Source organism: Psychrobacter sp. NPDC078409, assembly GCF_050268505.1.
Classification (GTDB): Bacteria; Pseudomonadota; Gammaproteobacteria; order Pseudomonadales; family Moraxellaceae; genus Psychrobacter.
In genome coordinates, this window is sequence record NZ_JBNNGW010000001.1 from 398,537 (window position 1) to 451,284 (window position 52,748).

At 43.0% G+C, this 52,748-nt stretch carries 35 protein-coding genes, 1 tRNA gene and 1 riboswitch (1 of these 37 cut by a window edge); of the genes, 17 read left to right on the top strand and 19 right to left on the bottom strand.

Annotation, left to right across the window (positions count from 1 at the left end; genetic code table 11):
* From glmM to cysS, 4 genes are all read right to left on the bottom strand, one after another.
* Positions 1-1,208, bottom strand: partial view of a phosphoglucosamine mutase gene (glmM, locus tag ACQKC9_RS01460; protein ID WP_427620225.1) — the 5' portion only. The gene continues 160 nt to the left of window position 1, outside the view; 1,208 of the gene's 1,368 nt are visible here — the first part of the coding sequence; it begins with the start codon at positions 1,206-1,208; the stop codon falls past the left edge of the window.
* A 211-nt stretch (positions 1,209-1,419) separates the two neighbouring features.
* Positions 1,420-2,892, bottom strand: a complete 1,473-nt coding sequence (guaB, locus tag ACQKC9_RS01465) for an IMP dehydrogenase (protein ID WP_057760534.1) — start codon at positions 2,890-2,892, stop codon at positions 1,420-1,422.
* A gap of 277 nt (positions 2,893-3,169) precedes the next feature.
* The gene (locus tag ACQKC9_RS01470; protein WP_427620226.1) at positions 3,170-5,155 is read right to left on the bottom strand and encodes a mechanosensitive ion channel family protein; all 1,986 of its coding nucleotides are present in this window, start codon (positions 5,153-5,155) and stop codon (positions 3,170-3,172) included.
* 153 nt (positions 5,156-5,308) lie between these two features.
* Positions 5,309-6,769 carry a cysteine--tRNA ligase gene (gene cysS, locus ACQKC9_RS01475; RefSeq protein ID WP_427620227.1) on the bottom strand — a complete coding sequence of 487 codons (1,461 nt, stop codon included), beginning with the start codon at positions 6,767-6,769 and terminating at the stop codon, positions 5,309-5,311.
* Positions 6,770-7,000: 231 nt separating this feature from the next.
* Here cysS and ACQKC9_RS01480 point away from each other — a divergent pair, with 231 nt between their 5' ends.
* Entirely contained in the window at positions 7,001-7,597 is a 597-nt protein-coding gene (locus ACQKC9_RS01480; RefSeq protein ID WP_427620228.1) for a cob(I)yrinic acid a,c-diamide adenosyltransferase, read from the top strand.
* 131 nt (positions 7,598-7,728) lie between these two features.
* Here the strand turns inward: ACQKC9_RS01480 and ACQKC9_RS01485 are convergent, their stop codons facing one another.
* The gene (locus tag ACQKC9_RS01485) at positions 7,729-8,667 is read right to left on the bottom strand and encodes a hypothetical protein (protein ID WP_427620229.1); all 939 of its coding nucleotides are present in this window, start codon (positions 8,665-8,667) and stop codon (positions 7,729-7,731) included.
* A gap of 331 nt (positions 8,668-8,998) precedes the next feature.
* On the opposite strand from ACQKC9_RS01485, the gene ACQKC9_RS01490 reads away from it, so the two are divergent.
* The 7 genes from ACQKC9_RS01490 (at position 8,999) to ACQKC9_RS01520 (ending at position 18,339) form a co-directional block, all read left to right on the top strand.
* Entirely contained in the window at positions 8,999-9,727 is a 729-nt protein-coding gene (locus ACQKC9_RS01490) for a glycerophosphodiester phosphodiesterase (protein ID WP_427620230.1), read from the top strand.
* 471 nt (positions 9,728-10,198) lie between these two features.
* Complete coding sequence (locus ACQKC9_RS01495; protein WP_191115423.1) at positions 10,199-11,377, top strand: acyl-CoA desaturase; 1,179 nt, start codon at positions 10,199-10,201, stop codon at positions 11,375-11,377.
* A gap of 335 nt (positions 11,378-11,712) precedes the next feature.
* Complete coding sequence (locus tag ACQKC9_RS01500; protein ID WP_427620231.1) at positions 11,713-13,179, top strand: protein adenylyltransferase SelO; 1,467 nt, start codon at positions 11,713-11,715, stop codon at positions 13,177-13,179.
* A 360-nt stretch (positions 13,180-13,539) separates the two neighbouring features.
* Positions 13,540-15,858, top strand: a complete 2,319-nt coding sequence (locus ACQKC9_RS01505; protein WP_160021186.1) for an NADP-dependent malic enzyme — start codon at positions 13,540-13,542, stop codon at positions 15,856-15,858.
* Between the two features lie 277 nt (positions 15,859-16,135).
* A complete protein-coding gene (locus ACQKC9_RS01510; protein WP_427620232.1) occupies positions 16,136-17,317 on the top strand; it encodes a tRNA nucleotidyltransferase in 1,182 nt (393 codons plus the stop codon).
* Positions 17,318-17,354: 37 nt separating this feature from the next.
* On the top strand, positions 17,355-18,167 hold the full coding sequence (locus ACQKC9_RS01515; protein ID WP_427620233.1) for a pteridine reductase: 813 nt from the start codon (positions 17,355-17,357) through the stop codon (positions 18,165-18,167).
* Between the two features lie 95 nt (positions 18,168-18,262).
* A tRNA-Ile gene (locus tag ACQKC9_RS01520) sits at positions 18,263-18,339 on the top strand.
* Between the two features lie 339 nt (positions 18,340-18,678).
* Here the strand turns inward: ACQKC9_RS01520 and ACQKC9_RS01525 are convergent.
* The 7 genes from ACQKC9_RS01525 to ACQKC9_RS01555 all read right to left on the bottom strand — a co-directional run bounded on the left by ACQKC9_RS01525 (position 18,679) and on the right by ACQKC9_RS01555 (position 28,350).
* Entirely contained in the window at positions 18,679-19,254 is a 576-nt protein-coding gene (locus ACQKC9_RS01525) for a manganese efflux pump MntP family protein (RefSeq protein ID WP_427620234.1), read from the bottom strand.
* Between the two features lie 7 nt (positions 19,255-19,261).
* Positions 19,262-19,429: riboswitch (yybP-ykoY riboswitch) on the bottom strand.
* Positions 19,430-19,619: 190 nt separating this feature from the next.
* Positions 19,620-22,004, bottom strand: coding sequence for a TonB-dependent receptor (locus ACQKC9_RS01530; RefSeq protein WP_427620235.1), 2,385 nt, complete (start codon positions 22,002-22,004; stop codon positions 19,620-19,622).
* Between the two features lie 317 nt (positions 22,005-22,321).
* Complete coding sequence (locus tag ACQKC9_RS01535; RefSeq protein ID WP_427620236.1) at positions 22,322-22,585, bottom strand: hypothetical protein; 264 nt, start codon at positions 22,583-22,585, stop codon at positions 22,322-22,324.
* Between the two features lie 58 nt (positions 22,586-22,643).
* On the bottom strand, positions 22,644-24,188 hold the full coding sequence (locus tag ACQKC9_RS01540) for an MFS transporter (RefSeq protein WP_427620237.1): 1,545 nt from the start codon (positions 24,186-24,188) through the stop codon (positions 22,644-22,646).
* Positions 24,189-24,389: 201 nt separating this feature from the next.
* Positions 24,390-26,564: a Fe(3+)-hydroxamate ABC transporter permease FhuB gene (gene fhuB, locus ACQKC9_RS01545; protein WP_427620238.1), complete on the bottom strand. Its 2,175-nt coding sequence runs from the start codon at positions 26,562-26,564 to the stop codon at positions 24,390-24,392.
* Positions 26,561-27,535 carry an ABC transporter substrate-binding protein gene (locus tag ACQKC9_RS01550; RefSeq protein WP_427620239.1) on the bottom strand — a complete coding sequence of 325 codons (975 nt, stop codon included), beginning with the start codon at positions 27,533-27,535 and terminating at the stop codon, positions 26,561-26,563. The genes fhuB and ACQKC9_RS01550 overlap by 4 nt, the downstream gene beginning before the upstream one ends.
* A gap of 50 nt (positions 27,536-27,585) precedes the next feature.
* Positions 27,586-28,350: an ABC transporter ATP-binding protein gene (locus ACQKC9_RS01555; protein ID WP_427620240.1), complete on the bottom strand. Its 765-nt coding sequence runs from the start codon at positions 28,348-28,350 to the stop codon at positions 27,586-27,588.
* 193 nt (positions 28,351-28,543) lie between these two features.
* Here ACQKC9_RS01555 and ACQKC9_RS01560 point away from each other — a divergent pair, with 193 nt between their 5' ends.
* Entirely contained in the window at positions 28,544-29,839 is a 1,296-nt protein-coding gene (locus ACQKC9_RS01560) for an SIP domain-containing protein (RefSeq protein WP_427620241.1), read from the top strand.
* Positions 29,840-30,101: 262 nt separating this feature from the next.
* Positions 30,102-31,019: a haloalkane dehalogenase gene (locus tag ACQKC9_RS01565; RefSeq protein WP_427620242.1), complete on the top strand. Its 918-nt coding sequence runs from the start codon at positions 30,102-30,104 to the stop codon at positions 31,017-31,019.
* A 126-nt stretch (positions 31,020-31,145) separates the two neighbouring features.
* Here the strand turns inward: ACQKC9_RS01565 and ACQKC9_RS01570 are convergent, their stop codons facing one another.
* Positions 31,146-31,730, bottom strand: a complete 585-nt coding sequence (locus ACQKC9_RS01570) for a TetR/AcrR family transcriptional regulator (RefSeq protein WP_101205246.1) — start codon at positions 31,728-31,730, stop codon at positions 31,146-31,148.
* A gap of 122 nt (positions 31,731-31,852) precedes the next feature.
* Complete coding sequence (locus tag ACQKC9_RS01575; protein ID WP_057760571.1) at positions 31,853-32,533, bottom strand: glutathione S-transferase family protein; 681 nt, start codon at positions 32,531-32,533, stop codon at positions 31,853-31,855.
* 287 nt (positions 32,534-32,820) lie between these two features.
* Between ACQKC9_RS01575 and ACQKC9_RS01580 the strand changes: the two genes are divergently transcribed.
* From ACQKC9_RS01580 to ACQKC9_RS01610, 7 genes are all read left to right on the top strand, one after another.
* A complete protein-coding gene (locus tag ACQKC9_RS01580) occupies positions 32,821-33,111 on the top strand; it encodes a putative quinol monooxygenase (protein WP_397477125.1) in 291 nt (96 codons plus the stop codon).
* Positions 33,112-33,503: 392 nt separating this feature from the next.
* The gene (locus tag ACQKC9_RS01585) at positions 33,504-34,058 is read left to right on the top strand and encodes a carboxymuconolactone decarboxylase family protein (RefSeq protein WP_427620243.1); all 555 of its coding nucleotides are present in this window, start codon (positions 33,504-33,506) and stop codon (positions 34,056-34,058) included.
* 110 nt (positions 34,059-34,168) lie between these two features.
* Entirely contained in the window at positions 34,169-34,822 is a 654-nt protein-coding gene (locus tag ACQKC9_RS01590) for a DsbA family oxidoreductase (protein ID WP_427620244.1), read from the top strand.
* A 70-nt stretch (positions 34,823-34,892) separates the two neighbouring features.
* On the top strand, positions 34,893-35,780 hold the full coding sequence (yghU, locus tag ACQKC9_RS01595; RefSeq protein ID WP_427620245.1) for a glutathione-dependent disulfide-bond oxidoreductase: 888 nt from the start codon (positions 34,893-34,895) through the stop codon (positions 35,778-35,780).
* Positions 35,781-35,967: 187 nt separating this feature from the next.
* Positions 35,968-36,510 carry a peroxiredoxin-like family protein gene (locus ACQKC9_RS01600; protein WP_101205252.1) on the top strand — a complete coding sequence of 181 codons (543 nt, stop codon included), beginning with the start codon at positions 35,968-35,970 and terminating at the stop codon, positions 36,508-36,510.
* Positions 36,511-37,030: 520 nt separating this feature from the next.
* Positions 37,031-38,038 (top strand): acyltransferase, encoded by a 1,008-nt coding sequence (locus ACQKC9_RS01605; protein ID WP_427620246.1) that lies wholly within the window; start codon positions 37,031-37,033, stop codon positions 38,036-38,038.
* Positions 38,039-38,125: 87 nt separating this feature from the next.
* Positions 38,126-38,860, top strand: a complete 735-nt coding sequence (locus ACQKC9_RS01610) for a hypothetical protein (protein ID WP_427620247.1) — start codon at positions 38,126-38,128, stop codon at positions 38,858-38,860.
* A 115-nt stretch (positions 38,861-38,975) separates the two neighbouring features.
* Here the strand turns inward: ACQKC9_RS01610 and ACQKC9_RS01615 are convergent, their stop codons facing one another.
* From ACQKC9_RS01615 to ACQKC9_RS01635, 5 genes are all read right to left on the bottom strand, one after another.
* Entirely contained in the window at positions 38,976-40,145 is a 1,170-nt protein-coding gene (locus tag ACQKC9_RS01615) for an HlyD family efflux transporter periplasmic adaptor subunit (protein ID WP_427620248.1), read from the bottom strand.
* A gap of 2 nt (positions 40,146-40,147) precedes the next feature.
* Positions 40,148-42,472 (bottom strand): type I secretion system permease/ATPase, encoded by a 2,325-nt coding sequence (locus ACQKC9_RS01620; RefSeq protein ID WP_427620249.1) that lies wholly within the window; start codon positions 42,470-42,472, stop codon positions 40,148-40,150.
* 74 nt (positions 42,473-42,546) lie between these two features.
* A complete protein-coding gene (locus ACQKC9_RS01625; protein ID WP_427620250.1) occupies positions 42,547-44,085 on the bottom strand; it encodes a TolC family protein in 1,539 nt (512 codons plus the stop codon).
* 194 nt (positions 44,086-44,279) lie between these two features.
* Complete coding sequence (locus tag ACQKC9_RS01630; protein WP_427620251.1) at positions 44,280-48,392, bottom strand: Mur ligase family protein; 4,113 nt, start codon at positions 48,390-48,392, stop codon at positions 44,280-44,282.
* A gap of 175 nt (positions 48,393-48,567) precedes the next feature.
* A partial coding sequence (locus ACQKC9_RS01635; RefSeq protein ID WP_427620252.1) for a beta strand repeat-containing protein occupies positions 48,568-52,748 on the bottom strand: 4,181 nt, incomplete at its 5' end.

Genomic DNA, 52,748 nt, shown 5'->3' on the forward strand with positions numbered 1-52,748 from the left:
AAAGCAGCAACCAACTCCTCATGTTTGAATGGGTCTTGCATTTGAGACAAACGTACATTGACTAGTTTTTGCGGTAACACCTCAAAACCTTCAACAAGTTCACTTAGCGCACGCTCTCTGGCTTGCATGACTGCCAGTACTTGCAAACCAGCAATGATAGCGTCCCCTGTGCGACTTTTGTCTAAACAGAGAATATGACCAGATGGCTCACCGCCCAATATCCAGCCATTGGCTTCTAAGTCCTGCATCACATAGCGATCACCCACCTTTGCACGGGTAAATTGAATGTCTGCATCTTTTAGCGCCAGCTCTAATCCCATATTGCTCATGAGCGTGCCGACAACACCTTCAGCTTTAGTTTTACCTTGGGTAGCAAGTACATATAAGATACCATCGCCGTCGACTAGCTTACCCGTCTCATCAACCATTACAATACGATCGCCATCACCATCTAGTGCAATACCGACATCTGCGTCATGCTCAAGCACAGCCTTTTGTAAGCTTTCAGGATGAGTAGAACCACATTCAGCATTGATATTAATGCCGTCTGGCGTATTATTGATGGCAATCACGTTGGCACCCAACTCGCGCATCACTCTAGGTGCTACGCTATAGCCTGCACCATTGGCACAATCCACTACTACCGTCAGATGACTGAGGTCATATTGATAAGGAAAACTGCCTTTGCAAAACTCAATATAGCGACCTTTAGCATCATCAATACGATTATTCTTACCTAAATTTGCAGGATCAAGAATAGGCATTATGGCAACATCACTACCAACGTCGTTCATAATTGCCGTCAATTTATCATTGATTGCAGTTTGCATCTCATCACTTATCTTTTTGCCGTCACCTGAGAAAAACTTGATGCCATTATCATAATAAGGGTTGTGTGAGGCTGAGATAACCACGCCAGCATCTGCATTAAAGCTACGGGTTAAATGCGCAATCGCTGGGGTTGGCAATGGACCAAGCATATAGACATCAACACCAGCCGCATTAAAACCTGCTTGTAATGCTCCCTCTATCACATAGCCTGACAGACGTGTATCTTTACCAATCACCACACTTGGCTTACGCGTAAGATTTTCATTTTTTTCTATGAGAACAAGCCCAGTGACATAGCCTAGTTTTAAAATAAAGTCTGGTGTAATTGGTAATTCACCAAATTTTCCGCGAATTCCATCAGTGCCAAAATAGCTCATTATGTGTTCCTCAAGTCAAAAAATAAAAGGCCAAACGTATACGCAGGCAATACTATTGTTGTAATAATCTGTTTCTGTATTTTACAAAAAAAACAGCCAACAATAACAGAGCATTGTTGGCTGTTTGTATCTTAAGCTCGCTGCAGCCTTACGTCTCAGCTAACATCAATACGATTTAAAACTATAAAAGAGAAGCATTTTACGGAACGATCTAGTTTACTCGGTAGTTCGGCGCTTCTTTAGTGATTTGCACATCATGCACATGCGACTCTTTCATACCCGCTGAGGTTACTTTGATAAACTGCGGATTGGTACGCATATCTTCAATCGTGGCAGAACCCGTATAACCCATTGATGAACGTAGGCCACCAACCAACTGGTTAACGATACCCGCAACTGGTCCTTTATAAGGAACACGGCCTTCGATACCTTCTGGCACTAGCTTCTCTACGCCGTCTTTTGCATCTTGGAAGTAGCGATCTGAAGAACCGTTTGATCCTGACATTGCACCCAAACTACCCATACCGCGATACGCTTTATAGTAGCGACCTTGGAACAGCTCAACTTCACCTGGCGCTTCTTCAGTACCAGCCATGAGTGAACCAACCATGATGCATGATGCACCAGCAGCGATTGCTTTTGCCATGTCACCTGAATAACGAATACCACCGTCAGCAATCAATGGAATGCTGTCTTTCAAAGCACTAGCAACGTTATCAATGGCTGATATTTGTGGTACACCGATACCTGCGATAATACGCGTGGTACAGATAGAACCAGGGCCGATACCTACTTTCACTGCATCAGCACCTGCGTCACGTAAAGCGATTGCAGCTTCACCTGTTGCGATGTTGCCACCGATTACTTGTACATGCGGGTAGTTTTTCTTAATCCAAGATACTTTATCGATCACGCCTTTTGAATGACCGTGCGCAGTATCAACGACGATAACGTCAACATCAGCAGCGATTAATGCTTCAACGCGGGCTTGCGTGTCTGCACCTGTACCAACAGCTGCACCAACACGTAGGCGACCTTGTTCGTCTTTACATGCATTTGGATTGTTTTCAGCTTTGGCAAAGTCATTAACAGTAATCAAACCACGCAGGCGGAAATTATCGTCAATAACGATGACTTTTTCGATGCGGTGCTCATGCAACAATCTTTTGATATTCTCGTTGCTTTCACCTTCATGCACAGTTACTAGCTGCTCTTTAGGCGTCATGATCTGGCTAACTGGCAACGATAAATTGGTTTCAAAACGCCAATCTCTATGGGTAACAATACCCACAACATTATCTGTGCCTTTTTCGACCACAGGCACACCTGAGATATTATTATCTTGAGTCAAACGCAGCAATTCACCAATCGTCATCTCTGGATGTACAGTGATAGGATCAACGACGGTACCCGCTTCAAATTTTTTGACACGGCGTACTTGGGTGGCCTGCTTTTCGATGTCCATGCTCTTATGCAAAATACCCATGCCACCAAGCTGTGCCATAGTGATAGCCATTTCAGACTCAGTCACAGTATCCATTGCCGCAGAGATTAGCGGAAGATTAAGTGTGATGTTTTTGGTCAAACGAGTAGACAGATCAGCAGTTTTTGGCAGAACTTCAGAATAGGCTGGTAATAATAAAACGTCATCAAAGGTTAAGGCTTCATCGACAATTCGCAACATACAGACCCCTAGTGGTGGTTATTTTGATGGGTAGGAGCTCAGGGTAAAGCGTATCAATCATTGCAGCTGCAAGCACAGTGCCGACTCATCGCCAACCACTCAGTTATCCTATAAAAATAACGCCACATTATAACAAATAAGCGCCTCACTGACACACTATATTTGTCAGATTATTTTACACAAGTAAGTCTTTATCGATGTCAGTCATGTCTCAAACCATTAATAGCTCGCTTTTAAAGCTAATCAAGCTCGCAAGACTTATAGCTACTCCTGACTTCTAATCGCCTTTTGTTAACGTAAAACGCTCTGTAGGTAGATATTTGTTTTGCTGCGCATGCAAATAACCAAGCATTTGCTCCCGTATCTCACAAGCCAGCGTCCATGCTTCTATAGGCCCTACTGATGAAACAGCGCCGCGCAGTTGAATGGTATTTTCAGTCACATCAACCACATACATTTCAGGTTCTGTTTTATCATCCCAAAGTTTATTGTCCTTGACCATCGATATAAATGCCTCTCGGATAGCGTCGATATCTGCGCCATAGTCGATATACAAAAACACAGGACAGGTCTGATGTACTTCCGTATGCGACCAGTTTTCCACTCGTTCAGTGATCAGTTCACGCATTGGCACGATCAAGCGACGCTCGTCCCATGTTTTTAACACGGCATACGTGTAACGCAGGTCTTCGACCGTACTAAAATTACCATCCATTATCACACTATCGCCGATTCGCACTGGCTGCGTCACTGCCACCTGTACACCAGCGATGATATTCCCCAATATCGGCTGTGCTGCAATACCGATAACCACACCTGCGATACCTGCTGAGGTCAGTAACGTCTTGCCAAGGCCTTCCATATTGGCAAATTCACTAAGACCTATCCAGAAACTTCCCAAAATCATCGCGAAGATAAAGACACGGCGGAATATCGATACATAAGTACGGCGACGACGTTCTTTGTCAAAATGCTCTGCAGCCAGATTTTCAATCTGCATGTCTTGATAGCGATTGGCAAAAAAGTTAATGATACGAATGCCTAACCACATGGTACTAAATACCAGTCCAATCCAAATAAGCGGACGAGTAGATGAGGCGACTGCATCTAAATAAGGAAAGCCACCTGAAACTAAGGTAAAAACCAGTGAAAAACTGATGGTAAAGGTTAATGGTACTGTTAGTTTGCTAACCAAATCTGCCACGCCGTTGGTACTGCCAACATACATGCTGTATTTTTCTTCATCGATATAATGATTGATGATTTTTGCAGTACCTTTACTGAGTAGCCAACCCATACCCATGGTTAATAAAAAGAACAATATCAGCGCTGAGAATTCCCATAGCGCAATTCCAAAAAACTTTAGCTTTAACCAAGTGGGCAAATAACGCTCGAACTCGGCTGGATGATACTGCTCATAGAGATTATCAATATTGCCTACTGTCTGCGCCGAAAACACCCAAACAGGTGCTTCATCCCCTACTCGTACTCGCTGCAAATAGATAGGAACGCGGCGCTCGCGATAATCAATATAGCCAAGCTGAATAGAACGTCTGGCAATACCCATGACACTGCTATTATTACCAAGCGGTGGTTCAATTAAGCCATCGGGACGATCTGGCATATCGTCGAATACATATAGCTCTTTTTCGGACAATAAGAAATCCAGTCGCTTCGTGAGATCAAGCGCACGGCTACGTTGGCTTCTCTCATCAATCAAGTTCATGTTTAGCGCGTAAGCGGCCAAATCATACTGCTGCTTCATTAACGCTGATTGAAAAAACTCTAAGGCTGCAAGCGGTGTTTCTAAATTAGGTGGCTCAGATAACGGCGGCAACCCAGCATTTAGTTTATCGAGTATATAGTAGCTCTCACTATATTCTCCGGTCAGTGCCGTATCACCTTGTAGTCTGCCTGCCTGCTCCACTGCATTACGCTCAGTAGGATCAAAGATCTCTTCAGTAATACCAGAAATACTGACACTTTCATCTTTGAGTGCATTGACTTGCTGGGCTGCATATTCAGCAAAACTATCAGGCTTACTAGGCGTTTGTTTTTCTGACTCGCTCGTACTCTGTGCATTTTCACTATTTGCTGCATAAACAGGTGTATAGATGACATTTATAGCGACAATCAAAAAGCCCAACAATATTTGCAGCATATGGCTTTTAAAACGACTTTTCTCTACATCTACTTGATGATTATCATCTGAGCGAAAAACAGCACAATGATTGTTCATAGGATTTTGTTTAAGAGTATTCATGTTTTCAAAGCCATCAGTCTACAAAAGGAAAGTATAAAAAATATATCGGTGCTGCTTTAACCTAATTCAGTAAGCAAAAAAAAGCCAGCCTAAAGCTGACTTAATTTATTACGAGATTTGTAGCTATTTACCCTATAAACGGCAAAAATTATTTTAAGCGCGGCGCCATGTCGTGCCAGCACGGCTATCTTCGAGCTCAATACCCGCCTCTTTTAGTTGCTCACGTATTTCATCAGCACGAGCAAAGTTTTTGTTGGCTTTAGACTCTGCACGTTCGATAATCAAATTATCAATAACGGCATCCGTTAGACCATCTTCTGCTTGATCACCGACCACTGCTTGCAAAAACTGCTGCACTGGCTGCTGTAAAATATTTAATACTTGCGCCAATGCTTTTAGTTGCTGGGCTAATTGCCATGCGGTATCGACGTCTTCCGCCTTGATAGCTTTATTGATATCACGTGCCAATCCGAATAAGACGCTAATGGCCGTCGAGCTATTAAAGTCGTCATTCATCGCCTTCATGAAGTCTTGTCCAACCGCGCTATTGTAAGCTTCAGCCACTAAGTCTTCATTGATTACGATTGACTGTCCTTTTTGTTGTTCAGCCAGTTTTAGTGCATTGTATAGTCTGCTTAGGCTATTATGAGCTTCATCCAATGCGCTATCAGAGAAGTTCACTTGGCTGCGGTAATGGCTCGATAATAAGAAAAAACGTACCGTCTCAGGTAAGTACTTTGCCATTACATCGCGAATGGTAAAAAAGTTGCCCAATGATTTAGACATTTTTTCGCCATCGACATTGATAAAACCAACATGCATCCAGTTGCGTGCATACTCACAACCAGTTGCTGCCTCAGACTGCGCGATTTCGTTTTCGTGATGCGGGAACTGTAAGTCATGACCACCGCCATGAATATCAAAGGTGCTACCTAAGCACTTAGTCGACATCGCTGAACATTCGATATGCCAGCCTGGACGTCCTTGACCCCATGGCGATGCCCACTGCGGCTCGTCAGGTTTTGCCGCTTTCCATAGTACAAAGTCAAATGGATTGCGTTTATCATTTTCAACTTCGACTCGCGAACCTGCCTGCATATCGTCTAGATTGCGCTTTGATAATTTGCCATAACCGTCAAAGCTATCAACAGCATAGTAGACATCACCGTTGTCGCCTGCATACGCATAGTTGCCAGTGACCAACGTCTCAATCATATCCTGCATATCATCGATATGATCAGTCGCACGTGGCTCAGCATTTGGCATCTCGCAACCAAGGGCTGTCGCGTCTTCATGCATCGCTTCAATAAAGCGCTGCGTCAATGTACCAATCTCTTCACCGTTTTCAGCAGCACGGGCAATGATTTTATCATCGATATCAGTGATATTACGTACGTAATTCACGTCGTAACCCAAGCGCGCCAACCAACGAGAAGCCATATCAAAACCGACCATCACTCGCGCATGACCAATATGACAATAGTCATAAACGGTCATGCCGCACACATACATACCAACCTGCCCTGCTTTGAGTGGTACAAACTGACGCTTGCTGCCAGTCAATGAATCGTAAATGGCAAGTTGGGACATCGCATCTGCAAGTGGTGTGGTCATAGTAAAAAAGCCTTGTAACGTAAATAAAATAGAGAAATGGAAAATCTCAGCCGCCATGTATGAATAAGCCATACCAACAACTGAGACTATAAATCCAGAAAATAAAAAATTCAGACCAAAAACGTCGTGATATAAAACGTAACCCATTATCTTAGCGAAAACAGGCGTAAAATACTACAATGAGCGTGCAACTAACGCTATTCAATCATAAAAACCGTTAAGGATGTAAAGATGGGCAATCGCTTAAGCAAAATATACACACGTACTGGAGATGACGGCAGCACTGGTATGGCTGATGGCAGCCGCCTTAGCAAAGCGGACGATCTATTTAGCGTCATGGGTGACATCGACGAGCTCAACTCGCATATTGGCTTGGTACGTGCGCAACTAAAGCACAATAAAGGGCAATCTATAGAGAAAGAGTTCTCTGAAGCCTTGGTCATCATTCAGCACCTGTTATTCAATATAGGCGGCGAGCTTGCCATGCCAGAGTATGAAGGAGTTAATGCCACTCATATTGAATGGTTAGAGCAGCAAATAGATATGATGAATACCACATTGCCACCATTAAAAGATTTTATTCTGCCGACAGGTTCTATATTGGTGAGTCAATTACACGTGGCGCGTAGTGTATGTCGCCGCGCTGAACGTCAAGCTGTGATATTGCAACAGCAGCGTCCACAAGCGATTCGTATTACTGCCGTCAGCTTTATTAATCGCTTATCTGATTGGTTGTTTGTCGCTGCACGCTTTTGTACAGATCCAGAAAAAATCTCTGAGGTGTTGTGGGACAGTCAAGCATTGAAAACGTTCACTGACAGTCAATAACACAAACTAAGTATTTAACAATAAATAGCTTAAACACAAAAACCCCGCGACATGATTGTTGCGGGGTTTTTATTATTCAGCGATAGCAATTCGGTTTACTGGAAATCGCTATCTCTTACTACAATGATAAATTAATAAGTCGCGCTGTTGTCTTCAATGATGACCATATCGATGGTTTCATCTTTAGGTACGGCTTTTGGTGTGGCTGGCTTGCTAGGCTCGGCAGCTGCTGCTTGGGTGTTTGCAGTCGAACTGTTCTGACTTTCAGCAGGCTTATTGATGGTTGGCGGCGGCGTAGGTTCAGTTGGGCGAATTGGCTCAACTGGCGTTACGGTTCTTGGCTGACGGATTGGCGCTGTTTGAGTCGTATCGTTGTTCTGCGTTGCACGGCGCTCAGCAGCACGTTGGGCGCGTTGCTCATCCATTGCAGTTTTAAATACAGAACCTGCCATTACATCTGCAACAACAGTAATCAAAGCAGGTTGACCTGCAATACGCGTACGCACTTGACCGCCTTGAGTACCGACGATATAAGTGAACGCGTCATCAACAAGCATATTGTTATTGATACGGATATTGTCTTGCGCTAAACGTGATTGTAAGCTTGGCTGATTATTGGCCGCTTGTACCTGACTGGCTTGATACAAGTCTTCACTTGGTAGCGTCATGCTGACACTTGCTTGACAAGTGGTCATGCCGTTCTCATTGGCTTGTTGCAAGATGGCAGCGTTTTGGACATCAATGACAACGCCATTGGTTTTTTCGCTAACCACACCGTTTGCTAAACTGATTTCAGCATCATTTGCATAATTGGCAGCCAATGACTGTGCTTGTTGGCTGAGCGTATTCTTTAGAGCTGACTTAAGGCGATCTTGCACCATAGGATCATCACAACTGATCGCAGGCGCAACGCTATTTTCAGCATCGACCGTCTCTTGTTCTGTTAGCTCTGCCTGCTCAGTAGTGTCTTCTTTATCTGAGCGATCACAGCCTGCAAGCGCCAAACCACATACCAATCCAATCCCAGCAACTTTATGCCACTTGCTCAAACTTATATTTGCTACGCTCATACTAACTCTACTCCCAATTTACAGGTTCATACCGCCACTGACTGACAGTGTTCAACATTCAAATCGCAACGCTAGCTGCTACAGATATGAAAACCACATCATTATACGGTGTTTAAATCAAATGGTCATTAGTGTAGCCCATGGATATACAAATAGTGCCCCTCATTGTGGAAAAAACCTTCGTTTGGTTGCAAAAACATAACAAACATTCGCAGATTTGGACTCTAAAAAGTCATATTTAAAAAAGTACGGATTACATTGCAGTTTTTGTTAGACGTCATTGATATGACGCTATATGATTGGGCATAAAAACCATCGATAATTGGTGCATATGATAAATTTTAGAGATACGTTGTTGTTAGGTCATCGAGGCGCACGCGGTGAGGCGTTAGAAAATACCTTTTCAGGCTTCCAATACTCTCAAAACCTCAAGTCAAGAGGCTTAGCAGGCGTAGAGTTTGATATACAACTAAACGCTGATGGTCATTTAATTGTATTCCACGATGACGATTTAGAGCGTATGTGCGGTCGACAAGCACGTATTGATCAGTTAAAGCTCACAGAGATTCAATGCCAATTGCAGTTTGGCCAACCTATTATGACATTGGCAAGCATGGCACCTGCACTTAGCGGATTTAACGTTATTGAGCTTGAAATTAAAACACATAGCCGTACCAATTACGCGGTGTTGATTGCAGCGCTTCGGCAGGCATTTATTGATACACCTCTTGCCAACTTACCAGTTGTGTTGACAAGCTTCGATGTCGAGTTACATAACCGTTTACAACGTCACAAACTATTATCTCATATGCCTCGCGGCTTGCTCATTCGTACGCCAGAAGCATTGGCAAGCGCGACCAATACCGCATTGCAACTCGGCTGCATTCAACTGGGCATTCATTATCCGCTTTTGACCCAAGCTGTCATCAAGCATAGCCACCGTTATGGATTGCCCGTAAGTGCTTGGACGGTTAATGATATTCCCACCATTGAGCAGCTCATCAAATGGCAGACTGATGTCATCATTACGGATTTTCCAAGTCATTTGCTGTTGCCTTAACCGATTTATCCGTACTTTTCTGATATTTAATCAGTTTTTCGTTAAACGCATTCTTTCCTACATATCTACCCTCCTTGTTACACTTCTCCTTCATGCCTGATAAGTCACTCGTATTTTTGACCAATACATTCTATAATCCATACAAGTTATTGTTATTTAGCAATATTTTTATAGTGTATAAGTGTTCACTTTACACGCATTTTAAGGTACTATGGTGGCTTAAATTAATACCGTTAGGGATATTATATGATTGCAAAAAAAGCACTTGGCTTACCGCTTAAAGGCTTACGTTTCGCTATCAAATCTGGTGACACGCTTGTAAAGACCGCCAGCACTCAAGTAACGCGTTTTAAAACTCGTTTTGATGAGAAAAAAGCGCAAATGGCGCTTGATGAGCAGCCTGTTGCCAAACGCAATTATGCTAAAGCTTCTGAGCAAGCGGATCTTTCTGCGCAAGAGCAAAGCATTGACATGCGCGAGTTTGAATTTACCAAAGCACCGATCAACTGGATTCCGGCGACTATTTTGGTAGCAACGCCGATTGCTGCTGCGATCATTACGCCATGGTACTTGTTCACTCATCAAGTGAGCGCACCTGTTTGGGGGGTATTTGGCGCCTTTATGGTATGGACTGGTATCAGTATTACGGCAGGTTACCATCGTCTAATGGCGCATCGTGCTTATAAAGCGCATCCAATTGTCAGAAACTTTTTATTGCTTGGTTCTACCTTAGCGGTACAGGGTTCTGCGTTTGATTGGGTTTCTGGTCACCGTACTCACCATCGTCATGTAGATGATCGTTTGGATGATCCGTATTCAGCACAGCGTGGATTCTGGTTCAGCCATATTGGCTGGATGCTACGTAACTACCCTAGCGGCAAGTTCGACTACAAAAACATTCCTGATTTGACTAAAGATAGAGTTTTACAGATTCAGCATAAATACTACGGTCTATGGGTAGTTGCCATGAACGTTGGTATGGTTGCCGCTATCGGTTGGTTGCTTGGTGATGTTTGGGGTACGTTGGTTATCGCAGGCCTACTACGTTTGGTATTGACGCATCACTTTACGTTCTTTATCAACTCGTTCTGTCATATGTTTGGTACACGTCCTTATACGGATACCAACAGTGCTCGTGATAACTTCTTCTTGGCTATCTTTACGTGGGGTGAGGGTTATCATAACTACCATCACTTCTTCCAATACGACTATCGTAATGGCGTGAAATGGTGGCAATATGACCCAACCAAATGGTTAATCGCTGGTTTATCAAAACTTGGTTTGACTTCTGAGCTACGTACTGTTGATGATACGACTATCAAACATGCAGAAGTACAAATGCAGTTTAAGAAGGCTCAGCAGCAAATCGATACAGCGGCAGTCAGCGGCATTGATCTTCCTCATGCGATGAAGAGTTTCCAAGACCGTATTAAGTTTGAATATGATGCCTTTACGCAGACTGTTGAAGAATGGCAAGCGCTAAAAGCAAAAACTATCGAGCTTAAGAAGACAGAGTTTGCGGATCGTTTGCATGAAGTTGATGATAAATTAAAGCACGATTATGCCAAAATCGAACAGAAAATCCTTGAGCATAATAGCAATCTAAAAACGGCTTTCCGCTCTATCGGCGCGAACGAAAAAGCGGCTTAATTAATCTCTGATTTGTTTTATAATTTTGAAGCTTCTCCATCCCCCTATCCGTCCTAGATAGGGGGATTTTTTTGCTTATAATTTATCGCTTATGTCACTACAGCTACTTCTAATAATTTTATTATCATAATAGATGGTCAAATACATTGACTGAGCTATTACCAGCTCCAACCTAAAAACAATAACCATCTCATCCATCATATTCAGTTAATTAAAGACCGAAAAATTTGTTTTTCGTCCAGATATTACAAGAGACGGACAGAGTGCAACGATGCCATATAAGAGCTATGCTATAGTGACATTCTCACTTTTATATTTTAATGGAAACGGCCTGTATGCGTTATCAAAACACTTACGTCAACCTAGACACGCGCCTTTATCACGAGCAGCCACCGACGCCACTAGACAATCCTCGTGCCGGTCACTTCAATAGTCAAGTTGCACAGCAGTTGGGCTGGGCCGACGATGAGGACCTGATGACTAATTGGGTTGAGATATTGGGCGGTCAATACGTGCCAGCTAACTTTAAACCATTATCGATGGCCTATGCTGGTCACCAGTTTGGACAATGGGCTGGGCAATTGGGTGACGGACGCGGTTTACTTATGGCGCAGGTACTCGATAATGATGGACAGCCACAAGACTTGCATCTTAAAGGTGCTGGCTTGACGCCCTATTCACGTATGGGTGATGGACGCGCAGTCTTACGTAGTACTATTCGCGAATACCTGTGCGGTCATGCATTGACCCAGCTTGGCATTCCCTCGTCTAACGCATTGGGGTTTGTGGTATCTGATACGAGAGTACGCCGTGAGCGTATCGAAGCAGGTGCAGCGTTGATGCGTGTGGCTGATAGTCATATTCGTCTCGGTCATGTCGAATGGATTGCCAGCTTTGCCCCTGATGTACTGGGTGAGTTCACCGACTATATGATTGACATTTATTATCCAGAGTGCCGCGATAGCGAAACGCCTGTCTTAGCTTTCTTGACCGCAGTGGTTGAGCGTACGGCCCGTATGATTGCTGATTGGCAATTGATTGGTTTTGCTCACGGTGTCATGAACACAGATAACTTATCTATCACAGGCAGTACTTTGGACTTCGGGCCGTTTGGCTTTATGGAGCGCTTTAACCCTGCATGGATTAATAATCACTCTGATCATGCGGGTCGCTATGCTTATCAGAATCAGCCTGCTATCGGGCATTGGAATCTAAACATTTGGCTGCCACACTTTATGCGCCTAGAAGGCGTTACTCGTGAGACGCTTGCTGATTGCTTAGCACCTTATGAAGCAACCTTTATGCAGCACTATCAGCAAGGTCTGTGCCGTAAGCTTGGCTTACCGCATCAAAGAGAAAGCCTCAGCTTGGCTTTTGAATGGTTGACACTATTAGAAGACAATTTGCTCGACTATACCAATAGCTTCCGCGCCCTACTCGGTTTGGTCGCACCAGAAGATCATCCTTATGAACAAAAAATACTGGCTACTATGACCTCTGAATTAAGCAGTGACGCGCAGCAAGTATGGCAAGACTGGTCAGCACGTTATCTTGCAAGCATCGAGCAGCTGCCACTTGAGCAGGCAGTTGATGACATGACAACCAACAATCCTGTTTATGTCCTTCGTAATAGCATGGCGCAGCGTGCGATTACTGCCGCAGAGCAAGGTCAGTTCGAAGAAGTTGATCGGGTGTTTCGCTTATTAGCCAGTCCTTATAGCGTGCAAGATATTGCTAGTGATTTAGATACTATTGCGCCTGCACCTGATACACCGCAGATGCCTATTAGTTGCTCGTCTTAGCATCTTTCAATTCCGTAATATTTTGAAATATTATGAAATATTATGAAATTAAGGTTGATATCTAGCTGCATTTTTTGGCATTATCAACGAGATAAATAACGAATATCATTTTATTATATTATTCGCATAATTCATTGTTGTTGACTAGGCAGTGAATTGGCAATAATGCTAGAATGAATATTTTAGCTAGTTTGCTTTTTTGACCTGATCTTTGATCGTCGACCATGATTCTGATGGTCGTGAGTCGTTTAACGTTTTTATACCTTCCAATTATTATCATTCAATGATTTTTGGAGGGTTAGACGTTGTTTTTTATCACCATTTAATTTATTCCAATTTATTCCAACCATGGCAATTATTATGAATGACGATACCACTTCGAATACGGATAACCTCAGTACAGAAAAAGAGCAGTTTGAACAAGCTGCCTTACATTACCATGAGTTTCCACGCCCAGGTAAAATTTCGGTAACCCCTACTAAGCAGCTAGCCAACCAACGTGATTTAGCACTCGCCTACTCTCCAGGCGTTGCTGTACCTTGTCTTGAGATCCAAAGAGATCCAAAACTTGCGTCCAAATACACGGCACGTAACAACTTAGTTGGTGTTATCACTAACGGTACTGCTGTATTGGGTCTGGGTAATATCGGCCCATTGGCATCGAAGCCAGTTATGGAAGGTAAAGGCGTTCTATTTAAGAAGTTCGCAGGTATCGACGTTTTTGATATTGAAATTGCTCAAAATGATCCAGATAAGTTCATCGAAGCGGTTGCCTCGCTTGAGCCTACCTTTGGTGGTATCAACTTAGAAGACATCAAAGCCCCAGAATGTTTCAAAATCGAGCGCGTACTACGTGAGCGTATGAACATTCCTGTGTTCCATGATGATCAACATGGTACGTCAATCATCGTTGCCGCAGCCATGCTAAATGCTTTGTTGATTACTGGCAAAAAAATCGAAGAGATTAAAATTGTTTGTTCAGGCGCAGGCGCAGCAGCCATTTCTTGCCTAGATATCATTTGCGCACTTGGCGTTAATAAGAACAACATTATTGTTTCAGATTCACGCGGTATCATCAGTACTAGCCGTGAAAACCTTGATGAAACCAAACAGCGTTATGCTCGTGATATCACGGCTACTTCTATCGAAGAAGTCATGGATGATGTCGATATGTTCCTAGGCTTATCAATGCCAGGTACACTATCAGAAGATATGGTTCGCCGTATGGCAAAAGACCCTATCGTCTTTGCACTTGCCAATCCAACACCTGAAATCATGCCAGAATTGGCTCATGCGGTACGTCCAGACGTCATCATGGCAACTGGTCGTTCAGACTATCCAAACCAAGTAAACAACGCGCTATGCTTCCCGTATATCTTCCGCGGTGCATTGGATGTTGGTGCAACCACTGTCAACGAAGAGATGAAAGTGGCTTGCGTAAAAGCAATCGCTGCGATGGCACACGTTGAAGCTACTCCAACTACCAGTGCTAGAAACATCGAAAAAATGCAAAGCTTTGGTCGTGACTATTTAATTCCAGGCCCTCTAGAGCCAAATCTAATCATTGAGATCGCATCTGCTGTTGCCAAAGCAGCAATGGATTCAGGCGTTGCCACGCTACCGATCGATGACATGCAAGCCTATCGTCAACGTCTGTCTGAGTTTGTTTATAACTCTGCGTTTGTGATGAAACCAATCTTTGCTCGTGCCAAAGCCGATCCAAAGCGCATTGTGTACTGTGAAGGTGAAGACAACAACATCTTGCTTGCTGTACAAGTGGTCGTTGATGAGAAGCTGGCACAACCTATCTTGGTTGGTCGCCCTTCCGTTATCGAAGCCAATATCAAAAAGCTGGGCCTACGTCTAAAAGCTGGCGAGAATATTACGATCGTCAACGTTGATGATGATCCTCGCTACAAAGACTACTGGCAAGGCTACTACGAGAAAAACAAACGCCGCGGTGTAAGCATTGAGCTTGCTCGTCGTGATGTTCGTCGCAAGACCACATTGATTGGCTCATTATTGGTCGAAAATGGTGCGGCAGATGGTATGGTATGTGGTACGTTTGGCCATTACCAGTTGCATCTAAAATACGTTGAAAGCGTCATTGGCAAAAAACAAGGTATGAACGACTTCTATGCAATGAATGCGGTACTCATGCAAGATCGTAATATCTTTATCGCTGATACCTATGTTCATGAAGACCCAACGGCTGAACAATTGGCTGAAATGACTGTCTTGGCAACAGATCAATTACGTCGCTTTGGCATCACGCCACGCGTTGCGCTAGTATCTCACTCTAACTTTGGTGCTTCAGATCGTGCCAGCGCTGTCAAAATGCGTAAGGTTCATGAACTATTAACCAATATGAATGTCGACTTTGAGTTTGAAGGCGAAATGCAAGGTGATGCCGCGCTTAACGAAAATATTCGTCTAAACGATATGCCATCAAGCCCATTGAAAGGTGCAGCGAACTTGCTTATCTTGCCAACCCTTGATGCATCAAACATCGCTTTCAACCTGCTTAAAACAGCGACTGGCAGTGCTTCTATTGGCCCTATTCTATTAGGTACTAATAAGCCGGTACACATTTTGACACCATCAGCGACAGCACGTGGTATCGTCAACATGACTGCATTGACCGTTACTGAAGCGCAAGACCTAGAAAACGAAAAATAGTCATATATCATACCTAGTATGAATGCACTGTATCGGTTCAATATAATTTGGATACAAGGAAGCTGAGTGAAAGTACTACAAATAGTAGACTGAGCGAGGCTGACACTCTACCCAATTTATAAAGGATTGACTATATTAAGAAGGGCTCTGTCATACATTGACAGAGCCCTTCTGCTATACTAAAACCAGTCAATGCAACTTATAAAGCATTGGCTGTTTTTTTGATTTATAAAAATTGGGCTAGCAATATAAAGCTCGATAATAACAAGAGGCTTCTATGCAAATTTACCTCGTAGGCGGTGCTGTACGCGATCGACTGCTTAAACGCCCTATCAAGGACAAGGACTTCGTCGTCGTTGGCGCTACTGTGGCAGAAATGATTGATGCAGGGTTTCAACAAGTGGGCGCTGACTTTCCTGTATTTTTGCATCCGACCAGTCATGAAGAGTATGCATTGGCACGTACGGAGCGCAAGCAAGGCTCAGGCTACAAAGGTTTTAGCGTACATGCCAGTCCTGATGTTAGTCTAGAGGATGATTTGCGCCGTCGTGACTTAACCATCAACGCGATGGCAATCGAAGTTACCAGCTTAACCGATGATACCCCGATTAATGGACAGGTCATCGACTACTATGGCGGACTACAAGACTTAAAAGACAAGACATTACGTCATGTGTCCAGTGCTTTTAGTGAAGACCCATTACGTGTGCTTCGGACCGTGCGTTTCTATAGTCGTTACTACGATTTGGGGTTCACCATCGCGGATGACACTTTAACGCTGATGCGTCAATTGGTCGATACAGGAGAGCTAGCTCATTTGAGTGCCGAGCGTATCTGGCAAGAGTCAAGCCGTGCGACTATGCAACTATCACCGCAAGTCTATTGGCAAAAACTGTTTGAAATTGGTGCGCTCACAGAGTATTTCACGCCTTTGCATCATGCTTGGGACAATGTCCAAATAAGAGAAACAGTGCAGACAGCGTTATACTTTGCGGGACAGATGCATTTAAATTTATCGCAGCGTTGGGCACTACTAATGACTAGCTTAACCTCATCACTATTTACTAGCGAAAACTCTGATTCTACGTCTAACGTATCAACCGCTATAAAAAATATTAACGCTATCGGTAATACAGCCAAAGTCCCAAAAGCACATACTCAGTTCGCGACTTTATTTGCTCAGCAAGCTGAAAAGTTAAGCACAATAAACAGTCTAAATGCGGCTGAAAAAATCGATCTAATTCAAGCCTGCGGTGCACATAAGGAGCCTGATAAACTCTCTCAACTGCTAGTGTGCAGTCATGTGTTAAAGCTAGCAACACAGCATCGCCAAATGATGTTAGCACTAAACAGTTTTCACGCCATCGGTATGACCGACATTGCGCCAGACCTTAAAGGCCCCGCTATAGGTGCAGCCTTACGCCAAAGCAGGATTGAACACTTGCAAGCGCAACAATGATATAGACAAGCACCTTAGAGAAAAAAGTAGTACTGCTATGAACCAAGAACTTAATGCCTACCAAACAGAAAATATGAATAACCAAGCGCCAGTGATGCTTGTCACAGGTAGTGCTAGGCGTATTGGGGCGGCTATTGTTAAAGCGGCTCATAGGCAAGGTTACCGCGTCATTATTCATTGTCACCGTAGTGAACAAGACGCTAATGACTTGGCTGACTATCTGAACAACATCCGTGCTAATAGTGCAAAAGTTATCGTTGCTGATTTAACGATAGTCAACGATGGAGCGGCTTTAGACAGCTTTGTTAAAAATATCGTAGAGGCATTTGGACAGCTTGATGTACTGGTGCATAATGCTTCGCGGTTTTATCCTAGCCCACTCGGTAGTATCAATCATGCACAGTGGGATGAGTTGCTTTTGACCAATGCGAAAGCCCCTTTATTACTAAGCCAATCCCTACTACCTTATCTTAAGCAACAACAAGGCTGTATTGTCAGCTTATTGGACATACACGCACATGATAGACCGTTTAACAACTATACTGTCTACAACATGGCAAAGGCTGCGCATCGAATGATGGTACAGTCGCTAGCGTTAGAGATGGCGCCAGAAGTACGGGTCAACGGAGTTGCTCCTGGAGTCAACATTTTGCCTGACCCTACTAGCGACCAAGCTATTGATAACGATCAACAACAAAGTATCATCGATGCTATCCCTATGCGGCGAATAGGCCAACCTGATGAGATTGCTCATAGTGTGCTGTATCTTGTGCAGGCAAATTATGTCACAGGAGAGATCATCACTGTGGATGGTGGACGTAGCCTAACCATAGCTGGCGGTCACCTGTAATACAAAAATACGGCTCAATAAAAAATATCTTGATTACTGCCTATCTTTTGCTTGAAAAATTAAAAAAATCAGGTATCATTGTGCGTCTAACGTTAGGGCCCATAGCTCAGTTGGTTAGAGCAGAGGACTCATAATCCTTTGGTCGTAGGTTCAAGTCCTACTGGGCCCACCACATTTAAGTATTAATAAAAAAGACCTTCAAGAGATTGGAGGTCTTTTTTATTGTCTGCTGTTTTTTTAGTAAATAACATCCATGTGTATAAGCATAGATATAGGCACTTTATTCAAGCCTCTTCGCTGACAAAGGGTAATTATTGATAGTTTTGTAGTGCTGTGTTTTTCAGACCTCTTGCGAGCCACTACAGCGTAATGCGCTAGTTTTAGACCCAAAAAGCCTAACTATTAATATAGATAGGCTTTTCTTAGGTAAACAGGTTTCCTACATCCAAAAGTCAGTAACAGATCTATACACGTAATGACCATCTGTTCGTAGTAGACAGTTTTTATATAATCATTGAAGATGGCTTAATAAAATCCATGCACCGATGGCAATTAGCATCACACCACCAAATATTTCAGCTCTATGACCGATTAATGAACCTAACACCTTGCCTAACATCACCCCTAGCGTGACCATTACTGTAGTGGCCAAGCCAATAAGACCTGCCGCCAGTAAAATATTGACCTTTACAAATGCTAGGCTCACACCGACAGCCATGGCATCGATGCTGGTACCAAATGCAGTTATGGCAAGTTTAAGGAAAGAGTGTCTCGACGGCGCTTCTGCCATTTCATCACTTGGCTTCAGTCCCTCATATAGCATGTGCAGACCAAGCGCAAAAAGTATGACAAACGCGACCCAATGATCCCACGCCTCAATAAAAGACGCATCTATAAAGGTTGTGGCAGAGTGACCAATTAACCAACCAATAATAGGCGTGATCGCTTCAATGGTGCCAAAAATAACACCCATTCTGAAGGCTTCGGTAAAACGAGGGTTTTTAAGACTTGCGCCTTTACTGATTGCCACGGAAAAGGCATCCGTAGACATAGAAAAAGCAAGTAATAGAAGTGCGATAGGATTCATGTGATTTTCTCTGGTCGAGTATAGAGTCCACGACATAGCCACACCCCCGACCTGCAGTGTAGATATATCGATGGTCTCGCCAACCGAGAGGTGTTCGCACCATGGCATGTGGCCAAGTATGTTGATACGAACGCTTTCGCAGTACGAAAGCAGGCTACTCCCCAAAGAGAGATTAGATTAGCATTGATACGCTATAAGTCAATCATAAAATGCCAAAAAATAATTTTTGCACCTGATAAAGCGTAAAGTTGGAAACGCTAGCAAATACTCTTGGAGCAGATGAATTCTTTAGAGAGTTATGAACATAAAAAAACCCTTCATGCTAAATTTTCATAGCCTGAAGGGTTTTTTGATGCATGATTTTTTTAATAATCGACGGTATAGCTTAAACCATAAGTCGTGCCTGAGGCAGGTAAACGGTTCAGATCGCCATACGTGGTTTGATGATAGACCGTTAAATAGTCTTTATTAAGCAAGTTATAAACACCATAATCTACTCGGCCGACTGGCATGTTTACTTGGCCCAATACATCAAGGGTCATATAACCAGTGACAGGTAAGGCACTAGAGTCAGGATCTTTTTGTTGGTCTTTGAAGGCTTTATCATCACCGCCGATTGCCAGTGCTTGTAGACGAATATTGCTGCCTTCATCGAAGTTATACTGAGCAAATGCGGTACCTTTTAACGGTGTTAGACGTACTGCATCGAGCTCTAGCCAATCGCCATCTTTGTCATACTGACCACGGGTATAGGCCACACTACCGCCCACTTGCCATTTATCACTGATATCATGACTAAGCGACCCTTCTACCCCATAGACACGCTCATCAGTATCGACGACTTCTACGGTATAGCTGTCAGTAAAACGCACGACTTTGTCTGATTCATTATAAAAACCACTCAAGCGTGCTGCGGTATCGCCATGTTTGCCTTGCCAACCAAACTCGTAGTTATTGATGGCGATAGGCTGTACGTTGTCTGAATTAACCACAAACCCTGCTCGTACATCACGTAGCGCCCGTTGGATATCGGCTGTGGTAAACCCCTGTGAAAAATTAGCAAAAACTTGATCATTCGGTGTTATCTGATAGCTAGTACCGAGATTAAACAAGGTTTTGTCGTGGTCTGTGCTACCTTTTTCTACGTCGCCTGCTTGATAGTCAATGCCATAAGCTGCGCTTGTTCCACTGATAGCAGGGCTATTAAAATACTCTTCAAGCAGCTGCTCATAGATGGGCGTAAAGGTATCAGTCTCCGACTTTAACTTTTGGTAACGCACGCCAGCACTGGTATGCCACTTGTCGGTTATATCTACGTCTGCATTGACAAAAGCACCCCATTTATCGATGGTAGTATCTGGTCCACCGTTATAAGTGAGCCCATTGGTTTGGGCGCTTAAGCCATTACTAGCAAGAAACGTATTTAGGTCTTGACCATAGTAAGTTTGCTCACTGTTTTCGCGCTCGAAATCAGCACCGTAGCTAAGTAGAGTCTTTTTACCTGCGACTTCCGTCTCGGTTTGCATGGCGGCACGTAAGCCCATTACTTCGATATCAGCTTCTGATTGAGTGACAAATGTTGCAGCACTTGCCAGTTTCTTCAGTGTGGCTGTATCAGTTAGGCCATTGGCTTGCCATACTTCAGTCGCTTGGTCTCCTGCGCTTTTACCAGAAGGGTAAAAACGGCCTTTCTCATCTCTATAATAGCCCGTCAAACTTAAGCTAGACCCTGAGCCTACAAAGTCATCGTCGCTATAGCTCAAATTTACCGAGCTTTTTTCAGTATATGGCTCGTTCTCTACGTTGGCACCATCGATAGCCTTTAAGGAAGGTTTTGTACCAAATAACACTCCCAAACCATCACCATAATCCGGGCCATAATCTGTGTTTTGCTCATCTTTATAGTAAGTCACTGCAAGATCAAGACGTTGGCTGTCAGTGAGCTCTACACCCAAGCTACCATTAACACTTAACGATTCGGTATCTTGCTGGTCAGTTTGGTTCACATCTGGGCTGATTCGGTTGCCTTTGCTATCAAATTTGCCGCCTTTATTATCATAATCAACATCTAAGCGACCATACACTCGCTCGCCGCCATATCCTAAGGTTTGCCCTACATGATAACCCAATGAGTCTGACTCAAAATTACGACTGCTACTGACACCGACTCTAGTCTGTCTGATAGGGCCATAACCGACCAAAGACTTGGTTACAAGGTTAATCAGGCCACCTGCTGCACCAGCACCGTAGATACTGGTAGCACCTGAGAGTACCTCTACTCGCTCAAGCTGCGCAGGATCGATACTATTGAGCTCGCGTGAAAGACTACGTGAACTGCTTAAAGGCACACCATTCAACAAGAACTGTACAGGGCGACCGTGCATGGTCGTACCATAGTTACTGGTAGAACCACTACTAGCACCCAGACTCGGTATCAATTGTGCCAAGATATCACCAGTGGTACGGTCACCCGTTGCCTGCATCTGAATCTCGTTTTCAGTAATTACTTGGGTGACTGCTGGCATCTCACTAATTTTCTGTGCCAGTGCCGTGCCCGTTCTGGCTTTAGCAGTAACATTGATAGTGTCTAAAGTCACATTAGGCGTCTCATTAGACACTGTACTTGAAGCCAGTTCCGCTGAATCCTGCGCATTTAATGAAACGTCTACTGCATTGTCGGTTTGTGCATATAATTGCTGACTAATACAAAGGGTAAGAACAGATAGAGCAACTTGATGATGGCTTTTCATAATTTTTTCACTTAGGTTATTTTACTTAGTTGAATAAATAAACAGTGATATGAGTAATATTTAGCTAATAATACTGTGTGTACTAACTTTGTGAAGAGCATTGTAAATGATAATCGTTTTTATTTCCATATGTATTAATATCTTGTTAGCAGCGTTTATTTGTGTTGTTTTCACAGGTATAGTTTGCTATTTAATCTTTGATAATTTCATTAGTCATTGAATAATTTATCTAGCTCATTGTTACGATAGACATTGAAGAAACGTTGGAGTTCCATCTCATCCTCTCTATATTCATTTTGACGACCTGATAATAGCTGCTATGCTACATCAACAGATAATATAAATACATCATCACTATCCATAATGGCAATATCGCCTGAACGAATAATCGCTATCTGCTTACCTAAGCGACAGGCAATATCGGGCGCTAGCTTACCTTGTGTTTGGTTACTCTTGAAGGTAGTTATAGCGCCGATACCCTGCGCAAACACAGGGAAACCTAACTTACTTTTATCCAGTGGGTGAAAAGGACGATTGATCAAGATGCCCATTGCCCTAAAGCGATTAATGTCTAGTGCCAAAAATCAATGATATTTCAGTCTTGATAAGTTAAAGAAAACCCCGATACGGGGTGTTTGTCTATGGGGATCGTGGCAATTTGCACGCTGAAGGAATCGTGAATAATAAAATCACCGCGATGACCACCAGTATTTCTTGGATCGCGCTTGCCATGCCATCACTACTACCTGCTGCTAATAACTGCGCACTTCGACTGCCTATATAAAGGGTCGACAGCGTGATAAATATGGTAGAGATGATGCGGCGACTGATGTTATTAAGGGCGGCTCCTTCAGTGACTGAGTCTTTGGGTAAGCTGCTAAACCCAACGGTCGTGGTTGGCAGGTATGCTAGACCCACTCCGACACCGCGCATACTCATAATCAACATTAATAGCCAAAGTGTGGGCTGATACAAGCACCATGCCAGCATCAAGGTAGACAGCGCACTAATCGCAATTCCTACGATGCCAATCCCTCTGGCACCTTGCTTATCTACCATCTTGCCAGCGTAATGCGTGATGATACTGGCCACGAGCGTCGCGACCATCAGGACAACACCTGTCCATAAAGCACTCTCGCCCATCACGTCTTGTATCAACACGGGTAATAACAAGAGACACAGCATCAAACCGACTGTTTGGGTAATGCTAATGATATTACTGTGCAAATAGGTTTTATTGTTAAACAAGCGCACGTTTAATAATGGATGTTTCTGACGCCGCTCGTATGCCCACCAAGCCATCGCGGACAGTAAAAATCCGACAGACAATAAACCCAACGTGGCTATCTTTAATAAGCCGTCACTGTTGAATAAGCCACCAGTAAAATCTATTTTCAGCGTGCTCAGCCAAACCATCATCGCAAGCAGCCAAGTGAGTAAGCTGATAAACCCGATCGTATCGAAAGGGCTCTTTTTTTCATATGAGCGCATGTCAGGTATTAACCACCACACCATCGCCATGACCGCCATACTAAGTGGTAACGTAATGGCAAACAGTGTCCACCACGCAAACTGCTCAACCAAGTAAGCACCGACCAAAGGGCCAAACGCTAATGACATCATAATAACAATGCCCCATAGCGCCATTACTCTACCGTGCTGCTGCTGCGGATAAATCTGATACAGCATACCAATAGACAATGGGATAATCAGACCGCCACTCAGTCCTTGTATGGCTCTGGCAATGATGACAAAGCTCATACTAGACGCCAGCATCCCAATGACTGAGCCCAGCATAAATCCAAAAATTGCCGCCAAATAAACAGTATTAAAAGGAAATTTTTTGTTTAAGTAGCCGCTTAGCATAAGCCCTACACTCATGGCCAAGACATAAGCATTTAACACCCAGCCGCCCATCACAATGTCGACATCAAACACCGACATAAAGACAGGAATCGCTGGATTAAGTGCACTATTACTGAAGCTGACCACCGTACCGCCGAGTAATAGTGTCAATAATACCTGCTGTACCTGTTTGTCGGTCAAGCCATGACTGCTACTATTCGAGGCTTCGTTTATAGATGTCTCATTTGTAGATGTCTCATTTGTAGATGTCTCATTTGTAGAGGTTTTATTTATAGGTGCTTTATTTATAGGTGCTTTATTTATAGGGGCGTTGCTCATTAAGCAGTGGCATCATAAAATTGGGTGACGGTCGGCATGACTTGCTCCTAGTTATTATTTTGCTAGCCTATCGAACACGTCATCCAATCTCGCTGAAACTTAGCATCGTTATTCTCATCAAAATGCTGATCAAATAAGATTCGATAGGCCTCTGCTGAATAAAGTCAAAATTGTCGGCTATTTAATGCTTGAAGACATGAGCTATCTATTTACTGAGGCTGGTACCTTACGAATGAGCCATAAGAAGTAGCCACCACCGATAATCGCTGCAATCGTGCCCGCTGGCAGCTCATAAGGGAAAATAACATAACGGCCAATCCAATCCGCTATCACCATCACCCCTGCCCCTAAAAGTGCAGCTAGTGGCAATTGTCGTTCAAGCTTCACAGCTCCCAGTGAGGTAGCTAAGTGAGGCACCATTAAACCAATAAAGCTCAATGGTCCAACGGCAAGCGTGCTGGCCGTACTAAGTGCTGCTACTAATGCCAATAATGACAAAGTCACTGGCGTAACTGCCACACCTAAATTACGCGCCACACCTGTACCTAGTCCAAGAACTCGCAAAGGCTTAATCAGCAGTAGACTGAGTATAAATAAGATAGCGGCAATGCCAATGAGATACCATACTGTACTGGGCTGAGCGCTATAAGTTGTCCCTGATAACCAGCTAAGCATCGCTTCTAGACGCGGGTCTCCTGAGAGCTTGACCATATGCATCACCCCATCCATCATGGCGGCAATACCTATGCCTACTAACAATAAATAACCTGAGCTGACCCTGCGTGCCAGCCAAATAATCAATAGCAGCACGGCCATCGCCCCTGACAGTCCTGAAACCAGCAACGTCCCTGCTCCCGCAGATAGCCCTAAACTTGGTAATAATAAAAACCCTAAAATCACCCCAAGTGCTGCGCCTGAACTGACCCCCAACACCTCAGGACCGGCCATAGGGTTACGCGTTAAAGTTTGCAGTAGTACACCGGCGACTGCCAGCATCAAGCCTGTCGCTGCAGCACTCAAACTGCGAGGCAAGCGGTACTGCTGCGTGAGCGCCCAGTCCGTACTGAGCCCCCAACCATTGATGTCTTGTACAAATAAACAGGCAAACATGATGATAGCGAGCACACCAACGCCCCATCGCCAAAAGGCAATGGATGTATGTTTACCCGCAAGCATCGGTGTCACTGTCTCTATCCGCTCGCGACGCTGACGCAAAATCAGCCAAATAATCAGCGGTGCACCCAAAATACCTGTCATGGCACCAGCTGGAATCTGCATATCGAGTATTGGCTCAAGCAGTAACGCGACATTGCTGGTCAACAATAACAGCAGCGCCCCCAACCCAAAAGCAGTAGCCAAACGCTTACCAATAGCAGAAATACCCAGCGCATTGACCAAACTTGCCGCACCAAGACCAATAAAACCAATTAAGCCAACTTCACTGATCACTAAAGCGGTCACAACGGCTACCAACAATACAACAAGTGCGCGAATCCCATTAATAGGTACACCCAGACGTTTTGCTTGGGTGTCATCTAGACTCATCAGCGTTAATGGTTTTAGTAATGGCAGACATACGACCGCTATCAAAATAGCAGTAATGACTAGCGCTATACTGGTATGCCAGCTGTTTTGTGCCAAAAACCCAGCCGCCCATGACAGCATGCCATTACTACGCTCAGCAAAAAACAACACCAGCACATTAGCCACTGCGGCTAGCAAAATATTGACCACCAAACCGGCCAGTATCAAAATCAATGGATTAAATCGACTGGGTGCTGATAAGGCAAATACCAGACCCATACTGATGATAGCCCCCACAAAGGCCACATAAAGTCCGCCATAAATAGCCAAGCTTGGCAAAAATAACGTGACGATAAGCATGGCTAACTGTGCACCCACGCCCACACCTAGCGTCGTATCTGATGCTAGTGGGTTTTTTACCAATTGCTGCAGTAGAATACTGACCACACCTAATAGCCCGCCAGCCAACAACGCCACCACGCTGGTTGCCACTATATGTAGCTGTATCGCCATACTGGCAATATCCAATTGCGAGCTTGATATAAGCAAGTCACGAAGTGGGCGCGTCCACTGCTGATCTATCAGTACCCAACTACTCCATAACGACAAAGCCGCTAGTCCGATGAGCATGGCCCACAGTCGCCAAGACAAATTGGCAAACAAGGAAGTTTGAGAATTGGGTTGGTTCGGTGGCTGATTCAGTGGTGATGATGAATGTTTCGATGACGTTGATGAGGGTGACGATAGCGATGAATCTGAAACCGTTGCTGCTTGAGAGGTTGATGTCATCGTATGAGCACTGTCGGTGTGGTTATTGATAGAGTTGTTGTTAGTGTCTGCATTGGCGCTCATAATACTTCCCCGCCTTTTAATGAAACTTCTGACAAGTTATCTGCTAAGCTAACCAATGACGACATCCCGCCATAAATCCATACTGGTGGTAGCTCGCCCACACAGCGGGTATTGCCATAACCTAGGCGCTGCCAAATCAAGCTGTCATCAATTTCAGCTCTAGTGATTGGGCTTAGTGGATCGATAATTAATAGACAGGTCTCATCATCTAATTGCGCCAAATCTCCCATTCGTATTGGCACAAACCCCCACTGATTGCCCTTGCCCAATACCACAAGCTCTCTATTCATCTGCTCTAACGCAGGCTGAAATAAGCTATTTGCCACATACATACGCATGTTATTAGCATCCGCAAACTGTACCACTGCGAATTTATTGGCTTTTGGATAACGCTGCTGGAATTGCTGACTGGCCAGCTGTATGTCTTTCTGACTTTGTACAATATAGTCTTCAGCCATCTTTGGGTTATCGATCAGCATGCCAAGCTTCCGCGTTGGTTCGGTATAGTCCGCCCACGTTGCTGTCTCTCCTTTTGCCGCAGACATTACAGATTCTGCAGGCACATCGCCGTACAAGTTGCGTGCATGCTCATAAAAATAATTATCTATGACCATATCGACAGGCAGTTGAGCGATTAGCTCAGCATTGGGCTGATAACGGATGCCTAAGTCTGTGATCGATATTGGCAGTTTGGGGCTACCCACCCATCTATCCCAAACCCTGACATCACCTGTCGCAATTGGTGCGTGCCCCATCGCTGTTAAAGTCGCTGCATTACCCCAGTCGGGAGACACGATATTCATCCTGTCGCTATGACTGTTTTCTGCTTCTGAGGTAGTGGATGTTTGACTATTACAGGCGGTCAATACCAAGCACAATGTGAGGGCGAACCATTTCAGTGTTGTCATTACTGATACTGACGTCACTATTGGACGTTTCGATAATTTATCTGTATAAAAAACGGGAGACATAGAAGAATATCTTTGTAGGCGAATTAAAAAGAAGGAGCAGAAACCAGATGTTAAGCGACTGCGACAGGCTGTCCAGTAATAGGATGACTGAGTAGCTGCATATCGACATTAAAGATATCGTGTAGCACGGTAGGTTGCATGGTACTGGCAATATCGCCGTTGTGACATATTTGTCCATTTTTCAGCGCGATGACTCGATCAGCATACTGCGCGGCCAAATTAATATCATGAATAATAATCACCACGCTTAAGCCTTGCTCATCCACCAAACGACGAATAAGCTGAATGACCTCGATTTGATAATGCATATCAAGCGCAGCAAGTGGCTCATCGAGCAATAGGTAACGGGTATCCTGTGCCAGACACATCGCAAGCCACGCACGAGCGCGCTCACCACCAGATAGCGTGGCAGTGATGCGATCAGCAAACGCTTCGGTTTGAGTCACTTTTAATGCTTGCGCGACTTTGTTTTTATCTATTTGAGTTGGCTTTTGCAGCCATTTTTGATGGGGATAGCGCCCTAGCATGACCAGCTCACGCACAGTAAATCCAGCAGCTTCTGGCAATTGCTGCGGCAGATACGCCATTTGCCGCGCCAACTCCTTACTGCCGTAGTCATTAATACTGTGCTCATCTAAAGTGACATTGCCGCTACTACTTGCCATCTCACCTGCTAGCGCTTTGATCAAGGTCGACTTGCCAGACCCATTATGCCCAACCAGAGCCACCAGTTGATTGGTATCAATCTCACAAGTCACATTGTCTAATAGAGTATTCCCTTGACGGCTGATGGTCAGCTGGTTTGCACGTAGCATATAAGCACTCATTGTTGATAAAAATAATATGTCATAAAAATGATGGTTCATCGGTCATCAGCTATAGACCAATTTTTGACGATCAAACCACAATAAAAATTGATTTTACTCGTAAATGATAACAAAAACAATTATCATTAACTATAAACTCATTCACTTTAATTTCAACGCTCTGTTGATTGCGAGTATTTATATGACCAACCTTCTTTTAGCTACTACAGAAAACACTGATAACCAAAACAGCCAATACACCTCTCTAAACGATCCTGAAATAGCAAGTGTGGTCGCTCATATTAATGAAGAGCACCTCGACGAACTGCTTGGATTTTTGAGTGCATTTACCTCATTATCTACCGCCGAATCGGATCTGGTCGATGCGCAGATAACTGATATTTATGCTGAAGGTATTGCCATACAGACTCGTCCAAAAGGCTCAGAGAATCAATCAACTGACGCTCAAAATAACTCGCTTCATAACCAGACTTTCTTTATCGCTTTTGCTGCACCTATCTCCCAGCTTGATGATTTGCAAGCCCAATATATCTTGCTAAAACAAAGAGCCGATAAAAAGCTAGGCAAAAAAACAATCAAACTGACCAAGCAAGTATTTGATGTGCAAAGTAGTTATAGAGTCAGCAAAAATATGCTGCGCCTTGAATTGAGCATGCCGTCATTAAATAGTGATACGCCATTAAATAATACCGCTCAGTTAAGTAATGCTAAGGGCACAACAAGCTCGACGTCAGTACCTACCAATGAAGCAGGTTACGCGTACTTGTTTGATTTAGAGCACAATGCAATGACCGATGCATTGATGACTGACAGCACTGATGGCAATAAAGCTAGTGACTATAAAACTAATGGTAGCGATAAGGGAAACGTACGCCCTGCTCGTCCTCACTGCTATTACACTTTAAGAAAAGCATGGCAAGCTGATGATGAGATACGAGCATGGGTCGATGTTTTTTTGCATGGGGATACGCCGGGCGGCAACTGGGCAGCAGCACTACAAGCAGGCGAGACCGTTGTCACAAAACGAGAGTTTCCAGAAAAGGTAGAGCACTTACGAGACGGTCAAGCGGTACTGATTGTCGATGAGACCTCAATGCCAACGGCAGCACGACTGCTGGAGCTATGGAACAATCCTACGCCACCATTAGTAATTTGTGTGACGCAAGATGCAGGCGATCAAAGCTATTTTGATACTGTGAAAATGCGCAGTGGCGTTGATTGTGATACTGAAAACAATGGTAATAACTACTTTACCGTACTGCCTATAGTAACCAATCAACCAAACTCAGGAGCAGAGTTAGCCACGCTAATTGACAGTAAATTGGGCGATTATTTGACTGACAACCCTCTACAGATTGATAAAGTCTGGGGAGCACTAGAAGCGAATACTGCCAAAGCATTGCGTCCATTACTGAAAGACCGACTTGGGCTAAGTCGTACAGATGTTGTGGTAAAGGTATACTGGCGTCACGATTAGCTTAGCTCTATAAGATTAAATTCAAAACCTACCCTATATATAGTGGATACTACTGGCGCATCCACTATTAATGTTTGCAGCATCGAATGTTTGTAGGGTATAGTTTTTATTTTGAACGTTTAATCAATATAGCCTATAGTTAGATAACCTTATCGCTAGGATTACCAGTGATAGTCGAGTAGCACCCAGAGACTCACTTCTAATAGACTGTCTAACACCTGTGCCAGAATGCACTGTTATTTTTCTAACCCAAGGATGATATATGAAAAAACTTAGGACGCCTGATTCGTATTTTGCTAACTTGCAAGATTACGATTTTGAACCGAACTATTTGATGGTCGATGATACAGAAGGTGGCGAGCTGCGAGTACACTACCTTGATGAAGGTCCAAGCGACGCCGACCCTATCTTGTTATTACATGGTGAGCCTTCTTGGTCTTATCTGTATCGTAAAGTCATTCCCATACTAACAGCAGCAGGACACCGCGTTATTGCGCCAGACCTTCCTGGGTTTGGACGTTCAGACAAACCTGCATCGCGTATTGACTACACTTATCAGCGCCATGTCGATTGGATGCAATCGGTGCTTGATCAATTAGATTTAAAAAATATCACCCTGTTTTGTCAAGATTGGGGCGGTTTAATCGGCCTACGCTTAGTAGCAGCACATCCTGATAAATTCGATCGCGTTGCAGCAGGCAACACAATGCTACCGACTGGAGATCATGAACCGGGCGAAGGTTTTCGCAAGTGGCAGAAGTTCTCTCAGGAGACGCCGCAATTTAATGTAGCAGGCACCATTAAAAGCGGTACCACAACGACGTTATCACAAGCCGTACTGGATGCTTATGATGCGCCCTTCCCTGATGAGTCCTATAAAGAAGGCGCCAGACAGTTTCCTATCCTAGTGCCCACGACACCAGATGATCCTGCTTCAGAAAACAACCGTGCAGCTTGGGTAGTGCTGAGCAAATGGAGCAAGCCATTTATCACATTGTTTAGTGATTCCGACCCCGTAACTGGTGGCGGCGATCGCATCATGCAAAAGCTAATTCCTGGTACCAAAGGCCAAAATCATACGACTATCACTAATGGCGGTCATTTTCTACAAGAAGACCAAGGCGAAACGTTGGCTGAGCTTCTACTGAAGTTCATCAATGACAATCCGAAAGTACAGTAATAGATAACAAAAACCCTGATTGCTAATGTACTAGCAATCAGGGTTTTTAGTTATGCCGTGATAATTGGTCAACGACAAAAGGCGCAAGCTGTCATAACTAAAAAACCTACTCTCTATACAACCTTGCTATACGATATTTTTAAAAATATCATCAATATACTTCTCTACTGCATCATTGTCGTTAGTGACCTGCGCATAAGTCCTAAGACCTATAATTTGAATTTGAAAATAACGCGCCAGCTCAACGGGGTCTTTTTCTGCGCTAATCTCACCGCTATCAATGGCTTGTCCAAAGAGCACGGCAAACGACGCCTCTATACCTTCCAATATATTTGTTGCATGTGCGAGCAAATCTGGACTATCGTTTTGAGTAAGCTCAGCAACTGTCTTTACGATCATGCACATACCACTAGGCGCAGTAGCACTATTACAGACAATCACCGTATGGATAAAATGTTTTAAGCCATCCAACACTGTGTCTTTTTGCTCAATACAGTCGGCCAATCTCTTGGCACCATCTGCGGCATAGCGATTCAGCGATTCTGTAAATAGTTTATCTTTACTACCAAAAGCTGCATAAATACTACCTGGGTGCATATTCACCACATCTTGCAAATTGCGCATTGATGTCGCGTGATAGCCTTTTTCCCAATAGAGATTTTTTGCTTTTTCGATCACATCCTCACGATTGAACTTTATCGGAGCACTCATAATTTTCACCTTAATAACTTTGCCTTAAAATCTATTTTAAGGCAAAGTTTGTAGAATCAACCTTAGTTACTGGTTTTAATCACTTTTTATATTATAAGACTTATTAAGTCTCTTTGCTTCGATTAACTGTTTTTATCAAAGTTTTGCGGATAAAGCGCGCGTGCAGCAACATCATCAAACTCAGTTTTGAAATCAATACCTTTAGGAATGTCACGGGCTTTTTGTACCGCTGGGCGGGCATTAATGCTATCAAACCAGCGCTTTAGATTCGGATAATTATCCAAGCCGCCTTCGCCTAGCACAACTGTCGCCTTATCAATCCAGCCCCAAGTAGAAATATCAGCGATTGAGTAACTATCACCAACCATATATTCACGGCCTTCTAAGTGCGTATCTAGCACTTCATAATGACGCTCGGCCTCACGAAGGTAACGATTAATTGCATACGGGATTTTCTCTGGCGCTTTATGCCTAAAGTGAACAGACTGACCAGAAAAAGGGCCCAATCCAGATGCTACAAACATTAGCCACGACAGCATCTCGCTACGATCTTCTGGTTGTCCTGCCAGCTTGCCTGTTTTTTCAGAAAGATACATCAAGATAGCTGTAGAATCAAACACGCGTTTGCCGTCATCTTCTAGGGCAGGTGTTTTGCCGTTTGGGTTGATAGCACGGTACTCAGGTGTATGCTGCTCACCTTTTAGGGTATCTACTGCCACAAGCTCATAAGGTAGCCCAGTTTCTTCAAGAAACAATGCTACTTTCATTGGGTTTGGCGTTTGATGAAAATAAAATTTAAGCATAACTTTATCCTATTATATGAAGACAGTCGTCTGATGACTATCAAATCTAGTGACTATACTAATGACTATAAAAACTGTAATGAGATAACAAAAATAGACGTCGAAATTTGAAGCACATTTTTATTGTCTGATATACACTATAACCACAAATGAACGTTCGTTCAAGTAATGTTATATATTGATATAATAAATACAGTATTGATATAACCCTGTTCGTATATAGACTCTTTTACCAACAGTCACCCTCAAAACTCATCTAACCATCACACCAATTCAAAGGATTAAAAATGACTACATTAACCGTCATCGCCCATATAACAGCAAAAGACGATAGCATCGCTCTCGTAAAGGCTGAACTCGAAAAACTCATACCAGCTACTCGCAGCGAAGAAGGCTGTATTCGTTATGATTTGTTCCAAGATAATGAGAAACCCACTCACTTTATGTTTCATGAAAGCTGGGCTACCCGCGAGCTATGGCAAATCCATATGGAAAACCAACATCTAAAAGACTTTTCTGCCGCAACAGAAGGCGCGGTGGAATCGTTCGTTCTACATGAGATGACTGAAGTTAATTAATCTCGATTCATTCAGTCATTTCAATAAGCTTTGTTCGTAATACTAGAGAAAATAACGTTATTAACGCTAACAATAACTTTTTTACCGTTATTTTTTCTTACTACTTACACAGTGTTACCTTCTTAAGATACTGATATTAATAGAGTAATATGAATTACGCAGAGGAATGTAATTTAGCCATTACAATTTACTTGAACGATTACTCAAATAATTATTGAGCGATTGCTCAATATCATTTATAGTAGTCTCTATTGACTCGCTTACTAAGCAAAGTTGCTAATTTTGAGTAACTACTCAAGCCAATAATTAAATGTAAATCAGCGACTGCTTTTAAGCGAGCATGAAAACTCTAAAACACACTAAATCTCAAACCTATTATTAGGAATTATATTATGACCGAATTTACTCTACACGATAAAGACACAGCCCCAGCAGAAAGCAAAGACTTACTTGATTCTTCAATCAAAGCATTTGGCATGGTACCTAACCTACACGCCGTGATGGCTGAAGCGCCTGGCTTACTAGAAGGCTACCAAAAGCTACATCAACTGTTTTTAGACAGTAGCTTTGATGATGAAGAGACTACTGTGGTATGGCAAACTATCAACGTTGAGCATGCTTGCCATTACTGTGTGCCTGCGCATACTGGTATTGCTAAGAGCATGAAAGTAGATGACGCTATCACTGATGCATTACGTGATGAAACGCCACTACCAACTGAAAAATTGGAAGCATTGCGTACCTTCACACTATCTGTAGTCCGTAATCGTGGTAACGTTGATGACAGCGCGGTTCAAGCATTTTTAGATGCTGGCTACACTAAGCGCCAAATTCTTGAAGTTATTCTTGGTGCTGCTCAAAAAGTCATGAGCAACTACACAAACCACCTAGCTAACACACCAGTCGACAAGCCATTCCAGAAATTTGAATGGCATAAAGCTAACTAATACGTTTTTCGGCTAACGCTGACACAGTCCATTTGATGTTTTCATACTGTTGTTCGAAACATCTTCGGGCAGCAGTTTTCCATTTTAATTTATCGCTAATGAGAGATCCTATGGAACAGGCAAAAAAACCCTTACGAATAGACATCGTGTCAGACGTTGTGTGCCCTTGGTGTGCTATCGGCTATAGTCAACTGGCCGAGGCATTAAAACAAACCAACACGCCGCACGAGATTCACTGGCACCCATTTGAATTAAATCCTAATACGCCGCACGAAGGACGAAACTATCGTGAGCATATTATGGAGAAGTACGGTAAAACTGCTGAGGACGTTAAAGAGAACCGAGCTAGAATGACAGCAGCAGGTGCAGAAGCTGGATTTAATTTTCAGTTTACCGATGAGTTTCGTACCTACAATACTTTTAATGCGCATCAGTTACTGCATTGGGCTGATCAGCAAGGACGTATGCACGACCTAAAACAAGCATTGTTCATCGCGCATTTCGCTGATAATAAAAACGTGGCTGACAGTACCGTACTAGCAGATGTCGCAGCAGATGTCGGACTAGATCGTTTTGAGGCGCTTGCCGTTATCACATATCAACGCTTTGCCAATGTGATACGTGAAGCCGTACAGCATTCAAAGCAGCAAGGTGTTCAAAGCGTACCATCCGTTATCTTTAATGGTCGTCATCTGGTGAGCGGCGCGCAAGGTGTAGAAAACTACAAAAACATCTTAAAGCAACTATCAGACATGCCAGAATAAAAACAATAAACTGGATCTGATTTACCAATTACATCCTACTGAGCACAGTATATAAAAAGGTATCACCATTATGTCAAACTCTAATCATTACGAGCCACCTAGCGTCTGGACATGGGATGCAGAAAGCGGTGGTAAGTGGGCAAGCGTCAACCGCCCTATCGCTGGTCCAACGCATGAAGCAGAACTACCTCGAGGCAAGCACCCGTTGCAAATTTACTCAATGGGCACCCCTAACGGTCAAAAAGTCACCATTATGGTCGAAGAGTTATTGGCGTTAGGTGTGACAGAAGCTGAGTACGACGCGCACCTGATTCAAATTAGTGAGGGCGGACAGTTCTCATCAGGTTTCGTTGAGCTAAATCCAAACTCAAAAATTCCTGTGCTTTTGGATACAGAGACTGGTAGTCGTGTGTTTGAGAGTGGCGCTATTTTATTTTATCTTGCCGACAAATTCGGAAAACTACTGCCTAAAGATGCAGCAGCACGTACTGAAGTGATGAATTGGCTCTTCTGGTTACAAGGCTCTGCTCCTTACTTGGGTGGCGGTTTTGGACATTTTTACTTTTATGCACCAGAAAAATTTGAGTACCCTATCAATCGATTCACGATGGAAGTAAAACGCCAGTTAGATGTACTAGAACGTGAGCTTGCAGAAAATCGCTATCTAGGTGGCAATGAGTATACGATTGCAGATATCGCCACTTGGCCTTGGTATGGCAATCTAATACTAGGCGAAGCATACAATGCAGGAGAGTTTTTACAAGTTGAGACCTATCCAAATGTTCGTCGCTGGGCAACTGAGATTTTAGAGCGTCCTGCTGTGCAACGTGGTCGCAAGGTAAACCGCACTTGGGGTGAGCCTGCTGAGCAATTACACGAACGTCATGATGCCTCAGACTTTGAGCTAAAAACTCAAGATAAACTGGATGCTCAGACAACCGAAGAAGCAAAAAAATAGACGCTTTGTCTATGACTTACTAGCTTACTTAAGTAGTCTTATTCATCGATTCTAAAGGTAATGTTTACTTTTCCTATTACTACTTGGAACTACTGTAAACATCCAATACTTTTGCACTTAAGACTGCTAATGTAAGGCTGTTAAATACCAACTAACTATAAAGACACTACTAAAAAGGATAAGAACTATGTCAACAGATTATGCTCAAAAAATTCAAGCCGGTACTACGTTTCCTGAAATGGAAGTACAAGTATTAAACGGTGAAATGACTTCATTAGGCAAACCTGAAAACGGTCATGACTGGAAACTGGTTGTTGTATACCGTGGTAAGCATTGCCCAATTTGCACAAAGTATCTAAATACCTTAGAGACAGTAAAACAGTCTTTCTATGACGTCGGTGTCGATATCATCGCAGTATCTGCAGACAGCAAAGAGCAGTTAGAAGGTCATCTAGATCAGATAGATGTTAGCTTCCCTATGGCTTATGGTCTAACTATCGAACAGATGAACACGTTAGGTCTATATATCTCTGACCCACGTTCAGAAAAAGAAACTGACCATCCTTTCGCTGAGCCTGCTGTGTTCGTTATCAATGCTGAAGGAAAAGTACATATCGTTGATATCTCAAATGCACCGTTTTCTAGACCAGATCTTGAAGCCTTGGCAAACGGTTTGGCTTTTGTTAGAAATCCAGAAAACAACTACCCTATCCGTGGTATGCACGGCTAATTGATATAGTAAATATAGAGTGTTGATCCACTCGATTATTTAGCTGATCAATATCTAACCAGTTAAATTGCAATGGGCGTATCGAGATAATTCTTGATACGCCCTTTTTTTGTTTATTGATAACTTAACTGCTATCAAAATATTTAACTTCATTAGTATTTGCTCAGTACTAATGTTTGAGTAGTAAGGTCAATCTATAAAAAAAGGTTCTAGACGAAACTCGTAGACTAGCCAGCATATAAGGACTATATTTGAGCTCGAAATATCATCATAAACATGTTCCCTTTTGATTAATCTATATTTCCTTTTTTCATCGGTTGGTTTTTATAAATAAAACAGACTGTGTTTATGGTTTAATTTGCCTCTCGTTTCGGCTAAATCTTAATACGATTGTACGTTCTGATTTATCAATGCTGTTTATTATTTGTTGTTAACACTCGTACACTGAGATTGATTTCTGCTAAAATCATGCAGCAACATTATCAATATCTCATCATAGGTATGAGTAAAAGGATTCGATATGCGATTGAAATCAATCGTTCAAAAACTACATGAACGCGCTCCAAAATTGGGCAAAGCTGCCTCACTGACGACGGCAACCAGTGTTATCACTTTTAATAGTATGCTAGCTGGTCTACCTGTCTGGGTAATGGGTGCTACCAAGGCTATCACTGGTGCTGCCATCGCTGACAAAGCCGTTATCGACGTGACGAACTATTGGATCAATAGCAACAATGCATTGATCGATAACCTATTACCGCGCAAAGATTGGCGCATTAATCTGCCTGATGATGTGCATACCAACGGTAAGTATCTACTGGTGAGCAATCATCAGTCATGGGTTGATACCAGTATCGTGCAATATATCAGCGAAAAACGTTTACCATTGACGCGCTTTTTTACCAAGTTTGAGCTCATATACATCCCTGTCATTGGTCAGGCTTTCTACTTTCTCGACTTTCCTATGATGCGTCGACATTCTAAAGAAGCTATCGCTAAAAACCCTGCTCTAAAGGGTAAGGATATCGAAGAAGCGAAACGAGCATGTGCATTGCTCAAGGACAAGCCTTTTACGCTATTGAACTATCTAGAAGGGACTCGCTTTACCGCTAGCAAACACGATAAACAAGAATCCCCTTATACGCATTTACTTAAGCCACGCGCTGGCGGGTTATCACTGGCTATGAGTGCATTAGGGGAAGAGATCGATGGGATTTTAGACATGACGATTGTCTACCCTGACGGTGTACCCACTTATAGCGATCTATGGAAAGGTAATATCAAACGTTTAGGCGTCGATGTGCGACATATTGAGATACCCGAAGATCTGTTTACTGCGATCAAAAACGGCGGCTATGAAACAGATGAAGCGATAAAAGCACAGATGTTTGAATGGGTAGAGCAAATATGGCATCAAAAGGATCAACTTATCACAGAGATGCTAGCTGACTTTGAGAGCAGTGACTTTGAGAGCAATAACTCTGGAAATAGAGACTCTGAAATTAAAGATAATATTGAACAGGCTTAGCCCATTCTCTCTACCAACAATCCTAATTATTTGATAACCTCAAGGTGTGTCGCACGTGTACTAATATGATAAAGGTAAAGCCATATAATGATGAAGTTCCGCGAAAAATGGTTTTGGGCGTTGTGCCTTGCAGTATTAGTACATGTTGGGGTTTTCTTTATTTTCTATCTCAACACTCATCAGACGGATTCAGTAGAAGTAGCTGATAGCCAAACGAACTCGACTGAACCTACTGCTATCAACAATGTGGATCTACCTGAAAAGATCTATACCACTACTGTCACCAGCACTAAGACATCTAATGACACTAACGATAATGTAGAAGACACGGTCAATAAAAAATCTGAGATTGGTAATGAGCCTGAAACATCTCAGCTAATAAGTAGTGATGAGCAAACAGCTAGCGTGGAAAGCAGAAAAGCACCCTCTTCTCCAGCGACCAACAACGTCAATGATAAACCCAAAAAACCAGCTTCTACATCGATAGAATCATCTCAAGCAAACAAAACTCCGCCGCAAAAGGAAAAGGCGCTAAATGCCCAAACCGATAGCAATACTCAGTCTATAGTTGCGAACACTGATGATAAATTAGAAGAAATTAAAAACAATGCAAGCTTGCTAGATATAGACGTCCCTGCTCAAAAAAGTAACGTCAAAATAGATAAAGACTATCTTTCAGCAAAATCTGAAGTGGAAGCAATAAATGATCAATTGAGTGCGGCTATCAACGAAGTTAAAAAGCGTAATCAGCAGAAAATTGATGAGCAACAACAGTTAAGAAATGAGGCGAATAGCCAAAAATTTTCTGAAAGTTCCAACTAAGCATATAAGAGTTATAAGTAGTAGCACAATTAGACCGAATACCTCTACATAAAAAAACCCCAGCGATTAACTGGGGTTTTTATTATCTTATCAATAAACATTCAATATTAAACTGTTATCGCTCACCCAAACCTTCTGATAAGGTTTTGGTAATTGGCTTAGTTAAATAAGACAATACCGTACGCTCCATTGCTTTGATATCGACAGAAGCTGTCATACCAGGTTTGATGACAATCTCATCACCGCGCCCCTTAAATTCAGCACCATTAATCACAATTAAAACACGGTAGTAAGGCTCCTCGCCTTTAGGTGTTTGCTCCATTAGCGTGTCTGGACTGATATAATTGACCGTCCCTTTCATGGCTCCAAAGATAGAGTAATCATAAGCATCGAGTTTAACCGTCGCTTCTTGACCTTCTTTGACATAAGCAATATCAGCGGGACTGACCTTGGCATCTATAACCAAGTCACTACTGGTCGGCAAAATCTGCATGATAACTTCACCGGGCTTGACGACACCGCCAATAGTGGTCACATTGATGTTTTTAATTTTACCTTCTGTAGGAGCCATCAAGCGCTTCTCTTCAAGTACTTGTGCTCGATCTCGCAATTGCTCAAGCTCTGTATCTAGCTCTTCTTGAGCCTTGGTCATTTCAGCCTGTGCTTCTTCAAAATACTTATTGCGCTTGTTATTAATCTGCGCTTCGATATCAGCAACTTGACGACTCAGCTTGATGACATCAGCCTGACTCACATCGCCATATTTTAATAAAGGCTCATTCATGCGCAATTCTTGACGTGCCAACACCAGCATTTTCTCAAGAGAAGAGACTTCTTCATTGATGGCTTGACGACGTCTATTGTATAGCGCCCTTTGGTTTTGCACGTACTCAGGATAGTCCTGTACCCCTTTAGGAAATATCAACGGTTTTTCAAAAATCTCAGCATTTAGTCTTGCTAGCTTAGCAGTCAATGCAGCTGTTTTAGAAGCGGAATTATCAACAGCTGCTTTAGCACGCTCTTCCTCCAACACTACCAATAACTGACCTGCCTTAACCTCTTCACCTTCTGTGACAGCCAACTGAGTCAATACGCCGCCTTCTGACGCTTGGATTTCTTGCGTTCGAGCACTGGCGATTACCGTTGCTTGCGCACGGGTCACTTGGTCAATCTTGGCAAATGATGCCCAGACAATTAAAGTGACGATCCCGATTAATGCTATCCAAATACTCAACCTTGAACGATTAACTTGGGGTTTAGTGGGTGTGTACTTATACTCTGACATGCCTACTTCCCTTGATCGTCTGTTGAATGTTTAGCATTGATGGGTTTTACGCTGATCTTTCTTACTCTAGAGGTAGCAGGCTTATTTTCGTCGGCACCTTCTTTCGATGGTTGATTGGTTTTGTTAGTGATTCTATCTTTTTGCTGTACGGTAGTTTTATTTTTTGCTTGATCGTTTTTTCTGAGCTCATCAAGTACAGCTTGTTTTGGACCATCAATAATAATACGCTGGTTATCCATAATGATCAGCCGATCTACCAAGTCTAGCAATGCTGTCTTGTGGGTAGATACAATAAACGTTTGCCCTTGCGTCAACTCCTGACGTAGCACTTGTAGACAGCGCTGCTCTTGTCGGTTATCCATGGAAGCTGTCGGCTCGTCTAACAAGAACACATCAGGTTTGGTCAATAATAAACGGGTAAATGCAACCAGTTGTTTTTGTCCACCCGATAGTCCTTTACCGCCTTCACTAATCGGCAAATCCAAACCGCTTGAGTGACTCGATACCAAATTAATGAGCCCTGTCCTATTTAAAGTCTCTTGAAGAACATCGTCATTGGGCGCTGCCATACCGATTAATAAATTCTCTCGCAGGGTTCCTTGAAACAGTCGATGGTCTTGCTGCAGATAACCCAAGCGCTCACTAAGTGTCTCACGACTGATTTGATGTATATCCAGTCCGTCTAACAACACGCGTCCTTCCGTGGGTGCATACAGTCCTGCCAGCACTTTAAGCAAGGTAGATTTACCTGAACCAATAGGCCCAAGTATCGCTATACGCTCTCCTGGTTTAATCGACAGTTGCGGAACCGTAATGGCTGGTCGATCGTTGCCTTGGTAATTGAACGACAATCCATCGCACTGATACGCACCTTTTATGTGCGTAGGCGATAATGGATATGCAACGCCTTGGTTGTCTTGCTCTAGTGCAAACAGACTCTCAATATTCATTTTAGCGGCTTTGGCATGAGCATACTGTACTAGCAGATTGGGTATCGCCATCACAGGCGCCAACACTCTACCACCAAGTATCGAGCAGGCAATCAGTCCGCCCATTGTCATATCACCTTGCATAACGACAAATGACCCGACTATCACGATACCAACGTAGCTTACTTGCTGTAGCATCTGCGTAAAATACGTTAAGTTGTCATTGGCATGCTTCATATCCAAGTCGTTTTTGATGGTGACATCCATCACATCTAGCCAACGCGAGAGAAACTTCCAACTGCCTGCTCCTGCTTTTATTGTCTCGACACCTTCTACAGCTTCTACTAACAGACCCGTCTTATAATAAGAGGCAGTCGCGCCCTCTGATGCAATGGCATCGATGCGTTTGCGTGCAATCAGTCCCATCGTAATTGCGATGACCGCCGCTATTACTGGTACAACAGCGACTAATGGCGAGCCAATAAAAGCTATTAAGCTGATAAAAATAATGGTCATGGGCAAATCGACTAAACCAAAAAGCGTGCTCGCCGTAAAAAAGCTACGTACTTGCTCATAACCACGTAGCTGTGCTGCCATAGAGCCAACTGACCCCGGCATTTGGTCGATACGTACTTTGAGTAGACGTTGGAACACTTCTCGAGATAGGTACTGATCAAGACCGACAACGACCTTATCCATGATTCTTGAGCGAGAAAACTTCATAAACGCTTCAAACATGATCACCAAGAAGACGCCACTGGCTAAAATGATCAGCGTGTATTCACTACGCGTTGGTATGACACGGTCATAAACCTGCATAGAAAACAGAGAAACGGCTAATGCCAACATGTTAATCAGAAAAGTGGCAATAACGGCTTCAGCTAAAATACCTTTATAATTACCTAAATCGGACTTTAATAGATCAGAAAATGAGGCCTTTCGCTGCTTGATATGATCTTCTTTTAGACGAATACGCATGACCAAAGTCAATTCTTCGGCACGCGTATGTACCTGCTGGTTCGCTTGTCTAAAGTTCCAGCTTTTTTGCGGCGTTTGGCTATCAATCACGCCCCAACCTAAATCCGTTCGATACGCGAGTAAGGGTAAAAAAGCGGCATCAGGCTGCTCTAGTATTTCTGGTGTATCGGTTATGCCAATGCCTTGTAGTACTGCAATGACACCGCCTAACTCATGAATGCTCTGACCTTGTCTGTCCGACTGCTCACTATGACGTTTGACGACATCATGAAGCCGTATGTTATCTACTGGATAGCCTTGCTGTCCGAGTAAATGCTTAATCGCATCCGTCAGCGTTTCGGTCAGATCAACCTGCTCTGAGTGTTGCAGCTCATGATGGTCAACAGACTGAGACGATGTCTTTTGTAATTGTGCACTCATATTGATCGCTTATTTAATATTTTAGATGGTTGCGTATGTAGGATAATTTACGCCTATTTATATGACTTTTTGATTTAATTATTTGTCATATTCTCTTGTTCAGTTATCGGCGTAATACTGTAATCATCATTTAACATGAGATACTCACCATTGTTCAAGCTTTGCTCTGCCGTCGCGGGCAGCTTGATATCGATATATTCTTCTGTTGTGTTGTTTCCATAACCGAAATGACTACTAGCGCTGTTTTTGTCTTGTTTATTGAACCATTGCTTGACAGAGTTGGCTGGGCTAAATAAAGTCACTGGGTCACGATTATGAGAAAATTGCTGCCACTGCATAATGCCAAAATCTACTTGTAGTCTATAAAATGCACCCAACATTTCTGCACGAGTTTGTACCAGTTGGACTTGATAATCGTTATGCTCACGGACAGCATTTAGTACTTCTAGCCATGACTTGCGTCCTGCAATGAACTGTCGGCGATAAGAGCTGACCACAATCTGTGCCCCCGCTACAGCAGCAACTAACGAGGTTTCCCTGTCTTTGGCACTGACAAACTGCTGATACTGTACCTGAATGTTCTCGATGACATTACGGCGTGCAGCTTCTTGGTTTTGTACTAGGCTGTTGACCTCTGCTTGTGAAGCTCGTGCTAGCGCAAAATTGGAAAATCCAGCACCTGGTGCATAGCTCAATCCTACAGAGAATTTACCATCGTTTTCGTTATCCTCATGATAGTAAGCATGCTCATATTGGGCATAGATGGTTGGGTAACGAGCGGCTTGCTGTGCTTCGACACCTTGCTTAGCGGATTCAATTTGGAAGTGTTCTTTTACGACGGTAGGATTGTAAAAGCCAGCTCTATCAAACGCCATTCTTTCAAAGTCAACGGATTGCTGCTTGGCTTGATTTACCAATACCTTAAGATTCGGTATGCTCGTAACACTCATCTGGGACAATGGTTGACCAATGATTTGTTCTAGCCTAGCAGCGGCAATACGTTGCTGCTCAACTGCCGCTTGATAAGATGTTTGCTCTTGCAATATACGGTTAGTCACCAGATCAAGCTCAATACGAGCTGATACACCTTGACCAACGCGACGCTGCATCATGGCTTCAAAATCATTCAGCTCTTTTAAATTCTCTACATGGACGCTTTGTGTCGCGACGGCTTGGATATAGCTCTGCCAAGCATCAATCGTTGTTTTGGCCACTAAGTTTTGCTGCTCATAGATATACTCTACCGCAGCTTTATCATCGAATATGGCTTGATTGACATCTGCGGTGAGCTTACCCCCTGTCCATAGAGGCTGGCGAATAATCACCTCTGAGACAAAATCATTGTCTCTATCGTAACCTGAGCTCACGCTTGGCGTTGGTAAAAGGTTTAATTTGGCCGCATTAATTCCTTCGGTAGTTGCTTCTTGACTCGCTCGAGCCGACCCTACTAAAGGATGCGTTTGAATTGCCTGCGCCACTAGGCTATTGATTTGGAAATCTGCTACTGCTGCGTGGGAAGTCACTGTAAAACATATACCAGTCGCCAAAGCGGTCATAAAATGGCGCACTGAAATACTACGAAGTAACTGCTTACGATTTGACGAATTTTTCATATTATTTTAGTAATCGTCCTTGTTGATGTGCTCTCAAATATGTATTCAACACTTCTATGTTAAACCTTACTAAACCTAAGTTGGTAAGGCAACAACTTATATAGCCAATCAAGCTAACTAAGGTTATGTAACTTTATTAAAGCTCATATTCAAATATCAGTTGTCATCATATTACATATTACAAATAACTAGATTTAAGCAAAGCTATTCATGATTTTCTCAGACAGCTCATAGCATACCTCTCGACTCTCAGCCTCTAGCATAATACTTAGATAATGCACATCACCATTTATCCAATAGTTTATTAAGTTAGAGCCTATACCGACTAAGTTACCTGTCTTTAATCCTAGAATATTGGGGTAAGAGCGCATAAGCTTGTTGGTATTAAAAACCTTCTTACCATTGTATTCAAAATACTTGAAAGAACAGTAAGAAGCTATTGCCCCATACTGACTGATAAACACTTTGGCAAGCTTACTCATATCTTGAGCTGTCGTATGAGCCTTTCTGTCAAGACCCGAGCAACTGGTCCAATGAGTATTGGTTATGCTGAGCAAATGTGACTTACGAACCATTTGTGATACAAATGTCTTCTCATTACCGGAATGCCAATAGGCTAAAGCAAATACTGCTTCATTAGAGCTAGCGACTAAAGCAGACTCAATAAGTACTATTAGCGGTATTTGTTCGCCCTTTTTATAGAACTGATAGTACTCACTACTACCCCTCAATAAACTAACCGGCATCTCTATCGTAGTTGTAACAGGATCGATTCTATCCTGCATCACTTTATCCCAGACCAACATAACCGTCATTAATTTAGCCAATGATGCCATCATTTTTGGTATTGCTGACTTGTTTTCTATGATAAGACGCTGATCGGTTATCTCATTATTTCTTAATTTAAAACTCTCAAACAGTATGGCGGCGTCTGTATTAAAATCCTCCTTAACAGTAGTATCTTTTGTCTCAACTACTGCTAACTCTTGCTGATAAACAATAGATTTTTTACTCTCTATGAATAGCTTATTGAGCCCAATGCCATTAGAGGCTTTAATAAAAACATGGTCATGATCTTTAATGAACTCATATAATTGTAAGCTTACGGCTTGTACGTCTTCAAAGTGATAAAGTGTTATATCTAGACTTTTAAGCTTATCGACCAGCACCTTGCTTTGACTACCGACTAAAATCAAAGCTCTGAAATTCATCTTTTCAATGATAGGAGCCAACTGTAAATGGTACTTACTACTGTCACCCCCTAGCTCCAACATATCACCCAAAATCAATACTTTTTGATGGGTAGGTGCCTGCAACTGTTCAAAGGTTTCGAGTGCTGCCTGCATGGATAATGGGTTGGCATTGTAAGCTTCATCATAAAGTGTAATTGATCGGTTTTGATAAGTCGTTTCAAGTACTTGCCCTCGCCCAGTCACGGCTTTAAAACTTTCTAGTCGAGTAATGGCCGCACGGATAGGTAAATTATTATGGTTGACCACGGCCAAAATAGCCATCGCATTTAGCACCATGTGCTGACCACGGGTCTGTAAATTCAGCAAATAAGTCTGACCATCAACTGCTATCTGTGCTTGTGCCTCTTTTTGATGATAACTGAGTAGCTTAATTGTTGCATCGTCATGTTCACCATAGCTGACGACATGAATCCCCCACGTGGTTGCCAAACGCTCAATCAAATCATACTGTTCAATATCTCGGCAAACAATGGCGAGAGAACCTGGTGTCATACCCTCAAAAATACGTGATTTTTTGAGAGCAATAGTCTCAACATTATGATGATACTCAAGATGTGCGGGTGCAATATTGGTAATGAGCGCTATATCAGGGCGGACTAAATTGGTATTGGCAGACATAGAGCCAATCGCCATCTCTAATACCCAGTGACTTATAGAATGAGGCATAGAAGCCAAATTCCATGCAATGCCTACCGGTAGATTTGCACTAGATTGAGTGTAGCTCGCACCGCCGAAACCATTCAGTACATGTGCCAGCATATGCACTGTTGTAGTCTTCCCAGCACTACCAGTAATACCAATCACTTGACCATCAAAGACTTGCCGAGCATATCGTCCAATCGCAATAGTCGCTTGACGTATATCGCGCACGTACAACACAGGAATACTTGAGTCTTTATATGCTATGGCATCATCAGTGATAATGGCAGAAGCGCCTTTTTTCACTAAAGACTCAATCGATTTTTCAGACAAATAACCCACCGCCATATTTTTTCTTCGAGCCACGATTAACTGACCTGACTCAAAACTGGGTGACCAAATACATAATCCTGTTGCAGACCAATCTACTGGCGGTGTGACTAGCCACCTACCCTTAGTGGCAAGGACAAGCGAATTGGCCGCTAACACAGGTTGTTTCAAATGCTGACTATCGGATTCTACTGGCTGATTTTTGTTTTCATTACCTGTGTGGATTACATTATGAGTTGATTGATATTTCTTTGCAGCGAGCTTTGGATAATTGACTGTTTTTAAAAAATCAAAGTAACCAATAAGCCCTGATAAATAATGCTCTACATCATCAATTCGCACTCTGAACGAGTGATGACGGATAAAAAACCCATGCAAAATAGTTTGCGGAGATTTATAAAACATGGCCATTTCTGGAAAGAAAAAACCATTTATAAGATGATTGGCACGTGCATGTAATGCCTGATAAAACCCTTGAACATCAAAACCCGCTAACACATCATGAAACTCCGGATGCTCATCTAGCTTTAATAGCATTTTATGGAATGCCATGGATAGCTCAAGCAATGTCGGAAAAGTAGTGATACGGTTTTTGATAAAATCGGTATAGCCTGCAATATTATTGACTGCAAACTGAAAGTACTTTTTTTCAGATTTATATATAATCAACTCATTTGAGCAGTATGATAACCAGTGATCGTGTGCTTGATGATGCTTGGCTTCGATAAAATAGTCAAAAGCGCGAGTGACACAATTGATCCAGCGCTCATCTTTAGTCAGTCCATATAGACGCATTAAAGCAAATGCCGCCTCGCCATCATAATAGATGATGCGATTTTCGGCTTTGAGTGATAAATCCTTACTATGCAATACATGGACGAAGCTACCATCCTCTTGTTGCATCGCGATAACACCTAACGCTAACTTGGTTGCTAGCTCATGATATTTACCTGCAAAAGGCGTATCCTCAAATACTTGCAGATATTTAACCAAGGCCAGTATCGCAACCGCATTGGCACCCAGCTTAATCTCTCCACCAGTATCAATCACATATGCTTTGTCATCATAGGTTTGAATAAGCTCATCAATCAAATAGCTCATGGCATTATCAATACTAACTTTCATATTAGCCAAAGCAATTGTCGTACCATCGTTACGCGCGGTATTAAAACCACGGCAGGCTTCATAGCCTTCTATTAATGCATAAGTACTACTGGCATGGCGTAGGCTATTGTACGTATCAATGGTACGGTTAAAACAAGGGAAATAGCCATATACATATTTGCCTGATGGCGTGACCTGCTTTGCGAGGTAATGCGTGGCCTGCTCAATAATGGGTTGGGTGCTGCTTGCCAATAAGGGTCGTAATTTACGATGGCCCTTATGACGAGGTTTGGTTTCGAGAGTGTGGTACTCACCTGTCTCTATATTTATAAATACACCAGCGGTATTAAAGCTAACAACAGGCAGATCATCGTGAAAGTTGGGGATTTGGCTGCTGCCATGACGCGCCTTTAAATACACGTTCAAGTTGTTAGCATTGACCCCTGCATGAGAAACAGTATTACCCATATAAAGGCAAGCATTGGCATTCAATTCCATCTCAGTTAGTAATAACCATGGCTCACGTACACCTTCAAATGCGATACCAGAGCGATAATAATTACGCTTAAATCGTTTTAAGCTTTGCTGAAAATCCAACCAAGTGGTAAATGAGGCTTGATTTAACCATTCTAGCCTTAGCCACATAATAGGGGCATCAAATTTTGTGGATAGCTTTTCTAGCTTGTCTATAATTATGGGAAATATTTGTTCAAAGTCAGAGAAGTTGCTAATGCGATCTATTTTGTCTAGTTTTATTAAATCATCAATAATAAAAGTGACTACTTTGGCTTTTTTATGACTATCAGAGACTGATAAGATGAAGGTGATAGGCAACGTATCTAATGCAGCATCTTGAAAATTCCCAGTGCTATTTTCAGTGTGTACTTGGGTAGTATGTGTTTGTACCCAGTGTTCATAGATGGCTGGTAATTTATTTTTTAAGTGAGTCATTAAGCCATCAATGGTTGTATTTTCACTCATGTTTTTATCACCTTTTACGGTTTGCTATTTTTGAGTATTTTGATTAACTATACCAATTTTGTATTTTTAGGACTTTGAATGCTCATTAACTATATCTTAAAATAATTGAGTATACCCTGTAAAAAACGCCCCCATTGCGGGAGCGTTTTAGAAATTAGAACTCAATTAGTCAATGTTAAATAATATTTGTGATATCAACATCAATATTGACCTGTGTAGCCGGGTCGGTGCTCAGTGCCCACACGTTATATTGTTGTCCATCGGCATCTGATGTCGTGGTTTGGGTATTTACCCATGTTGTCGCATTACCAGATCCATATGTATCACTGAAATCAGCGCCAACATTACCTAAGTCTACGGAATCATCACTATCCCCTTTGACATAGATAGTCGAATCAATATCGTTAGCTGCGACATTCAGAGTATTTGCACCTATTCCACTGATATCGATGATGTCTAGCACCTCTGGCTGGATAAGATCAGACAAGCTAATGACTTGATTCGCCCCATCAAAGCTTAGGATATCGAGTCCTTCGGTTGAGGTAATCAGCGAGGTGTCAGGAAGCTCAATAGCGTCATCAGTATCGTCAGCAAGCGTGAAGCTCTCATCTACCGTCATACTACGTGCAGCGACTGGTTCTGGTGCTGGCCAGTCACTAGTGATGTTTATAGTCAGTGTGGCGGTATCTGTATTATTAAAATCATCAAGTATCGTGTATTCAAAAGTTTCTACTTGGTTGATAACGTTGAGGTCTGGATCAGGTCTGTAGAAATACGAACCATCTGGTTTTATTGTGAGTGTTCCGTAGATACCATCTATGACAGTGGTGCCAATAACACTCGTACCATCAACTGACGACACAACCGTAGATAGTGTGACGTCATCGTTGTCACTGATCACATTACCAACAGCCGCTTGCGAATCATAAGTGCCTGGCTCATCTGGATCAGTCTTCGTAACAAATCCATTAAGATTAACGCTAGAAAGTGCTCCAGATGCCTCAGCTATAACACGATAGTTACCTGCTTCCAGATTTTCTAACGTAATAATTAAGCGCTCCCCTAGAAGACCGCCAAGGTCGAGCAAACCAGCATCTGTCTGAGTAGCAACATTAACCCAGAAGAGACCATTCTGTTTTTGTACCACAAAGCTAGTACCACCTAAAAGGTCACTCGATTCAAGGGTAAGTAACGCTGATCCTATATCACCTGGGTCAATAGTGAACGTTCTTGTCACACTGGAAAGACCTAGCACGTTACTAGCTTGACCAGAGATAGGCTGCTCTATCGTTTCTGGATTTACAATCAGCTCTGTGGTTGCCACATCATCTACCGCATCAATTGGGAAATCGACCGCTGGGTAATCACTCTCGATACCTACTGTCAATGTGGCACTATCAGTACTGCCAGTAACTGTATCAACGATCGTGTAAGAGAAGGTGTCTGATTTACCAATACTACCAACATTTGAGTTTGGCGTATAAGTATAGGCACCATCAGCGTCTATAACCAAGATTCCGTGGTCACCTATGATATTTGTCGTACCACTACTGTTAATTGGTTCACCATTAACTGTAGTAACTACCGTATCAGCGGTTGCTACATCATTCTCGTCAATAACATTGCCCGTAGCATTTGCAGTTGCTACCGATGCTATCGCTGTTGAATCAGTCTCAACGATATTCGCCGTCAGGGTTCCAGTAGTAATCAGACCAATTGCTGGACTGACGTAACCTATCAATCGGTATTCACCGGTTGGTAAATCTGTTAATTGGTAACTCGCATTTCCACCTAAGAGACCGAGCACATCAATCAATCCAGTATTAGTACCAGAGTTCCCAATATCAACAAAGGTGCCATTCGCATCTTTTATTTGGAGAACCACACTACTATTATTTAGAAGATCTACCACCCCAGATGCCGCAAGACTTATTTCTACAGAGCCTGTACTATTTTCAGCAATATCAAAATCAAATTGCATTTCAATATTCCCTGCACCAAGCAGACTCAATACTGATGTTGCCGAGTCCGTTTTAATCTCAGTAGTCGTCACTGGTGTAACGATTATTTCAGCTGTAGTACTATCGTCGATGGCATCCACCTTGATAGGTACGATGACAGTAGTAGGCGCACTTACGTTACCTGCAGCATCAGTAGCCGTTGCGGTAACAGTCTCACCGTTGGTTAGTGGATCTTCACTGGTGTCAATAACATAGTCGCCAGCGCCATTTGTAGTACCGCTGTAGTCAGGTACGCCATCGCCATCAACATCGATTTCAACCAACGAGTTGGGTTCTGCTGTGCCACTTACTTCAGTGCCATCTGTATTCACTTCAACAACTGGGGCAGCTGGAGCAATTGTATCAACTTTGATAGTCACAGAAGGTGCATTACCACTGACATTGTTTATAGCGTCTTTGATGTTGTAACTTAGCTCATACTCGCCATCATCTAAAGGCGTCTGCGGTGTTAGCGTATAACTGCCATCCGCATTTTTGACGACTATAGCATCAACCACAATATCGTCAATTACCAACTGAGGTGTGTCTCCATCATCAACAATGTTGGCATCAATCACCAAACTTGGCGTGTTGTCATTTGTGAACCCATTATCGACAATGATTTCTTCAGGGTTCAGTACGTCACCGCTGCCATCATTGGCCACGTTATCAGTGACAGTAGCCACTGATATGGGCGTACTAGGAGCCGTAGAGCTGATATTAATCACCAGTTTTGCGGTGTCACTGTTACCTGCTGCACCGTTAGAGATAGTATATTCAAATACTTCTGTTTTACCTGACGATGCGTAGTCACCATTGGCCCTGTAAATGTAGTTACCAAGCTCATTGATGATTAAAATACCGTACTGACCCTGTATGGTAAATACGTTGAGACCGTCAACAATTTCAGAAGTCGGCTCTAATAAAGTATTTTCACTATTGATATCAGTCAGCTTAGTATTAGCGGTGACTATATCTTCACCCAACTCATCTTCTGCTAACCCATCAGGATTAATGACATTACCTGTGAGGATTGCATTTGAATCGAAATTATATTCCGTTAGTGTAGTCGTCACATTGGTCGTTTCTAGCAACGTTAGGGTATTGCTAAGTAATGCACCTGCAACAGCATCTAATACTGGATCAACTACGCCCCCAAGTAAATTGTTTAATACAGTATTGTTTTGGAGCAAAGTCACCAATTCATCGATGCTTAGCTCATTTGTCACACCTAAAGCAACTGTAAGAATACCTTTGACTGTGGTGCCCAGACCAACTGTGTCAGCATTTAGCGAAGCCTCTACTGCATTTAAGACAGCCGTTTGATTACTCAAGCCTAAAACGATGCCAGAGTCGCTTAAGTCTGCCAATTCTATATCTTCGACTAAAGTAGTTAATGCACTATCACTTTTACGCACTATTACTGTATAGTCTCCTGGCTCTAAACCAGATACAGTCGCTGTCAATGTGTCGTTGTCAGTAATGCCTAGTACCTCTAAACCGACTACATCACCTATTAGTGGTTCACCACCAGTAGTACCAACATAAACACGGTCGCCATTGCTATTGTAGACTTCTATATTAACGGCATCCGCTACTGCAACTAGCGCTATTTGTTGGACATCAATACTAACTGTACCAATCGCGCCATCACTTACAGTAAAGCCAAGAATACCATCTGAGTCTACATCCCTTGCAGTAATATCGCTTCTCGTAACGAAACTACTCCTTTGCACGAAACTACTTCTTTGGGCAATTCCATTTCCTTCAGCGATACCAAGTACGGCGACGTTATTGTCAGTTACTGGTGGGTTATTAGTGGCTTGTAACTCACCTAAATCTATATCGGCTGAGTCATCTTGAGCAACTATGGTAGTAGTATCAATCGTCACATTGGTGACTGACGAATCCTCACTCACGTTACCTGCCTCATCAATAAGGTTGTAACTGAGTGTATAAGGGCCATCAGTCAATGGCGTGGTTGGCGTTAAGGTCACGCTGCCATCATCATTAGGCGTAGAGGTTGAAGGTACGACGCTGCCATCAACCAACAGTTGCGGGATACCGTTAGCTACTTGCTCGGCAGGTACAACAACGCCTGGTGTGTTGTCGTTAGTCAGGCCACCATTAATGACAGTTTCTGCTGGAGTAAGCTCGCTACCATCAATGTCGACATTGTCAGTGACCACAGGGGCATCAGTTGGTGCCGTTGGTACAACCGTATCCACAATGATGTCTTTGGTCACAGGGGCACTGATATTACCAGCGGCGTCCGTGGCAGTGGCGGTTAGGGTTTCATCCCCTTCGCCCATGGCCGCCACGTCATCGGCATCAACTGCCACACTCCAGTTGCCAT

Bases quoted from the DNA above. Each gene is read 5' to 3' on its own strand.
- guaB (WP_057760534.1), bottom strand. From the start codon at position 2,892: ATGTTGCGAATTGTCGATGAAGCCTTAACCTTTGATGACGTTTTATTA.
- ACQKC9_RS01470 (WP_427620226.1), bottom strand. From the start codon at position 5,155: ATGAATACTCTTAAACAAAATCCTATGAACAATCATTGTGCTGTTTTT.
- cysS (WP_427620227.1), bottom strand. From the start codon at position 6,769: ATGACCACACCACTTGCAGATGCGATGTCCCAACTTGCCATTTACGAT.
- ACQKC9_RS01480 (WP_427620228.1), top strand. From the start codon at position 7,001: ATGGGCAATCGCTTAAGCAAAATATACACACGTACTGGAGATGACGGC.
- ACQKC9_RS01485 (WP_427620229.1), bottom strand. From the start codon at position 8,667: ATGAGCGTAGCAAATATAAGTTTGAGCAAGTGGCATAAAGTTGCTGGG.
- ACQKC9_RS01490 (WP_427620230.1), top strand. From the start codon at position 8,999: ATGATAAATTTTAGAGATACGTTGTTGTTAGGTCATCGAGGCGCACGC.
- ACQKC9_RS01495 (WP_191115423.1), top strand. From the start codon at position 10,199: ATGCGCGAGTTTGAATTTACCAAAGCACCGATCAACTGGATTCCGGCG.
- ACQKC9_RS01500 (WP_427620231.1), top strand. From the start codon at position 11,713: ATGCGTTATCAAAACACTTACGTCAACCTAGACACGCGCCTTTATCAC.
- ACQKC9_RS01505 (WP_160021186.1), top strand. From the start codon at position 13,540: ATGAATGACGATACCACTTCGAATACGGATAACCTCAGTACAGAAAAA.
- ACQKC9_RS01510 (WP_427620232.1), top strand. From the start codon at position 16,136: ATGCAAATTTACCTCGTAGGCGGTGCTGTACGCGATCGACTGCTTAAA.
- ACQKC9_RS01515 (WP_427620233.1), top strand. From the start codon at position 17,355: ATGAACCAAGAACTTAATGCCTACCAAACAGAAAATATGAATAACCAA.
- ACQKC9_RS01525 (WP_427620234.1), bottom strand. From the start codon at position 19,254: ATGAATCCTATCGCACTTCTATTACTTGCTTTTTCTATGTCTACGGAT.
- ACQKC9_RS01530 (WP_427620235.1), bottom strand. From the start codon at position 22,004: ATGAAAAGCCATCATCAAGTTGCTCTATCTGTTCTTACCCTTTGTATT.
- ACQKC9_RS01540 (WP_427620237.1), bottom strand. From the start codon at position 24,188: ATGAGCAACGCCCCTATAAATAAAGCACCTATAAATAAAGCACCTATA.
- fhuB (WP_427620238.1), bottom strand. From the start codon at position 26,564: ATGAGCGCCAATGCAGACACTAACAACAACTCTATCAATAACCACACC.
- ACQKC9_RS01550 (WP_427620239.1), bottom strand. From the start codon at position 27,535: ATGTCTCCCGTTTTTTATACAGATAAATTATCGAAACGTCCAATAGTG.
- ACQKC9_RS01555 (WP_427620240.1), bottom strand. From the start codon at position 28,350: ATGCTACGTGCAAACCAGCTGACCATCAGCCGTCAAGGGAATACTCTA.
- ACQKC9_RS01560 (WP_427620241.1), top strand. From the start codon at position 28,544: ATGACCAACCTTCTTTTAGCTACTACAGAAAACACTGATAACCAAAAC.
- ACQKC9_RS01565 (WP_427620242.1), top strand. From the start codon at position 30,102: ATGAAAAAACTTAGGACGCCTGATTCGTATTTTGCTAACTTGCAAGAT.
- ACQKC9_RS01570 (WP_101205246.1), bottom strand. From the start codon at position 31,730: ATGAGTGCTCCGATAAAGTTCAATCGTGAGGATGTGATCGAAAAAGCA.
- ACQKC9_RS01575 (WP_057760571.1), bottom strand. From the start codon at position 32,533: ATGCTTAAATTTTATTTTCATCAAACGCCAAACCCAATGAAAGTAGCA.
- ACQKC9_RS01580 (WP_397477125.1), top strand. From the start codon at position 32,821: ATGACTACATTAACCGTCATCGCCCATATAACAGCAAAAGACGATAGC.
- ACQKC9_RS01585 (WP_427620243.1), top strand. From the start codon at position 33,504: ATGACCGAATTTACTCTACACGATAAAGACACAGCCCCAGCAGAAAGC.
- ACQKC9_RS01590 (WP_427620244.1), top strand. From the start codon at position 34,169: ATGGAACAGGCAAAAAAACCCTTACGAATAGACATCGTGTCAGACGTT.
- yghU (WP_427620245.1), top strand. From the start codon at position 34,893: ATGTCAAACTCTAATCATTACGAGCCACCTAGCGTCTGGACATGGGAT.
- ACQKC9_RS01600 (WP_101205252.1), top strand. From the start codon at position 35,968: ATGTCAACAGATTATGCTCAAAAAATTCAAGCCGGTACTACGTTTCCT.
- ACQKC9_RS01605 (WP_427620246.1), top strand. From the start codon at position 37,031: ATGCGATTGAAATCAATCGTTCAAAAACTACATGAACGCGCTCCAAAA.
- ACQKC9_RS01610 (WP_427620247.1), top strand. From the start codon at position 38,126: ATGATGAAGTTCCGCGAAAAATGGTTTTGGGCGTTGTGCCTTGCAGTA.
- ACQKC9_RS01615 (WP_427620248.1), bottom strand. From the start codon at position 40,145: ATGTCAGAGTATAAGTACACACCCACTAAACCCCAAGTTAATCGTTCA.
- ACQKC9_RS01620 (WP_427620249.1), bottom strand. From the start codon at position 42,472: ATGAGTGCACAATTACAAAAGACATCGTCTCAGTCTGTTGACCATCAT.
- ACQKC9_RS01625 (WP_427620250.1), bottom strand. From the start codon at position 44,085: ATGAAAAATTCGTCAAATCGTAAGCAGTTACTTCGTAGTATTTCAGTG.
- ACQKC9_RS01630 (WP_427620251.1), bottom strand. From the start codon at position 48,392: ATGAGTGAAAATACAACCATTGATGGCTTAATGACTCACTTAAAAAAT.